General features: G+C 62.8%; 40 protein-coding genes and 1 pseudogene. 31 read left to right on the plus strand and 10 right to left on the minus strand.

The genetic code is table 11. The features are described from left to right. The 7 genes from H928_RS0100220 to H928_RS0100250 form a co-directional block, all read left to right on the plus strand. Window positions 1-1200 (plus strand): PepSY-associated TM helix domain-containing protein (locus H928_RS0100220; RefSeq protein ID WP_021024667.1); only part of this gene is annotated, 1200 nt, incomplete at its 5' end. Window positions 1201-1465: 265 nt separating this feature from the next. After that, window positions 1466-2212 carry a sulfite exporter TauE/SafE family protein gene (locus H928_RS0100225; protein ID WP_021024668.1) on the plus strand — a complete coding sequence of 249 codons (747 nt, stop codon included), beginning with the start codon at window positions 1466-1468 and terminating at the stop codon, window positions 2210-2212. Window positions 2213-2697: 485 nt separating this feature from the next. Next, a complete protein-coding gene (locus H928_RS0100230; protein ID WP_021024669.1) occupies window positions 2698-2883 on the plus strand; it encodes a hypothetical protein in 186 nt (61 codons plus the stop codon). 61 nt (window positions 2884-2944) lie between these two features. Continuing rightward, window positions 2945-4168, plus strand: a complete 1224-nt coding sequence (locus tag H928_RS0100235; RefSeq protein ID WP_021024670.1) for a multidrug effflux MFS transporter — start codon at window positions 2945-2947, stop codon at window positions 4166-4168. Between the two features lie 77 nt (window positions 4169-4245). Beyond that, a complete protein-coding gene (locus H928_RS0100240; RefSeq protein WP_021024671.1) occupies window positions 4246-4938 on the plus strand; it encodes a response regulator transcription factor in 693 nt (230 codons plus the stop codon). Between the two features lie 125 nt (window positions 4939-5063). After that, the gene (locus tag H928_RS25535; protein ID WP_239644860.1) at window positions 5064-6782 is read left to right on the plus strand and encodes an ATP-binding protein; all 1719 of its coding nucleotides are present in this window, start codon (window positions 5064-5066) and stop codon (window positions 6780-6782) included. 85 nt (window positions 6783-6867) lie between these two features. Further along, window positions 6868-7404, plus strand: coding sequence for a HEPN domain-containing protein (locus H928_RS0100250; protein ID WP_021024673.1), 537 nt, complete (start codon window positions 6868-6870; stop codon window positions 7402-7404). A 157-nt stretch (window positions 7405-7561) separates the two neighbouring features. Here the strand turns inward: H928_RS0100250 and H928_RS0100255 are convergent, their stop codons facing one another. Both H928_RS0100255 and H928_RS31960 read right to left on the minus strand, forming a co-directional pair. Beyond that, window positions 7562-11509 (minus strand): IPTL-CTERM sorting domain-containing protein, encoded by a 3948-nt coding sequence (locus H928_RS0100255; RefSeq protein ID WP_158400415.1) that lies wholly within the window; start codon window positions 11507-11509, stop codon window positions 7562-7564. Window positions 11510-12068: 559 nt separating this feature from the next. Continuing rightward, window positions 12069-12254 carry a hypothetical protein gene (locus H928_RS31960; protein WP_021024675.1) on the minus strand — a complete coding sequence of 62 codons (186 nt, stop codon included), beginning with the start codon at window positions 12252-12254 and terminating at the stop codon, window positions 12069-12071. Between the two features lie 343 nt (window positions 12255-12597). Between H928_RS31960 and H928_RS25540 the strand changes: the two genes are divergently transcribed. Next, window positions 12598-13620, plus strand: coding sequence for a DNA topoisomerase IB (locus tag H928_RS25540; RefSeq protein WP_021024676.1), 1023 nt, complete (start codon window positions 12598-12600; stop codon window positions 13618-13620). A gap of 76 nt (window positions 13621-13696) precedes the next feature. On the opposite strand, the gene H928_RS31220 is transcribed toward H928_RS25540, so the two are convergent. Then, a complete protein-coding gene (locus H928_RS31220; RefSeq protein WP_148292975.1) occupies window positions 13697-15040 on the minus strand; it encodes a hypothetical protein in 1344 nt (447 codons plus the stop codon). A 68-nt stretch (window positions 15041-15108) separates the two neighbouring features. Between H928_RS31220 and H928_RS31225 the strand changes: the two genes are divergently transcribed. The 3 genes from H928_RS31225 (at window position 15109) to H928_RS25545 (ending at window position 18032) form a co-directional block, all read left to right on the plus strand. Then, a complete protein-coding gene (locus H928_RS31225) occupies window positions 15109-15585 on the plus strand; it encodes a hypothetical protein (protein ID WP_148292976.1) in 477 nt (158 codons plus the stop codon). Window positions 15586-15616: 31 nt separating this feature from the next. Next, window positions 15617-17608: a hypothetical protein gene (locus tag H928_RS0100275; RefSeq protein ID WP_021024678.1), complete on the plus strand. Its 1992-nt coding sequence runs from the start codon at window positions 15617-15619 to the stop codon at window positions 17606-17608. A 100-nt stretch (window positions 17609-17708) separates the two neighbouring features. After that, on the plus strand, window positions 17709-18032 hold the full coding sequence (locus H928_RS25545; protein WP_021024679.1) for an excalibur calcium-binding domain-containing protein: 324 nt from the start codon (window positions 17709-17711) through the stop codon (window positions 18030-18032). A gap of 139 nt (window positions 18033-18171) precedes the next feature. Here the strand turns inward: H928_RS25545 and H928_RS0100285 are convergent, their stop codons facing one another. The 4 genes from H928_RS0100285 to H928_RS0100300 form a co-directional block, all read right to left on the minus strand. Continuing rightward, the gene (locus H928_RS0100285) at window positions 18172-20682 is read right to left on the minus strand and encodes a TonB-dependent receptor (RefSeq protein ID WP_027010354.1); all 2511 of its coding nucleotides are present in this window, start codon (window positions 20680-20682) and stop codon (window positions 18172-18174) included. A gap of 327 nt (window positions 20683-21009) precedes the next feature. Next, window positions 21010-22008, minus strand: coding sequence for a FecR domain-containing protein (locus H928_RS0100290; protein ID WP_021024681.1), 999 nt, complete (start codon window positions 22006-22008; stop codon window positions 21010-21012). Then, window positions 22001-22519, minus strand: a complete 519-nt coding sequence (locus tag H928_RS0100295; RefSeq protein ID WP_021024682.1) for a sigma-70 family RNA polymerase sigma factor — start codon at window positions 22517-22519, stop codon at window positions 22001-22003. Before H928_RS0100295 ends, H928_RS0100290 begins: the two co-directional genes overlap by 8 nt. Window positions 22520-22637: 118 nt before the next feature. After that, on the minus strand, window positions 22638-23093 hold the full coding sequence (locus tag H928_RS0100300; RefSeq protein WP_021024683.1) for an Lrp/AsnC family transcriptional regulator: 456 nt from the start codon (window positions 23091-23093) through the stop codon (window positions 22638-22640). On the opposite strand from H928_RS0100300, the gene H928_RS0100305 reads away from it, so the two are divergent. Continuing rightward, on the plus strand, window positions 23084-23818 hold the full coding sequence (locus H928_RS0100305; protein WP_239644861.1) for a LysE family translocator: 735 nt from the start codon (window positions 23084-23086) through the stop codon (window positions 23816-23818). The two genes, H928_RS0100300 and H928_RS0100305, sit on opposite strands and share 10 nt — an antisense overlap. A gap of 192 nt (window positions 23819-24010) precedes the next feature. Here the strand turns inward: H928_RS0100305 and H928_RS31230 are convergent, their stop codons facing one another. After that, a complete protein-coding gene (locus H928_RS31230) occupies window positions 24011-24772 on the minus strand; it encodes a hypothetical protein (RefSeq protein ID WP_148292977.1) in 762 nt (253 codons plus the stop codon). Window positions 24773-25276: 504 nt separating this feature from the next. Beyond that, complete coding sequence (locus tag H928_RS0100315) at window positions 25277-26230, minus strand: LysR family transcriptional regulator (protein ID WP_021024686.1); 954 nt, start codon at window positions 26228-26230, stop codon at window positions 25277-25279. A gap of 143 nt (window positions 26231-26373) precedes the next feature. Between H928_RS0100315 and H928_RS0100320 the strand changes: the two genes are divergently transcribed. The 19 genes and pseudogenes from H928_RS0100320 to H928_RS0100410 all read left to right on the plus strand — a co-directional run bounded on the left by H928_RS0100320 (window position 26374) and on the right by H928_RS0100410 (window position 47414). Continuing rightward, complete coding sequence (locus H928_RS0100320; protein ID WP_021024687.1) at window positions 26374-27585, plus strand: muconate/chloromuconate family cycloisomerase; 1212 nt, start codon at window positions 26374-26376, stop codon at window positions 27583-27585. Window positions 27586-27643: 58 nt separating this feature from the next. After that, window positions 27644-28579: a catechol 1,2-dioxygenase gene (gene catA / locus H928_RS0100325; protein ID WP_021024688.1), complete on the plus strand. Its 936-nt coding sequence runs from the start codon at window positions 27644-27646 to the stop codon at window positions 28577-28579. A 132-nt stretch (window positions 28580-28711) separates the two neighbouring features. Next, complete coding sequence (locus H928_RS0100330; RefSeq protein WP_021024689.1) at window positions 28712-30076, plus strand: Rieske 2Fe-2S domain-containing protein; 1365 nt, start codon at window positions 28712-28714, stop codon at window positions 30074-30076. Continuing rightward, window positions 30073-30585, plus strand: a complete 513-nt coding sequence (gene benB / locus H928_RS0100335) for a benzoate 1,2-dioxygenase small subunit (protein WP_021024690.1) — start codon at window positions 30073-30075, stop codon at window positions 30583-30585. Before H928_RS0100330 ends, benB begins: the two co-directional genes overlap by 4 nt. A 17-nt stretch (window positions 30586-30602) precedes the next feature. Continuing rightward, window positions 30603-31601, plus strand: a pseudogene (gene benC / locus H928_RS30465) (benzoate 1,2-dioxygenase electron transfer component BenC); the annotation flags it as partial. Between the two features lie 52 nt (window positions 31602-31653). Then, complete coding sequence (benD, locus tag H928_RS0100345; RefSeq protein ID WP_021024692.1) at window positions 31654-32451, plus strand: benzoate diol dehydrogenase BenD; 798 nt, start codon at window positions 31654-31656, stop codon at window positions 32449-32451. Window positions 32452-32549: 98 nt separating this feature from the next. Further along, window positions 32550-32966, plus strand: a complete 417-nt coding sequence (locus H928_RS0100350; RefSeq protein ID WP_021024693.1) for a RidA family protein — start codon at window positions 32550-32552, stop codon at window positions 32964-32966. A gap of 30 nt (window positions 32967-32996) precedes the next feature. Continuing rightward, window positions 32997-34346, plus strand: a complete 1350-nt coding sequence (locus H928_RS0100355; protein WP_021024694.1) for an aromatic acid/H+ symport family MFS transporter — start codon at window positions 32997-32999, stop codon at window positions 34344-34346. Window positions 34347-34366: 20 nt separating this feature from the next. Then, a complete protein-coding gene (gene catC / locus H928_RS0100360; protein ID WP_021024695.1) occupies window positions 34367-34645 on the plus strand; it encodes a muconolactone Delta-isomerase in 279 nt (92 codons plus the stop codon). 18 nt (window positions 34646-34663) lie between these two features. After that, window positions 34664-35644: a tripartite tricarboxylate transporter substrate binding protein gene (locus H928_RS0100365; RefSeq protein ID WP_021024696.1), complete on the plus strand. Its 981-nt coding sequence runs from the start codon at window positions 34664-34666 to the stop codon at window positions 35642-35644. A gap of 37 nt (window positions 35645-35681) precedes the next feature. Then, a complete protein-coding gene (locus tag H928_RS0100370) occupies window positions 35682-36953 on the plus strand; it encodes a GTPase (protein ID WP_021024697.1) in 1272 nt (423 codons plus the stop codon). After that, window positions 36950-38476, plus strand: a complete 1527-nt coding sequence (locus tag H928_RS25550) for a dynamin family protein (RefSeq protein ID WP_021024698.1) — start codon at window positions 36950-36952, stop codon at window positions 38474-38476. Before H928_RS0100370 ends, H928_RS25550 begins: the two co-directional genes overlap by 4 nt. A gap of 594 nt (window positions 38477-39070) precedes the next feature. Further along, window positions 39071-40708, plus strand: coding sequence for a methyl-accepting chemotaxis protein (locus H928_RS0100380; RefSeq protein ID WP_021024699.1), 1638 nt, complete (start codon window positions 39071-39073; stop codon window positions 40706-40708). Between the two features lie 2 nt (window positions 40709-40710). Next, complete coding sequence (locus tag H928_RS0100385; RefSeq protein WP_027010358.1) at window positions 40711-41193, plus strand: chemotaxis protein CheW; 483 nt, start codon at window positions 40711-40713, stop codon at window positions 41191-41193. After that, window positions 41190-42449: a protein-glutamate O-methyltransferase CheR gene (locus tag H928_RS0100390; RefSeq protein ID WP_021024701.1), complete on the plus strand. Its 1260-nt coding sequence runs from the start codon at window positions 41190-41192 to the stop codon at window positions 42447-42449. The genes H928_RS0100385 and H928_RS0100390 overlap by 4 nt, the downstream gene beginning before the upstream one ends. Then, the gene (locus tag H928_RS30470; protein ID WP_021024702.1) at window positions 42433-43119 is read left to right on the plus strand and encodes a chemotaxis protein CheW; all 687 of its coding nucleotides are present in this window, start codon (window positions 42433-42435) and stop codon (window positions 43117-43119) included. Before H928_RS0100390 ends, H928_RS30470 begins: the two co-directional genes overlap by 17 nt. 55 nt (window positions 43120-43174) lie before the next feature. Next, window positions 43175-45397, plus strand: a complete 2223-nt coding sequence (locus tag H928_RS0100400) for a hybrid sensor histidine kinase/response regulator (protein ID WP_021024703.1) — start codon at window positions 43175-43177, stop codon at window positions 45395-45397. A gap of 11 nt (window positions 45398-45408) precedes the next feature. Continuing rightward, on the plus strand, window positions 45409-46401 hold the full coding sequence (cheB, locus tag H928_RS0100405; protein ID WP_306729879.1) for a chemotaxis-specific protein-glutamate methyltransferase CheB: 993 nt from the start codon (window positions 45409-45411) through the stop codon (window positions 46399-46401). Further along, window positions 46398-47414, plus strand: coding sequence for a diguanylate cyclase (locus H928_RS0100410; RefSeq protein ID WP_084635584.1), 1017 nt, complete (start codon window positions 46398-46400; stop codon window positions 47412-47414). Before cheB ends, H928_RS0100410 begins: the two co-directional genes overlap by 4 nt. Window positions 47415-47781: 367 nt before the next feature. Here the strand turns inward: H928_RS0100410 and H928_RS31965 are convergent. Further along, window positions 47782-48377: hypothetical protein (locus H928_RS31965; protein ID WP_027010361.1), on the minus strand; the 596-nt coding region annotated here is incomplete at its 5' end.

The following is a 48377-nucleotide window of genomic DNA, read 5'->3' on the forward strand; positions in this document are numbered from 1 at the left end:
CAGGGCGAGCTCTCGCCCGAGGCCGCGCCGCCACGCCGCAGTCTGCAGGGCCAGCCTGCGGCGATGCAGGACCTGGCGCAGCTGCTGGACCAGGCGCAGCAGCTGACCGGCCGCAGCCCGCGCATGCTGTTTATCGAGCGGCCCGGCGATGCCTCGGTGACCGTGCGCGTCTTCCACCAGCCGCCCAGCGACACGCAGACCATCCTCCACCAGGCCGCTCAGGTGAGTTTTGATGGGGTGAGCGGTGCGGTGCTGCAGCTGCGCAACCCCGACCCACACGCACCTACCCACAGCGGCCAGATCCACCCGGTGCTCGAAGCGCTGCATGTGGCCAGCTTTGGTGGTTGGACCCTGCGCTGGATGTACTTTGTCTTCGGGCTGATGGGCACGGCAATGATGGCCACCGGCACCATGCTCTTTATGGTCAAGCGGCGCAAAAAAAGCGCGCAGGAGTTTGGTGGCGCTACCGCTGGCTTTTACCGGCTTGTCGAGTGCCTGAACGTGGCCGCCCTGGCCGGTATGGCACTGGCCTGCATGGGCTACTTCTGGCTCAACCGCCTGCTGCCCGCCGCCCTGCCGGGGCGCGAGCTGTGGGAGATACGCGGCTTTTTGCTGCTCTGGGCCGCCAGCGGGCTGCATGCCGCCTGCCGGCCCCCGGCGCGGGCCTGGGTAGAGCAGCTGGTGCTGGCAGCGGCCCTGTGCATGCTGCTGCCGCTGCTGAACCTGGCCAGCACCGGCCTTTGTGCCTGGCATTACGCCCAGAGGGGCGACTGGCAAAGCGCCAGCGTAGAGCTGGTTGCCCTCGCGTTTGGCCTGCTGCTGATGGGCATGGCCTGGACAGTAAAGCGGCGCTGGCACAGCCCAGGCCCGCCGGCAACGCTGGCCCCACTGCCAAAACCGGCCAAGCCGGCAATGCGGCAGGCCACCCAGCCAGCCTACCGCCTGCAAGTGAGCAGCCGGGTGTTGGCCGCCTGCCTGGGCGGCTATGGCCTGGCCAGCCTGGCCGCAGCAGCCCTTGCGCGCATGCTGCCCAGGTTCAGCGGGCTATCCAGCGCCGAAGCGGTGCTGAGCGCCAGCCTGCTGAGCTTTGTGCTCTATACCGCCCTTGCCATCTGGGTGTTCAGCACCCGCAGCGCCAGCCAGGCCTGGCTGGGCCTGGCCATGCTGGCCATGGCCTGCGCCGCCTTGGTTCTTGCTTAGAGTCGCTGCAAAATCCTCGCCTGGTGGGATGGACCCGAGCCGCCCGCGCCGCACCAGAGCCAGCGGCTGGCCCGGCACTGCGGCGCTCATGCCAAGGTCTTGCACCAAAGCCTTGATCACAAAGTAGCTATGGTATTTCCAACTGGTTTATCCATATTCCATAGCCACTGAATCCATCCTCAGGAATTGCCGAAGCATTAGCCGTAAATTCCGAATTGTGCTTCTGCCACCCATCCGGTTCAATGGGGCCATCTGGAGGTCCCCCATGCATGATTCAATGTTCTTTTATGGCTTGCTGACAGCCACCTTTCTTTTTGCCGGCATGGTGAAGGGGGTGACAGGGATGGGGCTGCCGACGGTAGCGATGGGGCTGCTGGGCACGGTGATGCCGCCGGCCATGGCGGCAACGCTGTTGGTGGTGCCGTCCTTTGTCACCAATGTTTGGCAACTGTTCTCTGGCGGCGCGGTGGCAGCGCTGGTGCGGCGCCTGTGGCCCATGCTGGCGGCCATGGTGATCGGGACGGTGGGCGGGTCCGCGCTCCTGGTGCGCGTTGACCCCCGCTGGTCCGGCTTCGCCCTGGGATCGGCCTTGATCGTCTATGCGGTCTATGCCTGGTTGGCGCCCGCGCTCTCCATCCCGCGTGCGCTGGAGGCATGGCTTTCACCGCTGGTGGGGCTGGTTACCGGCATGGTCACGGGTGCCACCGGCGTCTTTGTCATGCCAGCCGTTCCCTACCTTGGCGCTCTTGGCTTGCACAAGGACGAGCTGGTGCAGGCGCTGGGGCTGTCCTTCAGCATCTCGACCCTGGCCCTTGCCGCAGGCTTGCTGGCCAACGACGCATTTCGCCTGAACCAGCTGGGCCTGTCGTCACTCAGCGTCATCCCTGCGTTGCTGGGCATGTGGCTGGGCACTCGGGTCCGGGCGCGTATCAGTCCCCAGCGCTTTCGGCAGTGCTTTCTGCTATTGCTGCTTGCCCTGGGGCTCGAACTTGCCTCTCGGCCGTTCTTTTAAGAACCTGCTCAAAAGGCCGCGCCATCTAAGCCCCATGGGCAGTCAGCCAGATGCGGGGCGGGTTGTGACTCAGTGCCAACCACCGAATGCGCGCCGCCCCAGGCCTAGATGCCCGCACACCTTCGGCATGCCCATGCAGACCGTTGACGGCGCCACGGCCCGCACCCGCCGCCGCACAGCGGCCCATCGCTTGCATCGCAAAAATTCGTCGCTATAATCCGCGACCTATGGTCATCATCTCGTACGCCTTCGCTGTGCTGTACCGCCTCGCTTCCTAAGCGCGGCACGATTTCCTATTCCCATTTGAAACGATGCCGCCGCACGGGCGGCATTTGTTTTTTCAACGGGCCTTCCTGCGGCATTTTTCCCAGAAAGGACCCCGTCTTGTCTTCTCCCTGCGCTTTTTTCACCGCCCTGGCGTCGCTGTCTGACAGCGCCGGCCTGCGCCTGCACGCGCCGCATTTGCCTACGCACAGGGCCTTGCGATGACGCACGCCGCCATCGCCCTTGCGCTGTGGACCGCATCGCTGCTGATTGCCGCATGGCAAGGCCGCGCCGGCCGTATTGACCGCCGCGATTACCGGGCGCTGCTCACCGTCGCGGGCCTCGCTGGCCTCACCTCCGCCGCGCTGGCGCTGATCGCGCTCGTCCCCGCGAGCGCCGCGCCCTGATGCCCGCCGCTGCACCCCTCCTCACCCATCCCATGTCCATGCTGCTACAGCAAGTCCTTCCATGACAACCGATACCCACCTACCTGCCAGCGGCCTGCGCTTTGCCGCCTCTCTCGCACTGATTGCCGTGCTCGGCCCCTCGGCCACCGACATGTACCTGGCCTCGATGCCCGAGATCGCCAGCGAACTGGCCGTGCCCTATGCCCAGGTGCAGCTGACCCTGACGGTGTTCCTGCTGGCCATGGGCCTGGGCCAGTTGCTGTTTGGCCCCATCGTCGATGCCTTTGGCCGCCGCCGTCCGTTGCTGGCAGGGCTGCTGGCCTTTGCGCTGGCCTCGTTCTGGGCCAGCCAGGCGTCCTCCATCGGCATCTTGCTCACCAGCCGCTTTGTGCAAGGGCTGGCCGGCGCGCTCACCCTGGTGGTGGTGATGAGCTCGGTGCGCGATGTGGCCAAGGGCGCACGTGCCGCCCAGCTCTTTGCCTTGCTGATGACCATCGAGGGCCTGGCCCCGGTGCTGGCGCCTGCCGTGGGCGGCTATGTCGATGTGCACCATGGTTGGCGCGGCGTCATGGTGGTGCTCGGCGCGATGGGCCTGTTGGTCCTCTTGAACACCGCGATGGCCCTACCCGAAACCCTGCCGCGCGCGGCCCGGCTGCCGCTGCGGCTGCGCTCCGTCGCCAGCACCTACCTGCGCATTGCCAGCGACCGGCAGTTTCTGCTGCCCGCGCTCGCGCTGTCCAGCGCCTTCTTTGTGCTGTTCATCTACATCGCCGGCGCCTCCCTGGTCTACCAGCAGCGCTTTGGCCTGAGCCCCGACCGCTTTGGCCTGGTCTTTGGCGCCACCGGCGTGGCGGTGCTGATGGGCGCAGTCACCAGCGGCAAGCTGGTGCAGCGCGCAGGCGTTGCCAGGCTGGCTGTCGTCGGCGCGCTGCTGATGGTGGCTGGCTCCGCCCTGGCCCTGGCCGCCGCTGCCGCGCAGCTGGGCCTGCCCGGTATCGTGCTGGGGATGTTCCTTGCGATGTGGGGCCTGGGCATGGCCGAGGCCACCTTGATGTCGATGGCGATGGGCTCGCAGCACAGCGCGCTGGGCTCCACCGCTGCGCTGCTGGGCGCGTTCCAGCTCAGCATCTCCTCGGCCGCCACGCCGCTGGCCGGCAAGGTGGTGGTGCTGGGCACCGTTCCGTGGCTGGCCTTCATGCTGCTGGCCTCAGTGGTGCTGCTGCTGCTCACCCGGCTCAGTGCCAGGCAGGCGCCTGCCACGCTCCATGCGCTGGCGGGGCATTAGCGCGCCAGGGGCAATAACAGCCGCATTTACCGTAAATGCGTGATGGCAGATCTCCCTCTTTGCGTCAAAATGTAGCGATGGCTATTGCGCAACTCCCCGTACTGCTGGTTGATGACGACCCCGACATGCTCGCCCGGCTGGGCGCCGTGCTGGGCTCGGTAGGCGTCGCAGCCGATCAGCTGTGCGAGGCCGGTTCGCTGGCCGAGTGCCAGCAATTGGTGACCGCGCCCGAAGGCGGCCTGCAGCCCATGGTGATGGCGCTGATCGACCTGGGCCTGCCCGATGGCAATGGCATTGACCTGATTGACTGGCTGCGCGCGCGCAACCCGGTGCTGCCGATTCTGGTGGTGTCGGCCTGGAGCACCGAGGAGATGATCCTGGGCGCGCTGCGCGCCGGCGCCAATGGCTATGTGCTCAAGGAGCGCGACGACCTGGAGATTGCGCTGTCGGTGCGCAATGTGCTCAAGGGCGGCGCGCCCATCGACCCCTTCATTGCCCGGCGCATTCTGGACCTGGTGGGGCGCCCGGCCGGGCGCCCTCCCACCCCGTCGCAGCCGCCCGACCCGGCGCTGCGCGAAGCGCTCACCGAGCGCGAGCGCGAGATCCTCGACCATGTCGCCGCCGGCATGAGCAACCGCGAAATCGCCGAATGCCTGCACCTATCCCGATGGACCATCGACACCCATATCCGGCATATCTACGACAAATTGGCCGTGAGCTCGCGCACGCAGGCCTTGCGGCGTGCACGCGAGCATGGCTTGCTGCGCTGATCTGTCTGGCAGCGCTATGCCAGGTACCGCCCGCGCAGGCCCAAGGCCAGCCCTGGCCGGGCACGGCCGAGGCCGCGCGCTCGGACTGGAATGCCCAGCAGCCACCCGACAACGGCTGGGTGCCGGTGAAGGTGCCCAACGACTGGAACCAGCAGTGGCCGGGCTATAGCGGCGTCGTCTGGTACCGGCTGCACTGGGACATCAGCGGCGAGCCACAGACCCAGGGCCTCTACATCCACTACCTGATGCAAGCCGGGGTCATCTCGGTCAACGGCGTGGAGCTGCAGCGCGACCCGTATTTGACCGAGCCGATGACACGTGCCTGGAACACGCCGCGCTACCTGGTACTGCCCGCACCGCTGCTGCACAGCGGCAGCAACGAGCTGCTGATCCGCGTGAGCGGCTACTACGCCTACCAACCTGCGCTGGGCCCGGTCGAGATCGGCGCACCCGAGTTGCTACGCGCGGCGCAGCAGGACAGCTACCTGGTGCGGCACAACCTCAACTGGCTGCACCTGGGCGTGGGCGCAACCCTGGGCTGCTTCTTCCTGGTGCTGTGGCTGATGCGCCGCCAAGAGGCCGCCTACGGCTGGTATGCCGCACGCCAGGCCGCCTGGGTGGGCTTTACCGTCAACTTTGTCAGCGTGACGCCCTGGCCGTTCCACCACATCAACACCTATGCGGCTGTGGTCTCGATCGCCTATGTGCTCTACCACGGCTGCAATGCCATGTTTGTGCTGCGCTTCATGGGCCGCCGCTGGCCCAGGCGCGAGGCCGCCATGTGGCTGGTTATTGCCGCGCTGGCGGCCATCACCTTGCTGGTGCCCGATGCGCAGCTCAGAGAGATGCGCAACGTCATGGCCTGGGCCTCATCGGCCCTGCTGTTCACCACCGCTGGAGTGTTTGTCGGCCTGGCCTGGCGCAACGGCAACCAGGCCCAGCGCCTGCTGTCGCTCACGGCGCTGGCCAGCGCGCTGGCGATGGCGCATGACCTGCTGGTCTTCACCCGCATCGTGGACGACAACTTCTACCTGGCCACCTACACCGAGCCACTCGCCACCGTCGGCATTGCGCTGACCTTGGCCTGGACCTTTGTGCAGAACACCCGGCGCGTGGAGAGCTTCAATGACGAGATGCAGCACCATGTGGCCGAGGCCCGCGCCGAGCTGACCGAATCGCTGGCCGGCCGCCATGAGCTGGAGCTGCTGCAGGCCCGCCTGGGCGAGCGCGTCAATATCGCCCACGACCTGCACGACGGCCTGGGCGGCATGCTGATCGGCAATATCACCACCTTGGAGCGCACACGCGGCGCGCTGCCACCCGACCAGGTGCTGGGCATGCTGCGCGGCATGCGCGATGACCTGCGGCTGATCATCGACCTGGCCTCTGCCCAGCACTATGGCGAGCTGTCGCTGGGCGAGCTGCTCGCCCCCATGCGCTACCGCATGAGCCAGCTGTTCGAAGTGCATGACATGGAGGTGCACTGGCAGCTGAGCCATATCGACCAGCTGCACCTGCCCACCAGTGCCAGCCTGGATGTGCTGCGGATTCTGCAAGAAGCCCTGACCAATGCCTTCAAACACAGCCACGCCCAACGCGTGGACGTGGTGCTGGCCCGCGAGGCCGGCCAGCTGCTGCTGCAGGTGCAGGACAACGGGGTGGGCCTGCCTGCGGCCAAAGCAGCCAACACCCCCACGCACGGCACCGGCCTGCGCAGCATGCAGGCCCGGGCCCAGCGGCTGGGTGCGCAGTTGTCAGTGGGATCGCAAGGGGGGCTGACGACGGTGGTGCTGCGGGTGCCGCTGCCGGCTGTGGTGGAAGTGCGGGACATACCTGAGGTCTGACACCCCCGCGTAGTCAGCTATTTGAGGTACGACTGGATTAGACTAAGAAAATCATTCAACCAATTAGAAGAGTCGCTCGCTACTAATGTCCCGCGCATCAAAAACGTTCTTAATCTCTATCCAAGATGCGACCACGCTCCTTGCGCATTTCGACTCACTCCATAAGCAAAATGCGGAGTCAGCAGAGGTTCTCAAACGAGCAGGGCTCGTGATGGCACTTACCGCATGGGAGACCTATGTGGAAGATCGCGTCATAGAGGCAGTTGCCGCCAGATTAAAAGCGGTGAACGGTAGTCCTATCGGGGATTTCGTGAACAACAAGCTCACGGAGGAATTGAAGCGCTTTCACAACCCCAATTCAGAGAAGACCAAAAAGCTATTTCTTGATTACTTGCAGGTCGATGTGACCGCAGGGTGGGCATGGCTTCACTACGACACTGCGTCAGCAAAAAAGTCACTTGATCAACTCATCAGCCGCCGTGGAGATGTGGTTCATCGCTCGAAACCAGTAACTGTCGGGGCACCTGCACCTCACATGGTCAAGCGGGATGACTTGGAGAAAGCCATTCGCTTTTTAACTGGCCTTGTAACTGCCACGGAACATGCTCTTGAAGCAGAGTGACGGTGAAGGCTTCATAAAGGCAAACGGCTGACTTGGCCAAGCCAGCCGTTCGCCTAGGACCTGTCTCCCTGCCCTCCTACACCCCCTCCACCTCTGCTTATTCACCACATCTCGGCGCCCGGCCCCCGCAATGCAGGCTGGCCCGGCGCCCCACCACTCAATCGGCCTTGCGCGCCACCACTCTGCGCCCGACCAGGCCCATCCCGCCCACCAGCGCAGCCAGCAAGGCCAGCGCCCAGCCCGACAGCGCAGGGACCGCAATGGGGTTGGCGCCGCCGTTGCCGGGGGGCGCGGTGACCACCACCTGCGACGGGGTCAAGGTCACAGCGACGGCGTTGTTGCTATCGCCGCTGTAGGTCACGGTGATAGCGCGCTCGCCCTGCGCCAACGCGGAGGTGGTGCAGCTGGCGGTGGCGGTATCGCCCACGGTGACAAGGGCCACAGGGCCGCCGCAGAGCACGCTGGGGCCATCGCTGAAGGTGACGGTGCCGCCAGGGGCGCTGCCGATCACCGTGGCGGTCAAGGTCACTGCCTGGCCCTGCTGCACTTGCTGCGGGCTGGCCTCCAGGCTGACCTGCGCGGCGGCCTGGCCGACGGCGAAGCTGGCGCTGCTGGTTTGCAGCAGCGCAGGTTCGGCCAGGCTGGGGTTGAGCGCCAGGCTGGCGACGAGGCTCTGGCTACCGGCTTGGGCAAACTCCAGATCGTCAAATACGGCAGTGCCAGTGGCAGTTGCCAGGTCTACCGATACCGGCGTGGTGGCCAACACCAGCTTGGCCAGGCGGCCCGTGCCTGGGCCTTGGGCCAGCTGCACGCTGCCCAACGAGGCGAGTGTGCCAAGGGCTGGGTAGCTGGTACTGTTAAAGGCCTGGCCGTTTTCTTCCAATGTGACTTGCGGCGCTGGCAGCATGGGCGTGTTCAGCGCCACCGCTGATGGCTGCACGCTGAACTGCATCGCGTAATGGCTTTGCACGGCACCGGCATCCACGCAGGATGCGGGCACCAGGCCATCGGCCCCATAGGGGCGTGCGGCGCCGCGCTGGTCCAGCGGTGGCACCGTCACCTCCGCCGCGCTGGCCACGCCCGCACAAATGCTGCGCGAACCGGGCAGCGCCAGCAGGGTTGGGGTGTTGCCGCCGTAGTGGCCCAGCGGTGCCAGGCCAGGGTCGATGGTCGTAGGCGTGTCCCGGGTAAAGACATTGCCACCGCCATCAACGAAGGTCAGCCCTGTGCTGCGGATATCAGCCGCTGGCCCAGCGCCGCCGCTGTTGCCGGCCACGATGCTGTTCACCAGGGTCAGGCTGGGGGTGTTGCCACCGTCGGCTGCGCCACTGATACCACCGGCAACGCCGCTGCTATTGCCTGCCAGCGTGCTGTTCAGCAGCACCAAACGGCTCTGGCCCTGGCTTAACAGGGTGCCACCTTGGCCGGCCGCGTTCGGGCTGGCATTGGCGCTGAAGGTGCTGTTCTCAATCTGCGCCACACTGCCCAGGTTGGCAAGCGCACTGCCACCCAAGTCGCCTTGGTTGGACACCCAGGTGCTGCCGCGCAAGGTCGCGGTGTTGCCCGCCGCCACCAACAGGCCACCGCCCAACTGCGCAGCACTGTTGCTGTCGAAGGTGGTGCCGTCGATCTCCAACGCACCCGTTCCATGCGAGTACACGGCGCCGCCCGAGCCCGCCTGGGCCAGCGTGTCATTGTTACCGCTATAGCCACCGGCTGCGGCCACATTCTGCGCCAGCACCAGGTTTTGCAGCTGCACCAAGCCGGATGAATGGTTGAGCACCGCGCTGCCGCCGTTGGAGCGGCCTTGCGCCAAGCGCAGGCCCGCCAGGCGCACCGGTTGCGCGGCGGCCTCGATCTGCAGCACACGGCTGGCACCATTGCCGCTGACCGTCAGCACATCGGCGCCCGGGCCCTCGATGGCCATGCTTTTAGCCAGGCTGATCTGGCCATGGGCCAAGCTGATGGTCTGCGGTGCAGCGGGGTTGAACACGCTGGCATCAAACTGGATGACGGGCGCGCCGCCCAGCATATTGGCCTGCAGCACCGCATCGCGCAAGGTGCAGGTGTTGGCATTGCCCTGGGCGCAGGCTTGTGGGTTGCTGCCATCGCTGTCGCCAGCGTTGTTGACCACATAGCTGGCCGCAAAGAAGCGCAACACGCTGGCGGGCGTGATGGGGCTCATGCAATTGGCGTTGGGCACGGCCATATAGCAGCCTTGGGTAAACACCTGTACCGCTGCATCGCTGCCGCCCGCGCCAGCCGGCGCCACAAAGCTGAGCGACGTGGCCGTCACATTGAAAGGCTGGATATAGGTAAAGCCTGCAAATTGCACTTGGGCCGTGGCATCAAAGTGGCTGCCGTTCACCGTCACCACCGTGCCGCCTGCGGCATCGGCCACGGAGGGCGCCAGACTGGTGACGAGGGGCGGCAGCAAAAGTACCTGCGTGCTGGCCGAGCCTTGTACCACGGGGTTGGACAGCGCATCTGCCACTGTGATCTGCTGGCTGCCCATGGCGGCCAAGGTGGCGCTGAAACTGCCCGCACCGCCGGAGAGTGCGGCGCCTGCGGGCAACTGTGCCCCAGCATCACTGCTGCTGAAATGCACGGCGCCGCTGTAGCTGGGCATCGCATGGCCATCGGTATCGAGCGCGTTGACGCTGAAGTTAAACGCCTGGCCCGCAGCCACTTGCGCTGGCAGGCTGATACCAAATCCGCCCAGCTGCTGGGCCGCGACGGTAAAGGCCGCGCTGCTGACCGAGGCTGCGCCCAGGTGCGCATTGAGGCTGACGCCCGCAACCGGCACGCCACCGGGCAATGTGAAGCTGACCGTGCAAGCAGCCTGGCCGCTGGCATTGCTCGGCGCGCAGCTGGCGCTGGAGGTCAGGCCCGCATGTGTGCTGGCAAGCAAGGCCGGGGTAACCCCCAGCAGAGGCTGTCCGCTGCTTTGCACATCCACCGTCACCGGCAACGCCGCGCCCGGCGCCACCTGGCTGGGGAAAGGCGAAGGGCTGGCGAGCGTCAGGGTATAGGCCTGGCCTTGCACAGCACCTGCATCAATCACCGCACCCTGGGTGGCCGGGCGCGGTGCGCCGATCTGGTCGCGAACCTGCTCGCCTGCTGCGTAGCGGCCCAGGCCCAGCGCCGGTGAGCCCGCCAGGGGCGGCATCGTTGGCATGGTGCCGCCATAGGCGCCCAAAGCGGCAAGCCCGATCGCAGGCAGGCCTGTGTCAGCTGCACTGGCGGTATGGACGGCACTGTTCTGGTTCACCAAGCTGCTGCCGCCCACCACATTCGGAAAGCTTGGCGCCGTGTTGCCGCGAATGATGGAGTTGACCACCAACGGCGCGCTGCTGCCCTCCCTGTAAAAGCCTCCACCCCAACTGGTCGCTTGGTTTGCGCTGATGGTGGAGTTGTGGATGGCAATGCTGCCACCTGAGCTACTGTTGATGCCGCCACCTTGGCGGGCCACATTGTTGGCAATGGTGCTGTTGTGGATCAGCAGCGCCGTGGCAGTCGGATCATTCTGGATGCCGCCGCCGTAGCCAAACGACGCGTTGCTGGCCGTGTTGTTGGCCACCGTGCTGTTAAGCAAGCTGAGGCTGCCGCGGTTGAGGATACCGCCACCATTGCTCGTGCTGGTGTTGGTGTTGCTATCGATCCAGCAGCTGTCGACCGTGAGCTTGGCAGCGCTGTTGATGCCTTGGCGCGCGCCACTGATGCGCAGCCCAGCGAGACGAACCTCCAAGGTACTTCCGGTACCGCTCGCGCCTTGGCCGGCATTCATCACAAACATGGTCTGCGAGCTGCTGCCCCTCAAGGTCAGCAGATGCGCACCCGGGCCCGCAATGTCCACGCTGTAACGCGGGGCCAATTGGCTCACCGCAATCGTCTGCGGAGACGAAAACAGGCCCGCCTCAAACTCGATGCGCCCCGCAACGCTGCTGTCTGCATCGGCATTGAGCGCCAAAATGGCATTGCCGAGGGTGCAAGTGCCGCTATTGCCTGCATCACAGCCGGACGCATTGGTGGTGGAACTGCTCACCGCATTGACCACATAGGTTTTGGCCTGGGCCGCCAGTGGCAGTGCAACTACCAATGCCAAACTGCCCAGCAAAACCAACTGCCGCAAACGGCTCCCGGCTGCCTTTGCCTGCACAGTGCGTTCCAGCAGCGTTGCCAGCCCAACTCTCCCGCCTTGCGCCCGCCGGTTGGCGTTACCAGCGTTGCCAAATCTAACCATAGTTACCCCCAGTCTTGTCTTGAGCGCAGACTAAAGGGGCAAGCCGGTTTTGCCATCCCGTAAATTAGTGATTCGGCTGCGGGTGGCGGGCTTTCAGGGCCTGCCCAGGGGAGATGTGGAGGTATCTCGAGGCCCATGCCCGGCACTGGGGCGCTGGTTCAGCGCTCGGGTCAAAGCCAGTGCAGTCCGCTTGCTTATCAGCGTCCAGCCGCCAAGCTTGCCAGACCTACTCGGCGTCACCGACGGCGTGGTTTGGCCCAAGCGGAAGAATACAGAACAGGTGCCTGGCATCCTGCCCTCCGCTTCTGCGCATGCAAGGACAAATAGCGGTTGGCCTCCGCCCGATGGCGCTTGCCGAGGGCCCCATGCGAGCCGGTACCTTGGTGCAGCCTGCTCAACATGCCTCGCACAAGTCCTTGGCTCAAGGTTGACCCGTCCCCTGCTGAAGCTGCCGGCTCAACGCCTCTATCTCGGCATCGATCCAGGACAAGCGCGCATGGTCGCTGGTGCCCGGCGCCGGCCTGCGGGCCAGCAACTCCGCCCCTTCTTCCCTCAAGGCTGCCAATCTTTCAGCCAAATCCTGCAGGTTGCTAGAACGTTCTGACATTTGGTTTTCTTCAATTTTCTTTGAAAAATTAACTCTACCTATTTATTTGATGAAATCTATCCGGCGTTACAAAAACTACATAACGAAGCGATTTCCGCTTACAGGGCGCCCTTGCCAGCCGGTTGAACTTTTCCGCCAAGCACGGTCCCGGCTGCCCCGGATTTGCCAAGACCACAGCCATGCGGCATTTACATGGCATCTGCGCAGCAGCCCCGTCTGAGGCGCTGATGCGCCAAAACAGGATGCCCGCGCAAGCCCCTCGCTGACAGCGGGCTGCCGGGGTCGCCACTACGCTTTTGCGACGAGATCAGCGCATTTCTCAAAACCACAAGAGCAGCACCACATGGTCAAACCCCAAAAGCCTTTGGCTTATGTCACCGATGCCTCGCCCGGCTGGCAGCGCATCCAGCGCGGCGACGGGTTTGTTTACCAAAACCAGCGTGGGCAGACCATCCGCAACCCCCGCCAGCTCGAACGTATTCGCCTCTTGGTCATTCCTCCCGCCTACACCGATGTGTGGATCTGCCCCGATCCGCAGGGCCACCTGCAGGCGACGGGCCGCGATGCCCGGGGGCGCAAGCAGTACCGCTACCACCCGCTGTGGCAGGAGCAGCGCAAGCAGACCAAGTTCGAGCGCATGGCGGCCTTTGCGGCCAAGCTGGGTCTGATTCGAAGGCGCATTCAGCGCGACCTGAAAGCGGGCGATACCACGCAGACCTCGGTGGCGGCAGCGGTGGTCCGCCTCCTGGACACCACCGCGCTGCGCATTGGCAATGACAGCTATGCGCGCGAGAACGGCTCCTTTGGGCTGACGACCCTGCGCAACCGCCATGTGACGATGCGCGCATCGCGCATCCGTCTGGCGTTCAAAGGCAAGAGTGGCGTGGAGCAGCAGGTGGAGCTGGAGGACCCGCGCGTCGCGCGCATCGTGCGGCGCTGCCAGGACCTGCCGGGCCAGCGGCTGTTCCAGTATGTGGATGACGCGGGCGAGCGCAGGCAACTGCGCTCTGAGCATGTGAATGCCTATCTGCACGAGATCGCCGGAGAGGACTTCAGCGCCAAGGACTTTCGCACCTGGCATGCCAGCGTACTGGCCTTGTCGCTGGCGCTGCAGTCGCGCAGCAGCGATGCGCCGCTGACGGCACCCGATATCGTCCGCCAGGTCGCCCAGCACCTGGGCAATACCGTGGCGGTCTGCCGCAAGTACTATATCCACCCGCTGGTGATGGAAGTCTGCGAAGGCCCCGAGGGCGGCGCGCGCTGCGATGCCTATGCGGGCCAGCTGCGCGGCAGCGCGGGATTGCGCGAGGCCGAGCGTACGCTGATGGCGTTTTTGGCGACTGGCAAGCGGCGGCGCAAACCATAAACGCCATGGGACCGGATCAAAGCAACAGCGCCTCCCAGCACCCTGCGGCGAACGGAAGGCGTACGAAACCCAGAAATCAATGGCGCTGGTCCTTGATTTTGCGGCGGCGCAGCATCCAGGCGCCTCCTCCTGCGACCCCGGTCGATGCCAGGGCCAGGCCGATACCTTCCAGTGCCGGCACCGGGGTAGCAGCAGCTTGGGGGGCGACGGCATCCACCACCGTGATTGTTACGCTTGCCTCCTTGGTGGGGCCAGCATAGATGGAATCGGACACAAAGCTGGCTTTGGCCAAGCTGGAGATCACCTGGCCGGTCGTCACCGCATTGGACAACGTGCCGGTCACGGTGAAAACGGCTTGACCATTGGCAGGAAATACACCTGCATTGATGGCCTGGATGCTACCGCTGCCACTGGCACTGGGGCAAGCCGCGCCGGTACAGGTCCAGCTTGGATTGGTGATTTCAGCTGGCACGACATCTTCAAAGTTCACCGTACCACTGGGGAGATCGAATGCAGAGCGGTTGAAATAGGTGAGCGTGTAAGACACGCTGGAATTGGGTGCCGCGCTGGTAGGAGTCATTAACGTCTTGCTGACGTCCAGATCCGCCAGGATGGCCAGTACTGCATTGCGCACTTCGTGGGTGTTGTTTATATCGCCAGTTGAAGAAGCAAATCCCACCCGAACATCGGAAGGCGGCGCATAGGGAAAGGGTACCGCATCGTGCAGAACCGTCGACACGCCTTCCCGGATCAAGGTGACCGTCACGTTATACCCAACGCCTTCGGGTTCCAGCTTGACCTGAACCGTTATAGGCTGCGGACGCAAGCTGGTACGCGTATCAACGCCAGGTCCATACTGGCTAGTGGCAATCAGGGGGTATTGCGCATCCTCCGGGCCACGGATAACCACGCTTTGCGAGGTGGGTCCACTCCCATTGGCACCATTACTACAGGCACTACTGATGGCATCCGATGGCCCCGAGAAATTGCCATATTCATCCAACCCAATGCCGAGATAAGCACCAGCGCCAGCGCAATAGCCCAAGGAACCGCCAGAAAGCGCACCACTCATATCTTGGCTGGCGTCGTAGAAAAAGGCCACCAGACCATCCGCCCCCCCGCCACCCCAGGAAACATACTCAAACTCAAAGTACAGAGGCGTATTGGCAACGATAGATTGCGGTGCCCCGGTCCACAGCGCCCGTCCCACCTGGCCATTGGCCAGTCCGTTCAAACGCAGCCAGCCTTGTCCATCGGCATCAGTGCCTGGCGCAGTAAGACTGGTATCGGCAGCCAAACTCCAGCCAGGCGCTGTAGTACCGGTAAATGACTCACGGATATCGGCATGGGCCAACGGTGCTGCCATTGACACCGACACCAGCGTACACGCGGCCATTTTTTGGATGGGAAATTTCATCATTCAGTAACCCTCAAATACAGAATAAACCACCCTATTCATCGAAAAAAATACCATCAAATAGAGCAGAAATGGATATCAAAGACCAGCACCTCAGCGCGGGATCTCAAATATTGCCAAAGCATTCTGCGATAAATCTCATTCCACCAAGACCCGGGTTTACCTCATCACATATTTACGTGATTGACAAAGGCACAAAGCAGGCAGCATACCCCACAAATCCAGAAAATATGCTACACAGAAGGGATTACAAAAGTATATTCATTATCATCACCTTATTACAATTTAATTTCAGCCAGGACGACAGCAATACCCGATTCAGATTTACCCATGGCAGTAACACTGAAGATCTCAGTGCCGAGGCATGGGCCATGGCCGCGCCGAGCGGGCATCGGGCATCACCTCTGCCGTCCATCGCCACCAAACGACACACCGGCCCCTGGCCCAAGCAGGCCTTGTCACCTGCTTTCTGCCGGGCCCAAGCATCCATTCGTACACTACGGCCTCCCATCTATAAGCGTCTGGCCCAGCCAGCTGTCAATGCATAACAAACTTGGTTTTACTATCGCGGGCCTGGCTATGGCCGCCGCATTTCCGCTGGCGGCAGCCACCAAAACATCGTCCAACGCCGTCGCGGCACGGGATTTGTGGGTAGAGCCGCCCACTCTCAAATCGATTGGCGTTGAATGGCGCATCGACGGAGACAACAACCGCAATGCCAAGGTCGAAGTGCAATACCGCGCCAAGGGCCAAAGCGACTGGCGCCCTGCGCTGCCACTGGTGCGCTCGCAGGGCGAGCGCGTGGGCAACCTGGTACCGCCGCGTGCCAACTTCCACCCCGATCCCAACCGCTACACCAACCCCAATATGTTTGCGGGCAGCATTTTTGATCTGGAACCGGACACGGGCTACCAGGTTCGCCTGCGCCTGACGGACCCGGATGGCGTACGTGGCACTGCCACCCGCACGGTGGAGGTACGCACCCGCCCCGAGCCCGTGCCCGCAGCCGGCGGCAAGGTCTACCATGTCTACCCCATCGATTGGACCGGCCCCAAGGAGGAGCCGGCGTTTACCGGCCTGATGGATGCCTACTACGAGGGATCGGCCAGCTCCGACTTTCAGGGCACCTACCCGGCCCGCGTCAAGCCCGGTGATGTGCTAATGGTGCATGCCGGCGTGTACGAATCGGACCGCGTAAACTACCTGAACGGCCTGCCCAAACCCGGCTACAAGGCGCTGAGCACCTTGTTTGACGGTACCTACTACCTGACGGCCAGCGGCACGGCCGAGCGCCCCATCGTCATCAAGGCGGCGGGCGATGGGGAGGTCATCTTTGACGGCGCAGGCGCCCAGACGTTCTTCAACCTGATGGCCGCCAACTACAACTACTTTGAGGGCATCACCTTCCGCAATGCCAACTTGGTGTTTCTGCTGGGCTTGAAGAACATCGCCGGCGCCAGCGGCTTCACCCTCAAGCATTCGCGGCTGGAGAACATCGGCCGGGGCGTGCAGGATGACTGGTCAGGCTCCAAGAATTTCTACATTGCCGACAACGTCTTCATCGGCCGCCATGACCAGCAAAAGATGATGGGCTGGCGTGGTGCGGAGTGGGAAAAGCTGCCTGGCTTCCCTGAAAAGCTCGGCGGCCCCGACGGCTCCGAATACGCGATCAAGCTCTATGGTCAGGGCCATGTGGTGGCGCACAACTATGTGGCCCATTGGCACGATGGCATCGACGTCGCCACCTACGGCGACCCCGACGCCGACGAGAACGGACTGGAAAAGCGCGACCGCGTGCCCGTGTCCATCGACTTCTACGGCAACGACATCTACAACATGGGTGACAACTGCATCGAAGCCGATGGAGGCGCGCACAACATCCGCGTGTTCGACAACCGCTGCTTCAACAGCATCAGCGGCGCTTTGAGCGCCACGCCCTTGCTGGGCGGCCCGGTCTACTTTTTCCGCAACCTGGTCTACAACACCACGACCGAAGGCGTGATGAAGGTAGGCACCGCCGCCAATGTGCTGGTACTGCAGAACACCTTTGTCGGCGAAGTGCGCATGGACGCACCCAACCAGACCGTCATCAACAACCTGGTGCTAGGCGTCAACCGCAAGGCACCGCTGATGCGCATCAACAGCTACAGCAACTACTCGGTGGCGGAGCACAATGCCTACCGCTTCAACCCCGAAGCGCCGCATGCCTATGAGTGGGACACGCCCGCACTGGACATCGGCATGGATTGGACAAAGCCGACCGAGAAGCGCAAGTTCAAATCCTTGGCCGAAGTGCAGGCCGCTGTGGGCCAGGAGCGCGGCAGCATCCAGGTGGACTACCAGGACCTGGTCCGTGCTTCGTCGCCCGTGCGCGAGGATGTGCAGCGCCTCTACAAGCCTGAGGACTATGACTTCAGCCCGGCCCCCGGCTCGGCGCTGATCGATGCCGGCAAGCTGCTGCCCACCATCAACGATGGCTACCTGGGCAAGGCTCCCGATATTGGTGCCTTTGAGGCCGGCGCAGCACCCAAGCAGTACGGCCCGCGCGGTATGCAGACGGGCAAGCAGTAAGGCTTGAGGTGGCGAGGGAGAGCGTGCGTCTAAGTGCTTTCCCCCGCCCCTGGCCTGACTCGGCTTTGGATGGAGTCGTTACACTCATTAACATCCAAAAATGGAGGAGACCGTGTTCAGGCCCGTCATCTATCTGCTGATCGCATTAGCCGCGTGGACGGTCTACAGCCGCTATGAGCAGCAGCAGGCCGCATCGCTGCGGGATTCCGAGCCTGTTCTCTCCGAGCCCGAGCCACCCGAGGCAACAGCGAACAGTGCGCCCAACCCACTGTTCAAATGCGATGGCCGCACCCACTGCTCGCAGATGACATCGTGCAAAGAGGCCAAGTTTTTTCTGAAGAACTGCCCCGACACCAAGATGGACGGCGACAACGACGGCATCCCCTGCGAACGGCAGCTCTGCAACGTCAACAAAAGACCATAAACCAAGAGCCTGCGCTGCAGGCTCTTTTTTCCATCGCCGATGGCTTAGGGACCCTTTACATCACTCCCTGCTGTAGTCTGAACGCGGGTCTCGGGCGATCCGCGTCCATCCCGCTTGGCGAGCGTTTTGCAGAACATCCCTAGAACTTGCCGTTCAAGGTCAGCATTGCATTGCGTGGCAGCGCCTGCATATTGCCGTTGTAGACCGAGCTGACGGTCTGGTAGTAGGTCTTGTCAAAGACATTGTTCAGGTTCAGGCTCAATGTCCATGTCGGGTCAAAGCGGTACTGCAGCATCAGGTCCCAGGTCGCATAGCCGCCCTGCGTGAACTTGTAGGGCTGGCTCTCGCCGCTGCTGTTGGTGACAGCGCCGCTCACATACTGCGTGCTCTGGATGCGGCCACTGCCGCCCACGCGCCAGTTCGACAAAGCACCCGGCAAGGTATAGACGGTGGACAGCTTGAACAAATGCTTGGGCGTGATGCTGCTAAAGACCGTGCCTTCGGTCTTGTCCCGCGTCTGGTTGAAGGTGTACCCCGCCGCCAGCTGCCAGCCGCTGGAGACCTCGCCACCCACTTCCACATCAAATCCCCGGCTAGTGACCTTGCCCTGCGGCAGGTAGCAGCAGCTCGCGCCCCAGAGGCTGTAGTTCTCCGCATAGCGCTCATCCAGCACTGCAGTGCCCGTGCGCTCCACGTTGAAGACGCTGAAGGTCGCGTTCATGCGCCCATCCATCAGCTCGCCTTTCAGCCCCGCCTCATAGCTCTTGCCCTTGATGGGGTTCAGCGGGGTGCCCGGCTGCGGGCCCGCCAGGTTGAGTGCCTGGGGTTTGAAGATCGACGAGTAGCTGACATAGGCCGACCAATGCGGGTTCAGGTCATAGATCACACCGCCATAGGGCGTGAGCTTGGCGCTTTGCTTGAACGATTTGGCGGACCAGGGGCTGGTGTTGCCAGCGGTGTCGATGATGTCGGACATGGTCTGCGTAAACTCATAACGCGCCAGGCGGGCGCCAGCAATCACATGCAGCTTGTTGGTCGGGTGCAGCCGCACAACGCCATAGGCGCCCAGCTGCTCCTGGCCCCAGGGGCCGTAGCGCTCGCTGAGGTTCAGGTTGAACTGGTCAAACGCCGGGTTCCAGGGCTGGATGTCGAACACATTGCCGCCCACCGTGCCGCTGTCGGCAAAGCTCATGTTCTGCCAGTGGCTGCGCACCCGCTGCCAATCGGCCCCGATCAGCAGCTCATGGCTGCGGCCCAGCAGCGAGAAGGGGCCGCTCAGGTTCAGATCCACCATGTCCTGGGTGTTGGACGAGTCCAGCACACCGCCGCGCCACACCGGCCCGGCCAGGGTTTGCGGGTCCACTGCGCCAGACAGCGTGCTCCAGCGGCGCTGCTGCTCGGTGCGCGCATGGGTGGCGTTGAGCTTGAACTTCCAGTGGTTGTCAAAACGGTGCTCCAGCTGGGCAAACACCTCCTCGTTCTGGTAGTGGAAGTAGGCCCAGGGGTTGGAGAAGGCCGTGCTGCGCGGCAGGCCCAGACTGCGGCCATCAGCAAAGCGTGGCAGGCCGGCATAGTCGCCCTTCTGCCGCACCTTGCCGTAGGAGCCGCCCACGGTCAGCAAGGTGTCGGCCGTCAGGTCGGCCTCCAGCACGCCATAGAGCGAGGGCTTTTCCTGGCTAATGTAGTCAAAGTAGGAGTCGCCCTTTTGGTAGCTCAGCACCGTGCGGCCCCGGATGCGGCCATCCTGCGTCAGGGAGCCGGTGGCATCCACCTCGGTGCGCTGGTTGCCCCAGCTGCCCAGCGATTGCGACACTTCCACCTGCCGCTGCGCCAACGGCTTTTTGCGTACCAGGTTGATGATGCCGCCCGGATCGCCCACCCCGCCCAGCAGGCCGGATGCTCCGCGCATCACCTCGACCCGGTCGTAGGAGCCCATGTCCTGCTGGGGCTGGTAGGTGTAGGCGCCCAAGGCCATCGGCGCGCCGCCATCGATCTGCATGCTGGTGATCTGAAATCCGCGCGAGAAGTAGCGGCCGGAGTTGTCGGCAACGATGACGCCAGGCGTCAAGGTCAGGGCCTGCTCCACATCCACCACCCGCTTGTCATCCATCAGCTGCCGCGTCACCACCGACACCGACTGCGGAATCTCGCGAAAGGACTGGTCGGTCTTGGAGGCAATGCTGGTCACCTGGTTGGTGTAGGAGCCCGTGCCTTCGGTCGTGCCATTGGCCGAGCGCCGCGCCGTCACGCGGATCTCGGCCAACGAGCGCTCGGGCGCCAGCGCCGCAGCCGCAGCGGCCGGCGCGGGCGTGGTGCTGGCCGGCTTTTTGACCACCAGGTAACTGCCGCTGGCCTGCTGCACCGCCTGCAGCCCCGTGCCTGCGACCAAGGCAGCCAGGCCCTCTGGCACCGTATGCCTGCCCTGCAGGCCGGGGCTGCGCAGGCCCTCGGTGGTATCGGGGGTAAAGGACAGCAGCACGCCGCTCTCCTTGGCAAAGCGCGTCAAGGCCATATCCAACGGGCCGGCCGGGATGGCGTAGGCCTGGGCGCTCTGCCCCGCTACAGGGGCCTGTTCTTGGGCCTGGGCATGTGCGGCAGGCGGCAAGATAGCGGACAGCGCCAGCGCCAATGCGCTAGGGATGCTCCGCAAAACCCTCGCCAAGCGGGATGGGCGCGGATCGGGATGAGACGCAAGGCGTCTTTTGCAGTCTATAGCCGTAGCTATTGACAAGGAAGACAACGCAGCGGATCGCCCGAGTCCGCGTTCAGACCACGGCAGGGAGTTTTGCAGAGGGTCCCTAGGGGCAAGAACGGTGGTGCGGCCGCCAAAGCGGCGCGCGGATGTGCGGTGATGGGCCATGGATGCAATACTTTCTGTTCGCCACAAAGGCGACGGCGGTCAAGAGGAATCTCGGATCAACCTTGTGATCTCCTCTTCTTGAAACGCTGCTCGGCCAAACAGCTCAGCCCATCCCCATTATTTTTTGGGTGCTGCCCGCACCAAGCGGTACGATGCCGCGCGCCAGCCCCACAGGCGGCTGCCTGTCTGCACCTGCAAGGACAGCAGGCCGGCGACGTTGTCCAGCACCTTGGCAATATCTGCCAGCGGGTAGGCGCTCGACAGGCGCAGGGCCGCCACGTCGTCATCGCAGGACAGCGGGTGCACGCTGTAGCGCCCCAGCTCCTGCAGAAAATCATCCAGCCGCATATCCCGCGCGACCAGCACCCCGTCGACCCAGGCAGCATCGCTGTCCTCGCGGGCCGGCCGGGGCTCGCCGATGTGCTGGCTATCAAAGCTGCTCTTCTGGCCGGCCTGCAGCACCAGGCTGCGCTGGCCGTCCACCGGCGCCAGGCGCACCGCGCCCTCGTAAACGCCCACCCGGGTCGGCCCGTCCGCATCCAACCGTACGGAAAACCGGGTGCCCAGCGCGGTCGCCAGCCCGTGCGGCGTCTCCACCAGCAAGGGCCGGCCGCCGCCCGCCTTGCCGCTCTGCACCAGAATCTCGCCGGCAATCAGACGCAGCCTGCGCTCGCTGCTGCCAAAACGGATATCGAGCATGGTGGACGCATTCATCACCACCCGCGTGCCATCATCCAGATCGATCGTGCGCCGCTCGCCCACGCCGGTGCGCTGGCCCGCCAGCACCTCGCGCCAGCTGGTCTGCCGGTAGCCTGTCCAGGCCGCACCGCCGGCAACGACCAGCACCACCAGCGACTTGACCATCTGCCTGCGCCGCGCCGAGCGCTGCGGCGACAAGGCGGCTTTGGCAAAGTCCAAGGTATCGGGCCCCGCCATCGCACCCAGCCGGCCGTTGACAGCCTCGATGCGCTGCCAGGCCTGTTCATGCACCGGGTCTGCCGCGCGCCATTGCTGCCATTGGTTTTTCAGATCGGGGGTGGCATCTAGCGACTGTAATTCCACCATCCATTCCACCGCCTGCTGGGCAACCGCCCGGGGAATCGCCGCCTCAGCCATGGACGGCGAAATAGCACTGCATGCCCGCTTGCACGATGTAGCGCTTCACGGTCGAGAGCGACACGCCCAGTGCAGCGGCAATCTCCAGCTGGGGCATTCCCTCCAACTGCGCCATCAAAAACGCCTGGCGCACGGGGGCTGGCAGTTGGTCCAGCATGCGGTCGATCTCATCGAGCGCCTCCAGCAAGAGCGCCCGCTCCTCGGGCGACATCGCCATCACAGCGGGCGCCTGCGCCAATGCCTCCAGGTAGGCCTGCTCCAGGCGCTGGCGGCGGTAGTGGTTCAGCAGCGCATGCTTGGCAGCGGTGGTCAGAAAAGCGCGCGGCTCCTGCGCCGCCACCGGCTCATCGCGCAACAGCAGGCGCAGAAAAATATCATGCGCCAGGTCGGCCGCATGGTGCGCATCGCCGAGTTTGCGGCGCAGCCAGGTGCGCAGCCACGTGTGGTGGTCGCGGTAGAGCGCGCTGACTTCCTGTCGCACGCCGTGGTGCGCACTGGCATCTTGGGACATAAAAAGGGGAGCCCCGCGCAGGTGCTCCCTCGTGTATTGCAAATGATTCGTATTCTATTTGAAATTCCCAAACACAAGTAGCGACCAGGCTTGGGATGTTGGTTCCTGTCTGCGCCGATCAGCCCAACGCCGAGGTCAGCGGGCGGTTGAACACCACATCCTTCATGACCAAGGTCGAGGTCATGCGCTGCATCCCAGGCAAGGCGGTCAGCTTCTCGTCGTAGAGCTTCTGAAAAGCGGGCAAGTCTTTGACGACGATCTGCAGCAGATAGTCTGGGTCGCCAAAGAGCCGCTGAGCCTGGATCACGTTGTCCAGTTCGGCGACCGCTTTTTCAAAGTCGCGCACGACCTTGCTGCTGTTGAGCGTGACGAAGACGATGGCGGCAAAGTCCAAACCCAGTGCTGCCGGTGCCAGATCGGCACGGTAGCCACGAATGGCACCCGCCTCCTCCAAGGTGCGCACACGCCGATGGCAGGAGGACAAACTCAGCCCCACCTGCGCAGCCAGGTCGGTGAGGCTCAAGCGCCCGTCACGCTCCAGCGCTGCAAGAATTTTCCGGTCCAGTGCATTCATTCTTAAATAGCTTCCAGTTTTCTCTCAGTTATCGGAATTTAAGGGAAGCACATTCTGCTACATGTTGCCTATCCTTCTTTCCTTTGTTTGCAGAGAGAAGTACTGTGCCTTTGACCGCTGTAGCCGCCTTCTGGGCAGTGTCGTTTGCGTTGGTGATCACCCCGGGGGCCGATTGGGCCTATGTCATTTCTGCAGGCTTGCGGGGGCGCCGGCTGGCTTGCGCTGCGGTCGTCGGTCTAGCCTGCGGCGCCTTGTTGGCCACTGCGGCCGTAGCCGCAGGCGTTGGCGCGCTGGTTGCCCGCCACCCCGTGGTCTTGACAGTACTTACGGTGGCCGGTTCCGCCTATCTGCTCTGGATGGGCGTGGCCATGTTGCGCAGCCCTGCGGCCGCCGTCAGTGCCAGGTCCGAGCTGGTGGGCGGCGGATGGAAATGGGCGTGCAAGGGCGCAGGTATCAGCGGCTTCAATCCCAAGCTGATTCTTTTGCTGTTGGCGTTGTTGCCGCAGTTTGTACATGCCGAAAGTGCCTGGCCCGTCGCGCTGCAGATCATGGTGCTGGGCGCCGTGCATGCGCTGAGCTGCTGCGGTGTGTATCTCGCGGTTGGTTTTACAGCGCAGCGCGTGCTGGGCACGCGCCCAGGCGCGGCACTGGTGGTATCCCGTGTGTCAGGGGCGCTGATGGTTGGCATCGCGTTGCTGCTGCTGGCTGAGCGGGCGATGCATTGATGGGGGCGGTGGCTGCCGATGGGCTGCAATGGCACTTCGGTTTGCAGCTCTGCCTGGTCTAAAGCTGGCATTCAACATTAAAACCGGGAGTTAACAACAGCCTCCCCATTCCCTCAAATTCACCCGTTTAGGTGCTTTTTTTCATTGACGGGAAGTCCCTGCAGTGCAACAAAGCCACCAACATCCAATCCGCTATTTGATATCGAATTGGTTCACTTGCGTGGTTTCTTTTGCAATAGTGCTGGTGTATTGAGTGGCTTCAGCTGCGTTAGTACCGACATACCCGTATGTAGTGATAATGGAGTTCTCTTTGAGGGAGAGTCCTCGGTAAGGACCTGTAGCAGCCACCCATGAAGTGGCCTGTGTATCAAGGGTGAGCCTGCCGCTGTCTGCGTCCTTGGCCTGTGTCTTGGTATCAAAACGGCAGGCCGAAAATTGACCCAGCGAGGTGGTGACCGTTTCCAGGCCTACAAAGGTTCTTGTGTAGGCAACGTTGGAAACTCCACGTGTATAAACACCCTTTAAATATCCTTCATTCGTCTGCACAAAGTTCTGCATGGTGACCTGGCCAGGCTGCATAGCCATCACGGATGCGCGTGCTGGCACCAAGCTTTGTTTGCTCGAAAAAACTAGGTTATCTAAATTGCCGAAACCGTAATAGAGCAGCACACCGTTTCCAATGGCATAACGAGAGTGGCCAAACGAATCTTCATTGGAGTCCACAAGAATAATATTGGCACCGTCTTGTTTTTCTTCGCCTACGACCCGGTGAAAGAGAGAGTGTACATAAGTCGATGCACTGGAAGATTCAGCGGCTTGTGTGGTTTGTGATTGCATAAAAGCGATTTCGGTCCCCAGGCGGTAAAAACCGGCGTTGAAGCAGGCGGCCGAATCCACAGGCTCAGCGATGTCATCATCGCCACCACCTCCGCAAGCCGAGAGGATGGTTGCCAAGGCAAAGACGACTATGTGGTGTGAAGTTCTTTGGTACATGAAGTGTGCCCCGTTGATGTATCTGGAACTATCTTAAGTGTCCCGTGCGAGTTCGGGCATAACTCCACGTGCATCAAATGACATTTGCAGCTTTTTAGTGTGACAACGCCAACAAGAGCCGCTTCCACAATCCAGCAAACCGCAGGTTTGCATTGAAGACGAGACATGAAGCCGCAGGCAGTACAAAAGTACGAAAAGGTTTCCTTGAGCGACGACTGGGTAAACCTAAGGGTAATTGCTAGGCACTGACTTTTAGAGCTCTAGGGAGTCATATTCTCGGTGCTTTAGTGTGCAAGTCGTGGACGGGTCTGACCGACAGCTTTTGTGTGAAATGAACTCCCGCCTTGGGTCTTTAACCGCCCTCAAATTCATCAAGACCCTTCTCTACGATCATCGCAATAACTTGAGAACAGACAACGAGCGCACTCAATCCGCAATTCACACTCCAAAGTGCAGCAATCCCCCTCACCTCTTCCCCGCACCCCCATACATCTCCCCCGCCGGAAACGCATTCGTCTCAAAATCCAGCCACGGCGGGTTCTGTGCATACATCTCGGCCGTCAGCTCCTTGATCGCAGCGATATACCAGGAGTCGTCATTGACGCGGTGGCTCAGGATGATGGGTGAGGTGGCGCGCTCGTCGTCGATCAGGCGGTAGACCAGGTCCGAGCGCAGCCGCGCTGCTGCCGGCACGATACAGACGCCCATCTCGGCGGCAACCAGGCCCAGGCCGGCCTGCAGCTCACGCACCTCATGCACCTCGGCGGGCTGTATGCCCTGGTCATGCAGGAGGCCCAGCACATGGTCGGCAAAGCTGGGGCGCGGGTCCTTGGGGTAGACGATGAGGCGCTGGCCGGCCAGCTCGGGCAGGCGGATGCGGCCGGTGTCGGCGGCCAGCGGGGTGCCTGGCGCAATGGCCAGCACCAGCTTTTCTTCGCGCAGCACGGTGCGCGCCACCGAGGTGTCATTGGTGCGGATGCGGCCAAAACCCAGGTCGATGCGGCCCGAGCGCAGCTCCTGGATCTGCTGGATCGAGCCCATGTCCACCAGGTGCACGTCCACGTCCGGATAGCGCTTGCGGAACATGCGCACCAGCATCGGCAGGCCGCCATACAGGGTGGAGGCCACATAGGCGATCGAGATCGATTGCCGCTGGTTCAGCCCCACCTGGCGGGCCGCGCTTTTCATCTGGTCCACCCGCTGCAGAACCTGCAGCGATTGCTCATAGAAGAGGCGCCCGGCCTCGGTCAGGCGCACCGGGCGGCTGTTGCGCTGGATCAGCTGCACGCCCAGCTCGTCCTCCAGCTGCTGGATCTGGCGGCTGAACGGTGGCTGCGCAATATGCATTTGCTCAGCCGCGCGGGTGAAGTTGCGGGTAGTGGCCACGGCCACAAAATACCGGATATGGCGCAGATCCATCAGGGAAAACCATAGATATGGGAATGTAGCGATTTTAAGTCATTGTTTTTTAATATTCAAACTACACACCATACCTGCAAGGTATGAAACAAGACAAATTCGGTGTTGGATCAAGTGGCGCGCTGCGTCGTTCAATAGCCTCCATGCAAAACACACACCCACCCCAAGACAGCGCCCGACCTGCGGCATATACGGCAGCAGGGACCGTTGTCGTCGAACAGGTGGAGACCTTGCTGGTCGATCTGCCCACCATTCGCCCCCACAAGCTGTCGATGGCCACGATGAACGGCCAGACCCTGATGCTGGTGCGCGTGCGCTGCTCCGATGGCACGGTGGGCATGGGCGAGGGCACGACCATTGGCGGCCTGGCCTATGGCGCTGAGTCTCCCGAAGGCATGAAGCTGGCCATCGATACCTATTTTGTGCCGCAGATGGTGGGCGCCAACGCCAACCGCGTGCCCGCACTGATGGCCCGGCTGAACCAGGCCATCCGCGACAACCGCTTTGCCAAGTGCGCGGTCGAGACGGCGCTGTTCGATGCGCTGGGCCAGCGCACCGGCCTGCCGGTGTCCGAGCTGCTGGGCGGCCGCCTGCGTGATCGCTTGCCCATCGCCTGGACGCTGGCCTCGGGCGACACCGGCCGCGACATCGAAGAAGCGCAGCGCATGCTGGAGACACGCCGCCACCAGATCTTCAAGCTCAAGATCGGCCGCAAGGCGGTGCGCGACGATGTGGCCCATGTAGCGGCCATCAAGAAGGCACTGGGCGATCTGGCCTCGGTGCGGGTCGATGTGAACATGGCCTGGAGCGAGCTCGAAGCGCACCACGGCCTGGCGGGCCTCGTCGATGCCGGCTGCGAGCTGGCCGAGCAGCCGGTGGCCAGCGCCGATGTGCTGGCCCGGCTCAAAGGCCGCTACCCGATTGCCATCATGGCCGATGAATCGCTGACCGGCCCGGCCTCCGCGTTGGCACTGGCACGCGTGGCTGGCGCCGATGTGTTTGCGATCAAGACCGAGCAATCGGGCGGGCTGCAGGCGGCGCAACAGGTCGCCGCCATTGCCGATGCGGCCGGGATCGAACTGTATGGCGGCACCATGCTCGAAGGCGGCGTGGGCACCATCGCCTCGGCCCATGTGTTTTCCACGTTCCGGGAGCTGCAATGGGGCACCGAGCTGTTTGGCTCGCTGCTGCTGACCGAAGAGATACTGGCTACGCCGCTGGAGTACAAGGATTTCCACCTGACGGTACCCACCACACCGGGCCTGGGCATTGCGCTGGATGAAGACCGCGTGCGGCACTTCCGCAGGGACCGCAGCCGCGTGAGCGTGCCGGTCGGGGTGCCCGCCACAGCCTGACACCACAGACGGATAGACAGACAGATTGACCCCAAGAATTTACGACAAGGAGACTACGATGAGCGCCCCAATCTTCAACACCCCCGACGTGCAGGATTTTCTGCGTCTGGCCAGCGGCCTCAACCAGGACGGCGGCAACCCGCGCACCAAGCAGATCATCCACCGCATCCTGTCCGACCTGTTCAAGGCCATTGAAGACCTGGACATCACGTCTGACGAATACTGGGCCGGCGTTGCCTACCTGAACCAGCTCGGCGCGCGCGGCGAGGCCGGCCTGCTCTCGCCCGGCCTGGGGCTGGACCGCTACTTCGACATGCGCATGGATGCTGACGACGCGGCGCTGGGCATCGCCAACGGCACACCGCGCACGATTGAAGGCCCGCTTTACGTGGCAGGCGCGCCCGTGGTGCAAGGCTCTGGCCGCCTCGATGACGGCAGCGACACGGCCGGCCACACCCTCATCATGCACGGCACCGTCTACGGCGCCAATGGCCAACCGCTGCCCGGCGCGCAGGTCGAGGTCTGGCATGCCAACACCAAGGGCTTTTACTCGCACTTTGACCCCACCGGCGAGCAAAAGCCGTTCAACATGCGCCGCACCATCATGGCCGATGCCCAAGGCCGCTATAAATTCCAGAGCATCGTGCCCATGGGCTATGGCTGCCCGCCCGATGGCCCGACCCAGGCCCTGCTCAACCAGCTGGGCCGCCACGGCAACCGCCCCGCGCACATCCACTTCTTCGTCACAGCAGATGGCCACCGCAAGCTCACCACGCAGATCAATATCGACGGTGACCCGCTGGTGTTTGACGACTTTGCCTACGCCACCCGCGAAGGCCTGGTGCCCCCGCTGACCGAGCGCAGCGACGAGGCCAGCATCCGCGCCCACGGCCTGAGCGGCCCGTTTGCCGAGATCGTGTTTGACATCCAGCTCAGCGCGCTGGTGGGCGGTGTCGACAACCAGATCGTGGACCGCCCACGCCTGGCGGCCTGATCCGCTGACGCCCGACGGCCGGGGTGCTGCCTAGCGGGCAGTGCCCCCGCCCCAGACCCATCCTCCCTCCCCTAGCCATTCGCGCCGCGATCCGCGTTGCGAGGCGGAGCTGTACCCCCAGGAGCCCTCACCATGACCACGATTGCCTCTGCCGATCAGTTCGGCGCCGTCGAACACCTGCTGGAGACAGCGCTGCAAGACGACAAGGAAGCGGGCATTTTCCGCTGCCGCCGCGACATCTTCACCAACCCCGAGCTGTTCGAGCTGGAGATGAAGTACCTGTTCGAATCGAACTGGGTCTACCTGGCGCACGAGAGCCAGATCCCCGACAACAACGACTACTACACCACGTCGATCGGCCGCCAGCCCATCATCATCACCCGCGATAAGCTGGGTGAGCTGCATGCGGTGATCAATGCCTGCGCGCACAAGGGCGCGATGCTGTGCCGCAAAAAGCATGGCAACAAGGGCAGCTTCACCTGCCCCTTCCATGGCTGGACTTTCAGCAACGCCGGCAAGCTGCTCAAGGTCAAGGACGAGAAGACCACCGAGTACCCGATCTCCTTCAACAAGAACGGCTCACACGACCTGACCCGGGTGGCGCGCTTCCAGAACTACCGGGGCTTTCTGTTTGGCAGCCTGAACGCCGATGTACAGCCGCTCGAAGACTACCTGGGCGAGACCCGGGTCATCATCGACCAGATCGTGGACCAGGCGCCCGACGGCCTGGAAGTGCTGCGCGGCAACTCCAGCTACATCTATGACGGCAACTGGAAGATGCAGATGGAAAACGGCTGCGACGGCTACCACGTCAGCTCCGTGCACTGGAACTATGCGGCCACGATGAGCCGCCGCAATGCCGAAGGCACCAAGGCGACTGACGCCAACAACTGGAGCAAGTCGGTCGCCGGCGTCTATGGCTTTGAGAACGGCCACATTCTGCTGTGGACCAACACCTTGAACCCCGAGGTGCGCCCGATCTGGAACCAGCGTGAAGAGCTGGCCCAGCGCGTGGGCCAGGAGCGCGCAGATTTCATCGTGCGCCAGACGCGCAACCTCTGCCTCTACCCCAATGTGTTCCTGATGGACCAGTTCGGCACCCAGATCCGCGTGGCCCGCCCCTTGAACGTGAACCAGACCGAGATCAGCATCTTCTGTTTTGGCCCCAAGGGAGAAAGCGCGCAGGACCGCGCAACCCGCATCCGCCAGTACGAGGATTTCTTCAACGTCTCGGGCATGGGCACGGCCGATGACCTGGAAGAGTTCCGCGCCTGCCAGGCAGGCTACGCCGGCAGCGCGGTGCGCTGGAACGACATGAGCCGTGGCGCGCCGCTGTGGATCAAGGGCCCCGACGAGAACGCCAGGAAGATGGGCATGAGCCCCTTGCTCAGCGGCGAGCGCAGCGAGGACGAGGGCCTGTTTGTCTGCCAGCACGACTACTGGGCCAAGACCATGCGCCAAGCCGTGCAGCAAGAGCGCGCAGGAGCCCAGCCATGAGCAGCGCCGCCAGCCACAGCAACGCGGCCGACCACCGCGCCATCTGCGCCTTTCTGTACCGCGAGGCGCGCTACCTGGATGACCGCGAGTGGGAGCCCTGGCTCGCGCTCTACGCGCCCGATGCCGAGTACTGGATGCCCGCCTGGGACGACGATGACCAGCTCACCGACGACCCGCACAGCCAGATCTCGCTGATCTACTACCCCAACCGCAATGGGCTGGAAGACCGGGTCTTCCGCATCAAGACCGAGCGCTCCAGCGCATCGATGCCCGAGCCGCGCACCAACCACATGATCACGAATGTGGAAGTGCTGGCCGAGCAAGTCGATACGGTGGAGATTCGCTACAACTTTCACACGCTCAGCCACCGCTACAAGCAGACCGATCACTTCTTTGGCACGGTCTTTCTGACCCTGCGCAAAGTGGCCGGCAGCTTCCTCATCGCCCGCAAAAAGATCGTCCTCAAGAACGACTACATCCGCCAGGTCATTGATGTCTACCACATCTGACACGCCAGGAGACCACCATGAACAGCTATCGCATTGCCCTGAACTTTGAAGACGGGGTCACCCGCTTTGTGGACTGCGGCGCCCACGAAAAAGTGCTGGACGCCGCCTTCCGCAACCGTATCAACCTGCCGATGGACTGCTCGGACGGCGTCTGCGGCACCTGCAAGTGCAAGGCCGAGAGCGGCACTTACGACCTGGGCGACGACTACATCGACGACGCGCTGACCGAAGACGAAGCCGGCCAGGGCCTGGTGCTGACCTGCCAGATGGTGCCACAGTCCGACTGCGTGATCGCCGTGCCGGTGCCGTCGACCGCCTGCAAGACCGGCACCAGCCAGTTCAGCGCCACGGTGAGCGCGGTGCAGCCCTTTGGCGATGCCGCCTATGAACTGGTGCTGGATGTGGCAGAGGCCGCACCCGCATTTTTGCCCGGGCAGTACGTCAATATCGGCGTGCCGGGCAGCAGCCAGCACCGCTCCTACTCGTTCAGCTCCGCGCCTGGCGAGGGCCGCATGCGCTTTCTGATCAAGCAGGTGCCCGGCGGCCTGATGAGCAGCTGGCTCCAGGGCGCCAGCCCGGGCGACCCGCTGCAGATGACCGGGCCGCTGGGCAGCTTTTACCTGCGCACAGTCACGCGGCCGCTGCTGTTTTTGGCGGGCGGCACGGGCCTGGCGCCCTTCCTGTCGATGCTGGAGGTGCTGGCCCGCAACGGCGCAACCCAGCCCATCCATATGGTCTATGGCGTCACCCGCGATGCGGACCTGGTGCTGGTCGAGCGCCTGCAGGCCTATGCACTGCAGATCCCGGGCTTTAGCTTCAGCACCTGCGTGGCCGATGCGCACACCGCGCATGAGCGCCAGGGCTATGTCACCCACCACCTGCCCGCCCAGGCGCTGCATGGCGGCAATGTCGATGTCTACCTCTGCGGCCCGCCACCCATGGTGGATGCGGTGCAAAAGCATTTCCAGGCCGAAGGCATAGTGCCCGCCAACTTCCATTACGAAAAGTTCACGCCCACCCAGCCGGTGGGCCCCCCCAGCCGGTGGCCGCCGTGGCGGAGGCCCTGGCATGAACGCGCCCCTGCAAGCCGCAAGCACCCCACGCTTTGCTGGCAAGGTGATGGTGGTGACCGGCGCAGCCCAGGGCATTGGCCGGGGCGTGGCGCTGCGCGCCGTGGCCGAAGGCGCCCAGGTGCTGTTGGTCGACCGGGCCGACTTTATTGCCGAGGTGGCAGCCGAGGCGGGCAGCCCCAACGCGGCTGGCCTGGTGGCCGACCTGGAAACCTACGAAGGCGCGCAGGCCGCGATGGCCCGGGCCGCCGAGCTGTTTGGCGGTATCGACATCCTCATCAACGGCGTGGGCGGCGCGATCCGCATGCGCCCTTTTGCCGAGTTCGAGCCCGCGCAGATCGATGCAGAAATCCGCCGCTCGCTGATGCCCACCCTCTATGCCTGCCATGCCGTGCTGCCGCATCTGCTGGCACGCGGCGGCGGCACCATCGTCAATGTGTCGTCCAACGCCACGCGCGGCATTCGCCGGGTGCCGTACTCGGCCGCCAAGGGCGGGGTCAATGCCTTGACGCAATCGCTGGCGATGGAATACGCGCCGCAGAACATCCGCGTCGTCGCCTCGGCCCCTGGCGGCACCCATGCGCCGCCCCGGCGTGTGCCGCGCAATGCCGCGGGCGACAGCCCGCAGGAGCAAAGCTGGATGCGCGAGGCCGTGCAGCAGGTGACCGAGTCCAACTACTTCAAACGCTACGGCAGCTTGGATGACCAGGTCGGCCCAATCCTGTTTCTGGCCTCCGACGAGGCGGCCTACATCACCGGTGCGGTGCTGCCCGTGGCCGGTGGCGACAACGGCTGAGCGCACCCACCGCCAACCTCCCTACCCATACATAAAAGAACAGCCCGCGCCAGCGCAGCACCGCAAAGCTGCAGCGATGCGCGGGCCCAGGAGACACCATGACTGATCGCCAAGCCATTGTTCCGCCCGGCATGGAGGCGGTGTACGAAAAGATCGGCTACGCCCCGGCCATCCGTGTCGGCCACACCGTCTATGTGTCCGGCCAGATCGGCCGCAGGCCCGACCTGCAGCTGGTCGAGGACCGTGAAGCCCAGATCACGCAGGCCTTTGCCAACCTGCAGCTGGTGCTGGAGGCTGCAGGCGCCAGCTTGGCCGATGTGGTTGATCTGACCAGCTTTCACACCGACATGCGCGACCTGCCCTTGTTCATGCAGGTGCGCAACCGCTTTTTGCACAGCCACCCGCTTCCCGCCTGGACAGCGGTGGGCGCACACATGCTGGGCGGCGCGCCCGGCTACATCGTGGAGATCAAGGCCATTGCAGTGATACCGGCCCATGAAGCCAAACCGGGCTGAACAACCCAGCCCTTATAAAAGGAGACAGAGATGAAAACCTTGGACGTCAACCAGGTCATAGACAACGCCCGCTTTACGCGCTTCCACTGGATGGTCACCCTGCTATGCGGCTTGCTGCTGGTGTTTGATGGCTATGACCTGTTCATCTACGGCGCCGTGCTGCCCGTGCTGATGAAGGAGTGGAGCCTCTCACCCGTGCAGGCCGGCGCCTTGGGCAGTTATGCGCTGTTCGGCATGATGTTTGGCGCCTTCATCTTTGGCCCGCTGGCCGACCGCATCGGCCGCAAAAAAGGCGTGGCCATCAGCTTTGTGCTGTTCAGCATTGCCACCTTCATGAGCGGCTTTGCCACCTCGCCCACCGAGTTTGGCATCTTCCGCTTTATCGCCGGCCTGGGCTGCGGCGGCCTGATGCCCAATGCCGTGGCCCTCATCAACGAGTACGCCCCCAAGCGCGCCCGCAGCACCCTGGTGGCGCTGATGTTCAGCGGCTATTCGCTGGGCGGCGTGCTCTGCGCGGGCCTGGGCATCTACATGCTGCCGCGCTTTGGCTGGCAGTCCATGTTCTTTGCCGCAGCCCTGCCGCTGGTGCTGCTGCCGCTGATCTTGTGGAAGCTGCCCGAGTCGGTGGGCTTTTTGCTGCGCCAGGGCCAGCAGGCCAAGGCGCGGCAGATGCTGTCGCAGGTTGCACCCGATGTGGCCATGGGCAGCGATGTGCAGCTGCTGCAGACCGAGGCCAAAGGCGCCGGCGTGCCCATGCTTGATCTGTTCCTCAAGGGCCGCGCGATGGGCACCTTCATGATCTGGCTGTCCTTCTTCTGCTGCCTGCTGATGGTGTATGCGCTGGGCTCCTGGCTGCCCAAGCTGATGGCCACCGCCGGCTACAGCCTGGGATCGAGCTTGTCGTTCCTGCTGATGCTGAACTTTGGCGGCGTGGTCGGCGCCATTGCTGGCGGCTGGCTGGGTGACCGCTTCAGCCTGCCCAAGGTGGTGCTGGCCTTCTTTGCGCTGGGCACCGTCGCCATCGCGCTGCTGGGCTTCAACAGCCCCATGCCGGTGCTCTACCTGCTGATCGCCATTGCCGGCGCCACCACCATCGGCACGCAGATCCTGCTGTATGCCAACACGGCGCAGTTCTACCCGCAGGCCATCCGCTCCACCGGCCTGGGCTGGGCCTCGGGTGTGGGGCGCACCGGTGCCATTGTGGGCCCGCTGCTGGGCGGCTGGCTGATGGCCGCAGCGCTGCCGCTGCAGATGAACTTCCTGGTATTTGCCGTGCCCGGCCTGGTGGCGGCGCTCGCCATCGGCTTCTTCATCCTTTACTACCGTGGCAAGCAAGAGGCGCCCAGCGTCTCCGCCGCTGCCGTTCGCCCCGCCGTCTGATCGCACTTTAGGAAAAAACCATGCTCTATCTTGTCCATATGGTCGTCAACATCCCCGCCAGCCTGCCCGCCGAAGAGGCCGCGCGCATCAAGGCTGCGGAAAAAGCCTATTCGCAGCAGCTGCAGGAATCGGGACAATGGCCGCACCTGTGGCGCGTGGTGGGCGAGTACGCCAACTACAGCGTCTTCGATGTGGCCAGCCATGACGAGCTGCACAACACGCTGAGCCAGCTGCCGCTGTTCCCCTACATGCAGATCAGAGTGACGCCACTGGCCAAGCACCCCTCTTCCATCCGATAAGCAGACAGGCAAACGCAGATGACGATGCAACGGCGAACCCTAGCCCTGCTGCTGGCAGCCCTGGCGCTGCCAGGCGCCGCGATGGCGCAACCCGATGCCGCCTGGCCGGCCAAACCCATCAAATGGGTGGTGCCCTTTCCGCCGGGTGGCGCGATGGATGTGATTGCCCGCACCTTGGGCGACCGCGCCGCACGCGAGCTGGGCCAGCCCTTTGTGATCGAGAACCGGCCCGGCGCCGGCGGCAATATTGGTGCTGACTATGTCGCCAAGCAGCCTGCCGACGGCTACACCATCATGATCACCTCGATCGGCATGGCCACCAACCCGGCGCTGTACGCCAAGCTGGCCTATGACCCGGTCAAGGACTTTGCGCCCATCAGCCTGCTGGCCGTGGTGCCCAATGTGCTGGTGGTCAATGCCGCCCGCAGCCCCGACCAATCCGTGCAGGATGTGCTGGCCCATGCGCGCCGCAACCCCGGCAAGCTCAGCTATGCATCCGCTGGCAACGGCACCTCCATCCACCTGGCCGGCGAGGTGTTTGCCTCCACCGCCGGCGTGGAGCTGATGCATGTGCCCTACAAGGGCAGCGGCCCGGCCATTACCGACATGCTGGGCGGCCAGGTCGATCTGATGTTTGACAGCATCACCTCGGCGCGGCCGCATATCCAGTCGGGCAAGCTGCGCGCGCTGGGCGTGACGACTGCCAAGCGCTCCTCCGCACTGCCCGGTGTGCCCACGATCGCCGAAGCCGGCCTGCCCGGCTACGAGGTATCGCCCTGGTTTGCGGTGTTTGCCCCCGCCGGCACGCCGCCCCAGGTGGTGGCCCGGCTCAACCAGGTGCTCAACGGCGCGATGCAGCAGCCCGATACCCTCAAAAAGCTCGAAAGCGTGGGTGCCGAGCCCATTGGCAGCACGCCCCAGGCGCTGGCTACCCACCTGCAGCAGGAGCTGGCGCGCTGGGGCACGCTGATCAAGGAGCGCGGCATCCACCTGGATTGATGCCGCAGCCCGGCAACGGATAACAAGGGCCAACCCCATGAACCTCAACGATACCCGCAGCCACGCCGAGCAGGCCATTGGCGCCGTGCTGCCCCAGCGCAGGCATGACTTGGCGCGCCTGCGCGTGCTGGCCGAGCGCGGCCTGCAGCCCGTCGTCACCGTGGTGGGCAAGTACAACCACGGCAAAAGCCGCCTGCTCAATGAGCTGATCGGCAGCCCCACCTTTGCCGTGGCCGACCGGCGCGAGACCGTGGCCCTGTCCGGCCATGTGCATGCGCAGGTGCGTTGGCTGGATGCGCCGGGGCTGGATGCCGATGTGGACCAGGCCGATGACGACCACGCGCACCGCGCCACCTGGCTGGAGTCCGACATCCGCCTGTTTGTGCATGCCGCCAAGGAAGGCGAGCTCGATGCGCGCGAGCGCAGTCTGCTGCAGGCACTGCACGCCGATTCCCAGCGCACCCGGCGCCAGACGCTGTGTGTGCTCACCCAGATTGACCAGCTGGCCGACGATGCCGCCCAGCAGCAGGTGAACGGCGCCATCGCAGCGCAAGCCGCCGGCCAGATGTGGCTGGCCGTCTCATCCACCCGCTACCGACAGGGCGTGGATGGCGCCAAACAACTGCTGCTGGAGAGAAGCGGCATCCCGGCGCTGCAGCAGTCCCTCAAACTCGCGCTCGCCCAGGTGCCCCAGGCGCGCAGCCATGAGAAAGCGCTGCTGCTGCAAGAAATTCGCAGCCAGCTCCAGGCCCTGCATGCCGAGCGCCAGCAGAGCCTGGCCCAGTTGCGCCAGCTGCAGGCAGCGCAAGGCCAGCGCTTTGCGAGCGACCTGGCCGCCGTGCAAGACAAGACTGGCCGCGACATCCAGGCCGTGCTCAATGTGCCGGGACCGGACCATTCGCGCACGCCCGACAGCTTTGCCGACCAGTTCAAGATGACGCCCGGCAAGCTCGAGCGCAACCGCCTGCAGGTCGCCTATTCCAAGGCCTGCATCAGCATCAGCGCCATCCTGACCAAGCATGGCGTGGTGGAACTGCCGCTGGAGCAACAGACCCAGGTCAAGAGTCTGGACAGCGTGATGGTCGCCGTCATGGGCGTCTCGGTGAAATACCGCAAGGACCTGCGCCGCCTGTTTTGCGAAGCCGCCGGGCGCGGTGCACTGGCGCAGGCCTTCACCCGCTACTTTGAGCTGTCCGCCGACCGCCAGGCCCTGGTGCAGCGCATTGGCCACCAAGAAGCCCAGGTACAGGCCAGCGCCCAGGCCCTGGCTGCCTTTAGCGCCCTCGAAACACTGGAGACCCGCGCATGAATGCCATGGCCGGCGAACAGCAGTTTCTGGCCCATGCGGGCGGCAGCGCCGCCGGGCCCACCACTGCCAACCATCAGGCCGGGCTGGCGCAACTGCATTCCCAACTGCAACAGCTGCAAGCCTGGCAAACCCAGCTGCAACAAGGCCTGGGCAGCGCCCTGGCACCAACACCCGGCCTGCAGCCCAGCCACCCGCTGGCCCAGCAAACCCAGGCCCTCCAGCAGCAATGCCAGGATCTGCAGGCGCGCTGGGCACAGCAATGGTCTGCGCTGCAGCCCGCACGCAGCCTGGCCCAAGACTTTGAGCAGCGCGTGATCCTGCTGGTATTTGGCAAGTTCAATGCCGGCAAAAGCTCGCTGTGCAACTTTCTGGCCGAGCGCTTTGCTGCGCAGGGCCAGCCCCTGCGCTTTTTTCACCTGACAAATGGGGCCGTGGTGGAAAGCGACGAGCCGCTGCGCGAAGGCGCCACCGAAACAACGGCCCGGCTGCAAGGCCTGTGCCTGGGCACCGGCCTGGTGCTGCTGGACACCCCCGGCCTGCATTCCGTCACGCCCGAGAATGCCGCCCTCACCCAGCGCTTTACCGAAAGCGCCGACGGCCTGCTCTGGCTCAGCAGCTCCACCTCGCCCGGCCAGGTGCAAGAGCTGGACGAACTCGCCCGCGAACTGCGCCGCAACAAACCGCTGCTGCCGGTCATCACCCGCAGCGACCTGATCGAAGAAGACGAGGTTGATGGCGAAATCCAAAAATGCCTGCGCAACAAAACCCCAGCCAACCGCGCGCTGCAAGAGGCTGATGTACAGGCACGCGCCCAGGACAAACTGCGCCAGCTGGGCATTGGTCTGTCGGTGCTGAAGCGCCCTGTCTCCATCTCCGTCCACGCCGCACGCCACCAGCCAGGCCCCGACGCGCTGGCCGACGCTGGCCTGCTGCGCCTCTACACCGCCATCGCCGAGGTACTGGCCCCCGCCCAAGCCTACAAACAGCGCAAACCGGCCGAGGTGCTGCTGCACCACCTGGAAGAAAACCTACAAGGCGCTATCGATGCCGAACTGCGGCCCCAGCTGCAACACCTGCAGCTGGCCCTGGCCCAGGAGCAAGAGCGCCTGCAGCACAGCAAGGCGGCCATGCTGCGCGCTGCGTGGCGCCAGACCATTCCTGCGCTGCCGGGGTTGCTGGATCTGTATGCGGATCGGTTGCCCTTGCTGTTTGCCGAGGTTGCTGCGCTAGTGCGAGGTGAGATTAGGGAACAGCTGCGCAGCCATCTCGCTGGCTATGCACTGCCTGCGCTGCCAGCAGAACCAGCGACCCTGGGGTGGCCACCGGCTACTGTGGGCCCTGATGCCCTTTACGCGACTTTGCAAAATGCTGTGCGCGAGCAGCTAGAGATGGCTTTGGCTGCAGCGGTCGATACCTGCAGCCATGCACTGGAGCCGATGGTGCTGCCAGTCGCGCAGATGCAGGCGCATTTGCGGCAGTGCAGCCAGGATTTGCATGGCGTGGGCACTACGTTGCGGGCTTGAATGCGAACGGACGCCAATGTCCCCCATTTCCCCTAACGAGCCACCTAGAGTCATGGTTTGCCATCCCATTCGGGCTTCGGGCAAAAGCATGCCCATGTTTTTCAAGGTGGATGGACGATGCTCAAGAGCAGCAAAACGGCATGGTCGAACACGTAACCCGAACGATGAAGGAGCAATGCGTACACACACCGCTTGGAGCGTCTGCACAACGCCAGCAGGGTCCTTGGGGACTCGATGGGCTTCTGCTGGACGGTCCCGGGTCAGGCCAGAACTGCTGGTGCCAGCCAATCACCAGATTCGCACGATAGATACCATCATCTACCTACCATATATCCCGTACCTTGCCACATATCCATTGCGCCTGTTTTATAGATTTGAGGCGAACAAAGAACAATTAAGCAGAGGGATCTTTGGCTTGCACTTTCGCGAGATTACGAAGGATCTACAGAGAGCAGAACGGCCTGCGCAGCGCAACAGCCTAGCTGGATTTCAGCCTCAAACAGCGCTCGGCAGCACCAGCATACCCGGTAATTAAATGTGATTTGGAGTTCACAAAGCAATACAATTTGAGTACGTTTTATAGAAAGACATACGATGATGGGCCTAACGGTCAGCCAGCGGATATCCGCCAGCTTTGCACTAATTATTGCGGTGATGTTCGGGATGTCCGCCACCTTTTATATGCGTGCGGATTCGAACCATGAGCGGGCTACCGACGTTCTCTCCTCCGACCTCGCGGGCATGGGATTCGCTGGCCAGATGCGCCAGGATTTGACCCTCCATTTTTACCAGACGCTCAACCTACTTCGGGATGCGGAGGCGAATGCCGGTCGCAGCAGCGACGTGCTCACCGAAAACAAGGCGCAGTTGAGCGCGATCGAAGCCAGTTTAGACAAGGTTTACGCCAAATACCTCAACACCATCACCCGCCAGGAAGATCGCGATGCGACCGCGGAGTTCGCGCTTACACGTGAGGCGTATCAGAAAAATACGCATCTGCTGGTTGAAATTTTGGAGCGTGGCCAGGTCGCTGAAGCTGCGCAGTTGCGCAGCGGGCAAATGCTGCCGCAATGGCGCAAGGCGCAGGAGCAGGTCAGCAACATCGTTGACTTGAACCAACATGCCGTGGAGGAGGACATGCAGACGATTCAAGAAATCGCAAGCTCCAACAAGCGCTTGGCAGTCGGTGCGCTGGTGCTGGCTCTGGTGCTGGCCATTATTTGCGGTCTGCTCTTGCACCGCTCAATACTACGTCCTATTCAAGCAACCTTGGCGGCCATGAAAACGCTGGGTACGGGCGACCTTTCGAGCAAGCTCAGTCTGAACCGTAGCGATGAATTCGCTGCCATTGAGGCAGGCTTCAATGGCATGGTCACCTCGCTTCGCGAATTGGTTGTTCAAGCACAGCGTTCATCGGTACAGCTGACAACGTCCATCACTGAGATCGCTGCAACCACCAAGCAACAACAAGCCACCGTCACGGAAACGGCTGCGACCACCAGCGAAATTGGCGCAACTTCGCGCCAGATTGCCGCGACCTCTCGGGAGCTGGTGCGCACCATGGGTGATGTCTCGGCCCACTCCGAGCAAACTGCAGCGCTGGCCGGGTCGGGCCACCGAGGCGTAGTACGCATGGCCGAGGTAATGCAGGAGTTGACCAGTGCCTCCGAAATGGTCAATGCCAAACTCGCCCTGCTTAACGAAAAGGCTGGCGGCATCAATCAAGTCGTTACCACCATCGTCAAAGTCGCTGACCAAACCAATCTGCTGTCTCTCAATGCTGCGATCGAAGCCGAGAAAGCGGGCGAATATGGCCGCGGATTTGGCGTAGTAGCCACTGAAGTACGCCGTCTGGCGGACCAGACTGCGGTTGCCACCTACGATATTGAACAGATGGTGCGCGAAATTCAGTCTGCCGTGTCTGCAGGCGTAATGGGGATGGAAAAATTCTCCGAAGAGATGCGCCGCGGCAATACTGAAATGTCCCAAGTTGGCGACCAGCTGTCACAGATCATCCACGAAATTCAGGTTTTGGCCCCGCAGATGCAACAGGTCAGTGAAGGCATGCAAACTCAGTCCAGCGGGGCCGAGCAAATTGAGCAGGCCTTGAGCCAACTCACCGAAGCCAGTAGCCAAACCGTAGAGTCACTGCACCAGGCCGGCATGGCAGTTGAGAACATGAGCGATGTAGCCAACAATCTGCGCAGCGGGGTTAGCCGCTTCAAGGTTTAATCGTGGCATTGACCCCAGCAACGGAGCCTGCACCGTTGCACCTGCTGTTCAACCTGGGCGCTGATCGTTACGCCTTGCCTGCCAGCGTGGTTCGCAAAATCATGCCCCTGCAACGGCTCAAGCATGTGCCGGAGGCCCCCGCCTGGGTGGCTGGTTTGCTGTCCTACCACGGGGAGATCATTCCAGTACTGGATCTTTGCCAGCGTGTGTTTGGGCAAAAGGCTCGGCATAGCATCAACACCCGCATGGTGCTGCTGCACTATTCGTCGACCCAATCCCTTGGCTTGATCCTTGAAAAGGCCAATCAGGTGATGCGCCTGCCTAGCCCCGCACAACAGCCTACGGGGCTGGATGCAGGAGGCGCCTACCTGGGCGCCGTTCAGGCGCAAGGCTTGGGCGACATGATTCAGCACATCTCCATTGAAGGGCTGTTGCCACCGGATATGGTCCAGTTGCTGTTCCCGCCCCAGGGCAAGCTAGCATGATTGAACGACTGGAACACCTCTTGCGATCGCTTATCGGACTCGACGCGAGTACGCTGGGCCGAGGGGCAGTCGAGCGCGCGCTGCGGCAACGGTTGAAGGCCAACTCCATGGATGAAGAAGCCTACTGGAGCCATATCCGCCAATCGCAGACAGAGCAACGCGCACTGATCGAAACCATGGTGGTTCCTGAGACCTGGTTTTTTCGCTACCCTGAATCGTTCTCGCTGTTGACCACCCAAGCGAGAGCGTTACAACGCCGGCTCCCTGTCGGGCAACCTTTGCGCTTGCTCAGCTTGCCATGCTCCAGCGGAGAAGAGCCCTACTCCATGGCAATCGCCATGTTCGATGCTGATTTTGCGGCGCACGAATTTCAGATTGATGCGCTGGACATCAGTCAGCGCGTCATAGAACATGCGACCCTTGGCCAATATGGCGTGAATGCCTTTCGCGGCGATGATCCAGGCATCCGCGAGCGGTATTTTCAACGTGAGGCGGATGGCTCCCACCGCATCCATGAGAGGCTACGCGCCGTGGTGCGCTTTCAGTGTGGGAACATACTCGGCAGCATCATGCAGCCTTCTCTGACGGACTACGACATCGTATTTTGTCGCAATCTGCTGATCTACTTTGACCGACCTACGCAGTTGCGGGCGCTGACCAATCTCAAACGCTGGCTGCGCGCCGACGGACTGCTGTTCACTGGGCCAGCTGAAGCAGGCGTTCTAAGCCAACAAGGCTTCGAATCGCTGGATGCCGCACACAGTTTCGCGTTCCGCCGCCGCACCCTGCCATGCCCCCCAGTGCCAGCGCGCCCCATATTGCCTGCGGCGGTCACGCCGCGCGCGCCTTCGCCTTTGCCATTGCGTGCCACTTCGGCCGTACGCCCCATGGCGCCTTCACCAGCTGCCAAAAGTGAATCGCCGCCAACGGGAGATGCAACGGCTGGAATGCGCAAAATCACCGAGCTCGCCAATGCGGGACGCAGCGCAGAGGCGCTCACTGCCTGCGCACAGCAGTTGACCCTGCATGGGCCGACCGCCGAGTTGTTCTTCTGGTGGGGCTTGATATGTGACGGTGCGGGCCAGGCCGAGGCTGCCCTGCGCCACTACCGCAAAGCGCTTTACCTTGAGCCCTACCACACCCGAGCCCTGGCACACCTGGCAGCCCTGCTGGTGACACAAGGCGACCACAGCGGTGCGGCACGATTACAGCAACGGCTGAAGCAGAGAGAAACCCAAGATGCCGGCAAGTCCTGATCCCCATATCCCGCTAGAGCCCCCAGCTATTGACGCCTGCTGGCAGCGCATTGGTGTTCGCGGCGACCGCTCCTGCGAGAGGCTGGTCCAGCATGTTCATTGCCATAACTGCGAACGCTATGCCGAGGCTGCCGCTCTGCTGCTCGATCGGCATGAGCTGGATCTGGAGACGGTGGACGAGGCTTCGTTCGCGGAGAATCAGCAACCTGAGCCGCTGGCTGATGGCCAGACACTGTCAGTCCTGATCTTTCGCATTGGGCAAAACTGGTTGGCTCTGCCTTCAACGCTTTTGCTAGAAGTATCGTTGCCCGTGCCCGTTCACGGACTGCCTTACCCCCGCAACCGTTCACTGCGCGGACTGTGCAATGTACGGGGAACCTTGGTTCCCTGTATGGCGCTTGACCTGGTATTGGGCCTGACCACCGAGACCACGCCGCAAGACCGCCCCCACATGCTGATACTGGACACACCTGGTGGCCCACTGGTGACGGAGGTTCAGACCGTGGAAGGCATATACGCGATTCCACTTGCCAAGCTGCAAAAGACGGGCCATGCCAGTGGCCTTGCGGTCAGCCAGCTAGCCTCTGCGGTGATGCAGTGGCGGCAGCACAGCATCACGGTGCTCCATGCTGATCGCCTGTTGCAAGCCTTGTCCAGGAGCCTTAGATGATCCAACAAGCAACACCGCTGGCACATCTCGCGATGTATGGACCAAAGGTCAAGCCATGAGCCTTGATGCCTACAAAGACAGCTCCATGCTGGAGTTGTTTCGTCAAGAAGCGCAGGCACAAACCCAGGTCATGGATTCATGCCTGCTGGTACTTGAGCGTGAGCCTACCGATCCCGCGCAGCTGGAGGCCTGCATGCGTGCAGCGCACTCACTCAAAGGTGCGGCACGCATTGTCGGCTTAGATGTCGCTGTGACATTGGCCCATGTGATGGAGGACTTGCTAGTCTGGGCCCAGAGCGGCAAGGTCCGACTGAGCACCACACGCATCGACGCCCTGCTACGCGCTTCAGACGCATTGAGGCAGTTGAGTGAAGGGATCAGCGTGCAAGGGCTGCCTGCGCTGCAAGCAATCCTGGCAGAAGATACGCAGCAAGATGCGCCGGCACCCGATGCCATGCCGGACTTCACGCCGGCCTTGCCGGAAGAAGTCTCCCCCATTGAGACCAACGAGCCCGAGCCCGCCGGTGAACTGCATGACCGTATCCTGCGTGTGTCAGCCGAACGCCTGGACCATCTGCTCGATCTGGCGGGACGCTCACTGGTGGCTGCACAGCGTACCAAGTCCCTGGGCCAAGAGTTGGCACAGCTCAAACGCCTGCAAGACCATCTTGATCGATCCCTGCATGGGTTGCGCGATGCGCTGCTGGGACAGGAGCTACCGCCTCGTGCCAAGGCCTTGCTATCCGATGTGAACCACTGGACGCTGGAAGCCAAAAGCCAGTTGCAACAACACACAGCGGCTTTCGACAGCTTTGGCTGGGCCTTTGAGCAGCGCAGCCAGCGTATCTATGACACCGTATTGGCATCGCGCATGCGACCCTGCGCGGATCTGATGGCTGGCAAGGCGCGCATGGTGCGTGAGCTCAGTCGCAGTCTTGGCAAAGAGGTATGGCTGAATCTGGAGGGCGAAGAGGTACAAGGAGATCGCGACGTACTGGAGACATTGGAAGCACCACTGATCCAGTTACTGCGCAATGCGGTGGACCACGGCATTGAAAGCCCCGCACAACGGTTGGCCAGCGGCAAGCCCGCACAAGGCAACTTGGTACTGCGGGCTCGGCATGCTGCTGGGCTCCTGGTCCTTGAGCTGGAAGACGATGGAGCAGGCGTGGACCTCGCTCGCGTACGCGCCGCGGTCATCGCACGCAAGCTGGCCACAGAAACGATGGCCCAGCACATGCATGAGGAAGAATTGCTGGCTTTTCTGTTCCTGCCGGGTTTCAGCGTGAACGAGAAAGTCAGTGAGATCTCTGGCCGTGGGGTGGGCCTCGATGTGGTCCAGCACACGCTGCGTCAACTACGCGGTACGGTGCGCGTCCGCCAGCAACAGGGGCGAGGGACAGTGTTCCAGCTGCAACTGCCGCTGACCTTGTCAATGCTGCGCTGCTTGGTGGTGGAGATCAGCGGTGAGGCCTACGCGCTTCCGCTTGCGCAAGTGGAGCAGACTTTGCGTATCCCGGCGGACGCCATCAGCATGGTGGAGGGTCAGCAACATATCTGGGTACGTGAGCGCGCCATCGGTCTGGTCGCTGCCCACCAGCTTTTACAACTGCCGCATGGCAAATCCGATCCGCTGGGGCTCCCAGTGGTTTTGATACCGCACCACGACCGAAGCCTTGCCATTGCGGTAGACAGGATTGTTGGCGAGCAAAATCTGGCTGTCGTTCCCATCGACTCCCGCCTAGGCCTGCTGCGCGGAGTGGAGGCAGGTGCCCTGCTCGATGACGGCAGTCCGGTGCTTATCGTGGATATGGATGACTTGCTGAACTCCGCTGACAAGCTCTTGGGCGCAGGCCAAGTCGAAAGGGTTGCACGGTTGTCTGAAGGGCCGTCACTGCGGCGCAAGCGCGTATTGGTGGTGGACGACTCGCTGACCGTGCGTGAGCTGGAGCGCAAGCTGCTCATTGGGCGCGGTTACGAGGTGACTGTGGCCGTGGATGGCATCGATGGCTGGAACATTCTGCGTGCAGAAAAATATGACCTCCTGGTGACCGATATCGACATGCCCCGCATGGATGGCATTGAGCTGGTAGGCCTGGTAAGACGCGACGCACAACTGCAGTCCATGCCCGTGGTGGTTGTATCCTACAAAGACCGCGAGGAAGACCGCAGACGCGGCCTTGATGCGGGAGCCGACTACTACCTTGCTAAGTCGAGCTTTCACGATGAAACATTACTAGAGGCTGTACACATGCTGATCGGCGAGGCTGTTGAATGAAGCTTGGACTGATGGTTAACACCCCTGAGTTGGCGCAACGCCTCGAACACGCTTTGGAGCCGCTGCACGACATCCACTGGGTGGCACAAGACGAGACGCAAGCCTTGCGCCTGTGTCGTGACATGCCCCCTGAGCTACTGCTGCTGCAACTGGGCACAGCTGATCGAGTGGCCTTTTCGCAACGTGTCATGAATGAGGCGCCATGCCCTTTGCTGCTGCTGGATCTGGCGACCGAGCTCCATACCGAATGGGCATTCAATGCCTTGGGCCACGGTGCCCTTGATGTGGTGCATCTGCCCGAATTGGCGAACGACAGCGCATTCAATCCAGCACTGCTGCTGCGCAAGATCCAGAACATCGCCTGGCTGGCCACGCCCCCGCAGCCTGTTACCCACCGAGCCACGCGCACCAGCGCGAAACGCGCATGCCTGATTGCCATCGGTGCCTCCGCTGGTGGGCCCGCCACACTCAACCAGTTGCTGCGTGAACTGCCTAAAGATCTTGACGCCGCCGTGGTACTGGTTCAGCACCTGGACGACAAGTTCTCTGCGGGCATGGCTGAATGGTTGGCGCGGGAATCAACGCTTCCGGTACGCCTGGTTCAGGCTGGTGAGATACCGCAGACCGGCGTGGTCTTGCTGGCTGGCCGCAATGAGCATTTGACGGTGAGCCGCCGCGGTGACCTGCAGTATTCACTCAAGCCTGACGCGCAAATTTACCGTCCGTCGATCGACATTTTCTTTCACAGCATTGCCGAGCAATGGCGAGGTGATGCCATCGGTGTGTTGCTAACGGGTATGGGGCGAGATGGGGCAGATGGGCTCAAGGCCATGCGCGAGCGAGGCTTTGCCACCATTACCCAAGACCAGTCCAGCAGCGTGGTGTGGGGAATGCCCAAGGCCGCCGTTGCAATAGATGCGGCAGCTGAAGTCCTAGCTCTGGACCGCATCGCCAACCGCTTGGCCGAACTATGCCGCTGGATGGCGGTAAAGAGAAATTCATGACTCCTATTCCAACTCTGGATGAAAACACCTCTGCCGGGGAGCCTGGCGAGCTTGAAGTCAAAGTTTTACTAGTAGATGACCAAGCGATCATCGGCGAGGCCGTACGGCGCATGCTGAGCCATGAGATCGGCGTGTCTTTCCACTACTGCGGAGACCCGAAAAAAGCCATGGAAATGGCTGAACACATCCAGCCGACCGTCATCCTGCAAGACCTGGTGATGCCCGGTGTTGATGGTCTGGACTTGGTGAGCCAATATCGCAACAATCAGAAATTACGCGACCTGCCCATCATCGTTCTGTCATCCAGGGAAGACCCGAAGATCAAGAGCCAGGCATTTGCAGTGGGGGCTAATGACTATCTCGTGAAACTGCCAGATGCTGTGGAACTGATAGCACGTCTCCGATACCACTCCCGAGCGTATCTGGCGATGAAGCAACGCGACCTGGCGAACCAAGCCTTGCGCCTGAGCCAACAGCAACTCCTGGAGAGCAATCTTGCGCTGCAGCGTATGACGAAGCTCGACGGCTTGACTGGCTTGTCAAACCGGCGGCATTTCGATGAGCACCTGGACCTGGAATGGAAACGCGCACGGCGAGAGAGAATTGAACTCTCACTACTGATGATCGATGTCGATTTTTTCAAATCCTATAACGACAATTTCGGCCATGTGATGGGCGACGAGACCTTACGCAGCGTGGCCCAGGTCCTTGCACAATCCTGCTCGCGCTCCGGTGATCTGGTCGCCCGATATGGGGGTGAAGAGTTCGCTATCATTCTGCCCAATACCTCGCAAGACGGCGCATGCTCGCTCGCCAATAGTGTGCGCCGCGCAGTCCAGGCACTAGCCATTGCACATGTTACACCGGTAGCCGATGCCACAGTGACGGTCTCCATCGGAGTTGCCACCATGGTGCCTGAGCAAGACCTCAAACCCATTGCATTGATACAGCGCGCAGACATTGGGCTGTACCAGGCCAAAGAAAGTGGTCGAAATCGCATCGGCGTAGCCTGAGTACGGTAAATTTCTGATTCGATGCGATCTTGATCAGCAGGGGATGGGCTTCCTCCGGCTCGCCAAAGCTCTGGTAGCGTTGGATGGTCGCAAGTCTACGCAGGGTGCGTCAAGGGTATAGTGCAGACCTGCGAGGACGGATTCTTGCAATGACTGCAACGGACTCACGCAAATCCCAACAAACCCAATAAGGCACCTTCGGACCAGGCCCCGACGCATACTCGCCCGCGCGACCCGGTGTCTGGCTCTGACCGCAAACAATCCCACCCCGTTAGAACTCGGCCTACGCTTGTACCTGTAGTAGATCGCAGGCCCTACCCGTGGATGCGATCAAGTCAACCCGGCCGGTGACCCAGCCTGTGCGGGCTTAAAGGACCTGGCTGTCCCAGGTACTGCTGCCCTGGTAGCGCTGCTGCCAACGGTCGATGCGCCACTGGCCGGCCTTGCGCAGCAAGGTGAAGCGGCTCTCCACGATGGGCCAGCGGTTCGAGAAGAATTCCCCGCGCGTGGTCGCGCCCGCATGGGTGTCGGTCGACTCGGGCTCGTCCACGGGGAGCATGCGGTGCTGGGTGGTGATGGTGCATTGGTCAGCGCTTGGCCACTCCAGCGCCAGCAGGTCCAGGTGCAGCGGCAAATCGGGCTTGGCACTGATGGAGATGCGCGGGTACTTGCGCGGGCGCGGCGTGGCATAGGCCTGGCGCAGGGCCATCGCGCCCGCCAGCTGCTGCCACATCACGCCCATGTCCTGATCCTCGGCGCCCCGGGCGCCAGCGATGGCCTGACTCGCCGCGCGCTCCCAGTGGTTCATGGCCTGCACCCAGCTGCGTAGCGCCGCCGTGGGGCTGACAAAGGCGGGGCCCAGTCGGTCGGCCAGCGCGGCGTGAAAGGCGTCGCCAAAGGATGGGTCCTCGCCGCTGGCCAGGCTCCGCCAGTTGGGCTGCTGAAACGTGGGGAAGTCATCGG

It is taken from the genome of Comamonas sp. B-9 (assembly GCF_000410635.1).
Lineage (GTDB): Bacteria > Pseudomonadota > Gammaproteobacteria > Burkholderiales > Burkholderiaceae_C > Comamonas.

What these genes read in the sequence shown, in the direction of transcription:
- cheB (WP_306729879.1), top strand. Translation starts at nt 45,409, where the DNA reads ATGGTTAACACCCCTGAGTTGGCGCAACGCCTCGAACACGCTTTGGAG.
- H928_RS25540 (WP_021024676.1), top strand. Translation starts at nt 12,598, where the DNA reads ATGGTCAAACCCCAAAAGCCTTTGGCTTATGTCACCGATGCCTCGCCC.
- H928_RS31220 (WP_148292975.1), bottom strand. Translation starts at nt 15,040, where the DNA reads ATGATGAAATTTCCCATCCAAAAAATGGCCGCGTGTACGCTGGTGTCG.
- H928_RS0100410 (WP_084635584.1), top strand. Translation starts at nt 46,398, where the DNA reads ATGACTCCTATTCCAACTCTGGATGAAAACACCTCTGCCGGGGAGCCT.
- H928_RS25545 (WP_021024679.1), top strand. Translation starts at nt 17,709, where the DNA reads ATGGAGGAGACCGTGTTCAGGCCCGTCATCTATCTGCTGATCGCATTA.
- H928_RS0100225 (WP_021024668.1), top strand. Translation starts at nt 1,466, where the DNA reads ATGCATGATTCAATGTTCTTTTATGGCTTGCTGACAGCCACCTTTCTT.
- H928_RS31225 (WP_148292976.1), top strand. Translation starts at nt 15,109, where the DNA reads ATGGATATCAAAGACCAGCACCTCAGCGCGGGATCTCAAATATTGCCA.
- H928_RS0100290 (WP_021024681.1), bottom strand. Translation starts at nt 22,008, where the DNA reads ATGGCTGAGGCGGCGATTCCCCGGGCGGTTGCCCAGCAGGCGGTGGAA.
- H928_RS0100355 (WP_021024694.1), top strand. Translation starts at nt 32,997, where the DNA reads ATGAAAACCTTGGACGTCAACCAGGTCATAGACAACGCCCGCTTTACG.
- H928_RS0100235 (WP_021024670.1), top strand. Translation starts at nt 2,945, where the DNA reads ATGACAACCGATACCCACCTACCTGCCAGCGGCCTGCGCTTTGCCGCC.
- catA (WP_021024688.1), top strand. Translation starts at nt 27,644, where the DNA reads ATGAGCGCCCCAATCTTCAACACCCCCGACGTGCAGGATTTTCTGCGT.
- H928_RS0100315 (WP_021024686.1), bottom strand. Translation starts at nt 26,230, where the DNA reads ATGGATCTGCGCCATATCCGGTATTTTGTGGCCGTGGCCACTACCCGC.
- H928_RS31960 (WP_021024675.1), bottom strand. Translation starts at nt 12,254, where the DNA reads ATGTCAGAACGTTCTAGCAACCTGCAGGATTTGGCTGAAAGATTGGCA.
- H928_RS30470 (WP_021024702.1), top strand. Translation starts at nt 42,433, where the DNA reads ATGCCGGCAAGTCCTGATCCCCATATCCCGCTAGAGCCCCCAGCTATT.
- benD (WP_021024692.1), top strand. Translation starts at nt 31,654, where the DNA reads ATGAACGCGCCCCTGCAAGCCGCAAGCACCCCACGCTTTGCTGGCAAG.
- H928_RS0100370 (WP_021024697.1), top strand. Translation starts at nt 35,682, where the DNA reads ATGAACCTCAACGATACCCGCAGCCACGCCGAGCAGGCCATTGGCGCC.
- H928_RS0100380 (WP_021024699.1), top strand. Translation starts at nt 39,071, where the DNA reads ATGATGGGCCTAACGGTCAGCCAGCGGATATCCGCCAGCTTTGCACTA.
- H928_RS0100240 (WP_021024671.1), top strand. Translation starts at nt 4,246, where the DNA reads ATGGCTATTGCGCAACTCCCCGTACTGCTGGTTGATGACGACCCCGAC.
- H928_RS0100365 (WP_021024696.1), top strand. Translation starts at nt 34,664, where the DNA reads ATGACGATGCAACGGCGAACCCTAGCCCTGCTGCTGGCAGCCCTGGCG.
- H928_RS0100295 (WP_021024682.1), bottom strand. Translation starts at nt 22,519, where the DNA reads ATGTCCCAAGATGCCAGTGCGCACCACGGCGTGCGACAGGAAGTCAGC.
- H928_RS0100250 (WP_021024673.1), top strand. Translation starts at nt 6,868, where the DNA reads ATGTCCCGCGCATCAAAAACGTTCTTAATCTCTATCCAAGATGCGACC.
- benB (WP_021024690.1), top strand. Translation starts at nt 30,073, where the DNA reads ATGAGCAGCGCCGCCAGCCACAGCAACGCGGCCGACCACCGCGCCATC.
- H928_RS25550 (WP_021024698.1), top strand. Translation starts at nt 36,950, where the DNA reads ATGAATGCCATGGCCGGCGAACAGCAGTTTCTGGCCCATGCGGGCGGC.
- H928_RS0100330 (WP_021024689.1), top strand. Translation starts at nt 28,712, where the DNA reads ATGACCACGATTGCCTCTGCCGATCAGTTCGGCGCCGTCGAACACCTG.
- H928_RS0100230 (WP_021024669.1), top strand. Translation starts at nt 2,698, where the DNA reads ATGACGCACGCCGCCATCGCCCTTGCGCTGTGGACCGCATCGCTGCTG.
- H928_RS0100300 (WP_021024683.1), bottom strand. Translation starts at nt 23,093, where the DNA reads ATGAATGCACTGGACCGGAAAATTCTTGCAGCGCTGGAGCGTGACGGG.
- H928_RS0100320 (WP_021024687.1), top strand. Translation starts at nt 26,374, where the DNA reads ATGCAAAACACACACCCACCCCAAGACAGCGCCCGACCTGCGGCATAT.
- H928_RS0100350 (WP_021024693.1), top strand. Translation starts at nt 32,550, where the DNA reads ATGACTGATCGCCAAGCCATTGTTCCGCCCGGCATGGAGGCGGTGTAC.
- H928_RS0100400 (WP_021024703.1), top strand. Translation starts at nt 43,175, where the DNA reads ATGAGCCTTGATGCCTACAAAGACAGCTCCATGCTGGAGTTGTTTCGT.
- catC (WP_021024695.1), top strand. Translation starts at nt 34,367, where the DNA reads ATGCTCTATCTTGTCCATATGGTCGTCAACATCCCCGCCAGCCTGCCC.
- H928_RS0100390 (WP_021024701.1), top strand. Translation starts at nt 41,190, where the DNA reads ATGATTGAACGACTGGAACACCTCTTGCGATCGCTTATCGGACTCGAC.
- H928_RS0100275 (WP_021024678.1), top strand. Translation starts at nt 15,617, where the DNA reads ATGGCCGCCGCATTTCCGCTGGCGGCAGCCACCAAAACATCGTCCAAC.